Below are 46,132 nucleotides of genomic sequence, written 5' to 3'. Positions count from 1 at the left end.
TAACAAGTGAAGATATAGAAAAGGGAGTAAGCAATATAGGAAAGCCGATTCCAACGCTAACCACATATGTAATGAATAAAGATTTAAAAATTCAGCCAATAGGCATTGCAGGCGAGCTATGTGTTGGAGGAGATGGTGTAGCGAGAGGATATTTAAATAACGAAAAGCTAACAGCAGAAAGATTTGTGAAGAATCCATACAACCTAAAAGAGAAAATATATAGATCAGGAGATTTAGTTAGAGTATTGCCTGATGGCAATATGGAATATATAGGAAGAATAGATCATCAGGTTAAAATAAGAGGCTTTAGGATAGAGCTTGGAGAAATCGAAAATAGATTATTAAAAATAGAAGGAATAAAGGAAACAGTAGTTTTAGCAAAAGGGGAAGTAGGAAGTAAGTACCTATGTGCGTACTATGTAGGAGAAAAAGAATACACCGTAGGTGAATTAAGAGAAGAACTAAAAAAATCTCTACCAGATTACATGGTCCCAGCATACTTTATAAAACTAGAAAGCATGCCATTAACACCAAATGGTAAAGTGGATAGAAAAGTATTACCAGAGCCACAGGGAAAAATCAACACAGGAGCAGAGTACGAAGCACCAAGAAATGAGTTAGAAGAGAAGTTAGTAGAGATATGGCAGAACGTATTAGGCGTAACTAATATAGGAATAAATGATGACTTCTTTGAATTGGGGGGACATTCTTTAAGTGCAACAACTTTAGCGGGGAGGATTTTCAAGGTATTAAATGTAGAAGTGCCGCTAAAGGAAATCTTCAGTAACGGAAACATAAAGGGACTCAGCGAATATATAGAAACTATTAGCAGCAAGCAATATGAAGCAATAGAAAAAGTAGAAGAAAAGGAATACTATGAAGCATCGTCAGCACAAAAAAGGATGCACATGCTCCAAGAGCTTGATCAGAACAGCACAGCATACAATATGCCAAGAGCTTTAGAGATATTAGGTGAAATTGAAATAGAAAAAATAAAGAATGTTTTTATAAAACTAATAGAAAGACATGAAACATTAAGGACAAGCTTTTATACTAAAGCTGATAAGATAGTGCAAAGAATTAATAAAACTAATGATATACAATTTGAAATAGAGAAAATAGAAATAAAAAATGAAGAAGAAGTGAAAGAAAAATTCGAAGAATTTATAAGACCATTTGACTTAAAAAAAGCACCATTATTAAGGGTAGGGATTATAAAATTAGAAAAAGAAAGACATATTATGTTCTTTGACATGCATCATATAGCATCAGACGGAGTTTCAATGTCCATATTAACAAAAGAATTTAGCAAGTTATATAGCGGAAAAGAATTAGGAGAATTAAAAGTACAATATAAGGATTATTCTGCATGGCAGTTAAAGAAGAGAGAAAGTGAAGAATTTAAAAAACAGGAACAATATTGGCTAAAAGAATTTAGTGACGAAGTACCAGTACTAAGCTTACCTACAGATTATAAAAGACCGAGGGTCAAAGACTTCAAGGGTAGAAGTATAAATTTTGTTTTAGATAAGGAAACAACTGAAAAGTTAAGAAAGATAGCTAAAGAAACTGGAAGTACCATGTACATGGTACTATTAGCAAATATAAATATATTATTATCCAAATATAGCGGACAGGAAGATATAGTAGTTGGAAGTCCAATAGCTGGTAGAAATCATGCAGACCTAGAAAACTTAATAGGTATGTTCGTAAATACTTTGGCAATAAGAAGTAAGTTAAATGATGAGTTGAGTTTTAGTGATTATTTAAAAATAGTAAGAAATAAGGCTTTAAAAGCATACGAAAATCAAGATTATCAATTTGAAGAAATTGTAGACAAAATAGATATAGATAGAGATTTAGGAAGAAATCCTTTATTTGATGTAATGTTTATTTTGGAGAATATGGAAGAATACAAAATAGAAATAGAGAATAGTATTTTCAAGCCATATAAATTAACTGGAAGCATAGAAAAATTTGATATTACAATTGATGCAAGAGAAGTCAAAGAGGAAATTTGTTTTAATTTGAGTTATGCAACTAGCTTGTATAAATATGAAACTATAAAAAGAATGATAAATCATTTTTTAAATATAGTAAAAGAAACGACAAGCAATGAAGAAATTAAGATTAAAGATATAGAATTAATGGATGAAGAAGAAAAGCATAAATTACTTATAGAATTTAATGACACAAAGGCAGCCTATCCAAGAGAGAAAACAATAAATGAATTATTTGAAGAAGGAGTAGAGAAGACTCCAGATAATATTGCTGTTGTATGCGAAGATAAAAAATTAACTTATAAAGAGCTAAATGAAAGAGCTAATTCTTTGGCAAGAGTATTAAAGAAAAAAGGCGTAGGAGCAGAAAGTATAGTAGGAATAATGGTGGAGCGTTCCTTTGAAATGATAGTGGGAATAATGGGTATTTTAAAGGCAGGAGGAGCATATATGCCAATAGACCCAGAATATCCAGATGACAGAATAGAATATATGCTAGAAAACAGTGAAACAAAGCTAGTATTAGTACAAAACAAGTTTAAAGACAGAATAAATAAAAATAACGTAGAAGTATGCAGGTTAAATGACGAAGAATTATACAAAGAAAGTAATGCTAACTTAGGTAAAACTGCTAGTGCAAAAAATTTAGCATATGTAATATACACATCAGGAACAACTGGAAAGCCTAAGGGTGTTATGATAAATCACAGAAGTGTAATAAACACATTAATGTTCTTACAGAAGAATTATCCTATGGATAAAGAAGGAGCATACTTACAAAAAACAAATTATGTATTCGATGTTTCTGTAAGTGAGATATTTGGCTGGTTTATAGGTGGAGGAAAATTAATAGTACTTAATAATGGATATGAAAAAGATGCTAAATATATATTAAAATCCATAATAGATAACTCTATAAGTCATATTAATTTTACTTCAAGTATGTTTAATTTGTTTTTAAATGAACTGGATAATAATATAAGAAATATAGAAAGCCTAAAATATATTTTAACAGCTGGAGAAGCATTAAGAATTGAAAATAATAAAGTTTTTAAAAATTTAATTAAGAGCACAAGGATAGAAAATCTATATGGTCCAACAGAAGCTACTATATATTCAACAAAATATTCATTGAAAGATGTATTTGATAATATACCAATAGGAAAACCTATTGATAACGCCAAAATGTATATAGTTGATAAAAATACTAAGTTAGTCCCAATGGGAGTAGTAGGGGAACTATGTATAGGTGGAGATGGACTTGCAAGAGGATATTTAAACAATAAAGAATTGACTGAAGAAAAGTTTGCAGAAAATCCGTATGAACCAGGGCAAAAGATCTATAGAACAGGAGATCTAGCAAGATGGCTTCCAGATGGGAACATAGAGTATTTAGGAAGAATAGACCATCAAGTTAAGATACGTGGTTTCAGAATAGAACTTGGGGAAATAGAGAGTAATTTATTAAAAATAGAAGGAATAAAAGAGGTAGTAGTTTTAGCAAAAGAAAAAGCAGGGAACAATTATCTATGTGCATATTACATAGGTGAAAAAGAATATAGTGTAGGAGAATTAAGAGAAGAACTTAAGAAATCCATACCAGACTATATGCTCCCATCATATTTTATAAAACTAGAAAGTATGCCGTTAACACCAAACGGAAAAGTAGACAGAGGGGCATTGCCAGAGCCACATGGGAAAATTAATACAGGAGCAGAATATGAAGCACCAAGAAATGAAGTGGAAAAACAATTAGTAGAAATATGGCAGGATGTATTAGATATCGATGAAATAGGAATAAATGATGATTTCTTTAGTTTAGGTGGAGACTCTATAAAATCAATACAAGTAATATCAAGAGCTAAAGCAAAGGGATATTATTTTGAGGTTAAGGATATATTCAACAATTCAAATATAAAAGCTTTAAGTAAGTGCGTAAAGAAAAATGCTGTAACAATAAGCCAAGATGAAGTGGTTGGAGAAGTAGAATTAACACCGATACAAAAACGATTCTTTGAAAAGAATTTTGAGGAAAAGCAGCATTGGAATCAAGCAGTAATGCTATTTAGTAAAGATGGATTTGAAAAAGAAATATTAGAAAAGGTGTTTAAAGCCATAATAATTCACCACGATGCATTGAGAATGGTGTATAAGAACGAAAATGGTGAAGTACATCAAATTAATAGAGGAACAAGTGAAAAGTTATACGATTTAAATGTATATGAAGGTTTAAATGAAGAAGAAATAACAGAAAAGTGTAACAAAATTCAAGATAGTATTAATTTAGAGGAAGGGCCTCTTGTTAAATTAGGTTTATTTAAAACCCATAAAGGAGATCATTTACTAATAGCGATACATCATTTAGTTATAGACGGAGTTTCATGGAGAATATTATTTGAAGATTTATCAAAGGCATATGAAATGGCTAAAAACGGAGAAGATATAATACTTCAAGATAAAACAACATCCTTTAAAGAGTGGGCAGTAGAGCAGAAGAAATATGCTGAGAGCTACAGTATAAGAAAACAATTAGAATATTGGAATGGCATAGATAAATGTGACATAAGGAAACTTCCTAAAGATAAAGAAGCAGCTGTAACCAAAATGGCAGATTTAAGAAGCATAGGATTTAATCTTACACAGCAGCAAACAGAAAGTTTATTAAAGAATGTAAACAACGCTTATAATACAGAAATTAATGACATACTTTTAACAGCTCTAGGATTAACAATAAGTAAATGGACAGGAAGTGAAAATACTCTAGTTAATTTGGAGGGACATGGTAGAGAAGAAATTATAAAAAATGTGGATATAACAAGAACAGTGGGTTGGTTTACTTCGCAGTATCCAGTAGTATTGAATAGTAATAACGATGATTTAGGAACCACAATAAAGAATATAAAGGATTCTTTAAGAAGAGTACCTAGTAAGGGAATTGGCTATGGCATAATCAAATATCTTTCTAAGGATAAGATGGAATTTAGGTTAAAACCAGAAATAAGCTTTAATTATCTTGGACAGTTTGATGAAGATATAAATAATGATATTTTTAATATGTCGCCTTTAAGCAGTGGAAATTCAATAGGTTTAAATAATAAGGGATTATACTCATTAGATTTTTCAGGAATACTCATAGATAAAAAGTTAAATATAGATATAAGGTACAATGATAAGGAATATAAAGATGAAACAATAAAGAAATTAATTCAGGAATATAGAAATAACCTTATAACAATTATTGAGCATTGTATGAATAAGCATAAATCGGAAAAAACAGCAGCAGATGTAACAAAGGAAGATATAACCTTACAGCAATTAAAACCGTATTTAAAAGATATAGATAATATCAAAAATATATACCCATTAACGCCAATGCAAGAAGGAATGTTGTACCATGCTCTAGCTGATAATAAATCAGAAGCTTATAATGAAGAATTAGTAATAAAGATAAAAGGACAATTAGATATAGAATTATTAAAACAAAGTTTTAATAGGTTAGTAGAAAGGCATGATATCTTAAGAACTGCTTTTGATTATGAAAGCTTTAATAGGGATATGCAAATTGTATTTTATAAAAGAAAAGCAGATGTCAGATATGTAGATATAAGTGATGAAAAATTTGATAAAGAAGACTATATAGATAAAGCAGTAAAGAATGATAAAAAGCAAGGCTTTGATTTAAACAAAGATGTCCTTATAAAATTGACAATAATTAAAACAGAAGAGGATGTATATAATATAATACTTAATAATCATCATATTATAATGGATGGCTGGTGTCTCAATATAATAATGCTTGAATTATTTAAGATATATAATGAACTCAAGTATGGATACAAAGCAAATTTAAAAGAAGTAGTACCGTATTCCGAGTATATAGAGTGGCTTAATAATAAGGATAGAGATGCAGCAAAAGAATATTGGAGAAAGTACCTTCTAGATTATAATGAGGTAACAGCAGTACCGTTTGAAAATAAAGAGAGCAGTAAGGGATATAAAAAAGAAGAAATTAACCTTAATATAGGAAAAGATATAACGAGAAAGCTTGAAGCAATAGCTAGAAATAGTAAGGTTACAATTAATACAATAATACAAAGCGTATGGTCAGTACTGCTTAATAAGTATAATAACAGCAGCGATTCTGTATTTGGATATGTTGTGTCAGGAAGAAATCCAGAGGTTAAGGGTATAGAAAATATGTTGGGATTATTTATAAATACTGTACCTTTAAGAGTTAAAGCAGAAGGAAATATGACGTTTAAGGAATTACTGACTACTGTTAATAAGTCTTTTTTAGAAAGTAGCGAGTATGATTTTTACCCTTTAGCAGAGATACAAGGGTTAAGTGAAGTTAAAGAAAAGCTAGTAAACAACATAATGATATTTGAAAACTATCCAGTTGACAGCGATGGCATTAATAATGAAGTATTGACTAAGAACAATCTAAAAATAATTGAAGGTAAATCACAAGAGCAAACAAACTACAACTTTAACTTAACTGTCATATATCAGGATACTATTTTAATAAAGTTTAAATTTAATGAATTAATGTATTCAAAGGATAATGTGCTAAAAATTAAAAATGATTTTGAAAGCTTAATAAATCAAGTTATAGATAATGCAGAAGTACTAATTAAAGATATAGAAGTAGTAAGGAAAGAAGAAAAGCATAAGTTACTTATGGAGTTTAATGACACAAAAGTAGATTATCCAAGAGAGAAAACAATAAATGAATTATTTGAGGAAAACGTGAAGAAGGCTCCAGATAATATTGCTATTGTATATGAAGATAAAAGGTTAACTTATAAAGAGCTTAATGAAAGAGCTAATTCATTAGGAAGAACATTAATGAAAAAAGGCGTAGGAGCGGATGATATAGTGGGAATAATGGTGCAGCGCTCCTTAGAAATGATAGTAGGAATAATGGGTATATTAAAAGCAGGGGGAGCATATATGCCAATAGACCCAGAATATCCAGAGAATAGAATAGAATATATGATAGAGAATAGTAAAGCTGAAATAGTATTAACTCAAAGTAAGTTTAAAGAAAAAATAAAGAATGAAAAAATAGACGTATGTGACTTGGAAGATGAAGAGTTATATAAAGAAGATAATTTTAACCTAGCTAAGACTGCCAGTGCAAAAAATTTAGCCTATGTAATATATACATCAGGAACAACTGGAAAGCCTAAGGGTGTTATGATAGAACATTCAAATGTAACTAATTTAGTACATGGATTAAATGAAAGTATATACAGTAAATATAATGATAATTTAAAAATAGCTTTAGTAGCTCCATATGTTTTTGATGCATCAGTTAAACAAATCTTTTGTGCTTTATTATTAGGAAATACATTATATGTAGTTCCAGAAGCTGCTAGAAAAGAAGGCGACAAGTTAGTTGAGTTCTACTTAAATAATAAAATAGAGATAACAGATGGAACACCAATGCATTTAGCAATGATGGCTAATTCAGAGCTTCTAACAAATAGAAACTTAAAGCTTAAAAATTTGATAATTGGTGGAGATAAACTTACACGAAAAGTAATAGAAAAGATATATAAGAAAATTAATAATAAGGAGCTTATTATAAGTAACGTATATGGACCGACGGAGTGCTGTGTTGATGCTGCATGTAATAATATAACTATAAATGATTTCAAAAATTATTTAAATATGCCAATAGGAAAACCAATAGATAATGTAAGAATATATATAGTTGATAATAACAATAAATTGATGCCAATAGGTGCATCAGGAGAACTATGCATAAGTGGATATGGACTCTCAAGGGGATATTTAAACAATAAAGAATTAACCGAAGAGAAATTTGTAGCAAATCCATATGAACCAGGGCAAAAGATGTATAAAACAGGAGATCTAGCAAGATGGCTGCCAGATGGAACCATAGAATGTCTAGGAAGAATAGATTATCAAGTTAAGATAAGAGGTTTTAGAATAGAAACAGGAGAAATAGAAAATACATTACTAAAAATAGAGGGGATAAAAGAAACTGTAGTAGATGCAAAAGGAAAAGAAGAAAGTGAGCACCTATGTGCGTATTATGTTGGTGACAAAGAATACAGAGTAGGTGAATTAAGGGAAGAACTTAAAAAATCTTTACCAGACTATATGCTCCCGTCATACTTTATAAAAATAGATAAAATGCCACTAACGATAAACGGAAAGGTAGACAGAAATGCATTACCAGAGCCACAAGGAAAAATTAATACAGGGGCAGAGTATGAGGCAGCAAGAAATGAAATGGAAGAGAAGTTAGTTAAGATATGGGAAGATGTACTGGGAGTAATGAATGTAGGAATAAATGATAACTTCTTTGAACTAGGTGGAAATTCTATTAAATTAGTTGATTTGTTGGTAAAAATGAAAAAACAATTAGTCCTAAATGTTACAATGGATCAGTTGTTTACAAACCCAACTATAAAAGATATTTGTAATTTATTATATTCTGGTTTAGGTGAAGGCGGAAAATTTGTTACAAGGCTAAGTTATAGTGGAGATAAAAATATATTTGCATTTCCACCGGCTATAGGATATGGATATTCCTATTTAAATTTAGTAAATAGAATAGATAATTATTCAATTTATGCATTTAGTTTTATTGATACTGCTAATATTATCGATGAGTATGTAAAAAGCATACTAGATACTCAAAATGAAGGACCGTTTATATTATTAGGATATTCTGGTGGAGGTAATTTAGCTTTTGAAGTCGCTAAAGTACTAGAAAAGAAGGGGTATGAAGTTTCTGATATTATAATGTTAGATTCGGCGGTAAAAAAATCAGTAAAAGACAATTTAACGTACCCTTCAAAGCACGAGGTTATTAGTATTATGAAAAACTTTTTTAATATAGACAATTTCCATGAATTTGAGGAAAATATAGCGGAAAGGGCTATGGTAAATCATAAAAAATATATACAATACAATAATAAAAATATAACCAAAGAAAAAGTAAAAGCTAATATCCATGTTATATCAAGCTCTAGTACTAGAGAAGTAAGAGAGCACTATGAATATTTATTAAATTGGGAGAACCATACAATGGGTAAGTTCGTTATATATGATGGGTATGGTCTTCATTTAGATATGTTATCAGGAGAACATTGCGATAAAAATGCAGATATATTAAAAAATATATTAGCTGAATAAAGTATATAAAACAAATGAATAAGTTTGTGTGAAATTAGAATAGGAACGTACATAGATTTGTGTAAACAAACATTGTACGTTCTTTTTTATGACCTTTTTAACATGTTTTTAACATGATTGTAATTTTACTCTAAAGATAAAAACATACAATTGATTTGTGTGAAATTTTTAGTTAAAGGAGAAGTTATATGGTAGAAGTGGTAAACAAAACAGAGGTTAAAGTGAAAGGGTCATATGCTAGAGGCAATATAGTGAATAAAATTGAACCGTATATTTATCTTATACCATGCTTACTTATATTTGGAATTTTTACTTATTTCCCTTTTATTAAAACCATATATATAAGCTTATTTAATACAGATGCGCAGGGGAGAATAAAATCTTTTGTAGCACTTTCAAATTATATTGAACTTTTTAAATCGGCATCATTTATAAATAGTATAGTTGTTACTTTTAAATTTGTAATATTAACTACCGTGCCATCTATTATTCTTGGATTAATTTTTGCGCTTCTTATTAATAATAAGTTAAAGTTTAAAAATGTTTTTAGTACAATGTATGCAATGCCTATGGCTGTTTCTTCAGCTTCAGGTGCTATAATTTGGCTTTTGCTTTTTAATCCAACTATAGGACTTATAAATTATATATTTAAGTTAAAAGTAAATTGGCTTGCTAGCCCATTCTTTGGATTAATAGCTGTAGTTATAGTTACCGTTTGGATGAACATGTGCGTAAATTTCATATTTATAGCTGCAGGACTTAAAAATGTTCCTAAGGAACTATGCGAAAGTGCTGTTATAGATGGAGCTAACTATTTGCAGCTTTTAAAGAATGTTATATTACCATGCTTATCCCCTACACTTTTCTTCGTATTGGTTATTGATGTAATAAATGCTTTTCAAACTTTTGGACAAATAAATATAATGACCTCAGGAGGACCTAGTGAAGCTACAAATGTTATAGTGTATTCAATATATAGAAATGCGTTCTTTAATAATAGGTTTAGCCTGGCTAGTGCAGAGTCTATAATTTTGTTTTTGATAATGTTTTTTATAACCCTAGTTCAATTTAAATATGAAAAGAAAAAAGTCTTTTATAGGTAGAGGTGAATTTTGAATATGAATAAAAGAACAAAGACTGTAATTCTTTATATTATAAATACATTATTTGGACTAATAATAATATCACCACTTATTTACGCACTTTTGGTTAGCTTTTTACCTCAAAATCAAATATTTACTTTTCCGCCAAAGTTAGTACCAAAGAGTTTTTATATAGGTAACTATATAGGTGCTTTAAAAATAGCTCCTATAATGAGATTTATACTAAATAGCTTTGTTGTTTCGTCAGTTGTAACTGTAGGACAAATTGTAATAGCATCGTCTGCTGCATTTGCTTTTTCTTTTTTAGAATTTAAATGGAAAAAGGTATTATTTATAGCGGTATTAGCTACAATGATGATTCCAGATGAAACTATAATGATATCAAATTATTTGACTGTTGGATCACTGAAATGGCTTGATAGCTATAAAGCTTTAATAATACCGTATTTAAGTTCAGCAATGGGAATATTTATGATGAGGCAATATTACTTAACACTTCCTAAAGAATTGTATGAAGCTTCTAAAATAGATGGATGTGGAAATCTTAAATTTTTGACAAAGATATTGTTTCCTATTTCAAAACCAGCAATAGGAGCATTGGGTGTGTACATTTTTTTAACGACGTGGAATCAATATATGTGGCCTTTGCTTGTAACAAGTAAGCCTACTTCAAGAACTGTTCAGATAGGTATAAGCATGCTTCAATTTTCAGAAAATCAATCTTACGGATTAATAATGGCTGGTATAGTAATGGTTTTGGTGCCATCCATATTAATATTTATAATTGGACAAAAGCAGCTAATAGAGGGAATGACTAGCGGCGCAGTGAAAGGCTAAAATTTTATATTAGGGAGGAAAAACATGAAAAAAAGATTAATAACTATGATGATTACAGGTTTACTAGCAGTATCTTCAATATTATCAGGATGTTCAGCAAGTAATGGTAATGCGGATAAGGCAGCGACAAACAAAAACATAGAGATTACGTTTTGGCATTCTATGGCTGGAAAGAATGGTGAAGCAATAACGAAAATGGTAAATGACTTTAATGCTTCTCATAAAAATATTAAAGTTAATGCCGAATTCCAAGGAAAATATGACGACTCAATAAATAAGTTAAAAAGTGCTGAAAAGGGAAATTCAGCACCAGATGTTATGCAAGTATATGATATAGGTACAAAATTTATGATTGATAGTAAGTGGGCTGTGCCAATGCAAAGTTTTATTGACGAAGAAAAATTTGATACATCAACTTTGGAACCAAACTTGCTTGGATATTATACAGTTAATAAAAAGCTTTATTCTATGCCATTTAATTCATCTACTCCAATATTATATTACAATAAAGATGCTTTCAAGGAAGCGGGAATTGATCCTAACAATCCTCCAAAAACTTTTTCGGAATTAGAGGAAGATGCTAAGAAGCTTATTAAGAAGGATGCTTCTGGTAAGATAACAAGATATGGTTTTTCCATGGCTATATATGGCTGGCTTTTTGAACAGTTTATAATAAAACAAGGTAAAGATTATGCTAATAATGGCAACGGTAGAAAAGCTCAAACTACAGCAGTTGCATTTGATAAAAATGGTGCTGGACTAAAGGTTTTAGATGAATGGAAGAAGTTAGTCGATAGCGGCTATGCGGGAAACTTTGGAAGGAATGAAGATGATACGGAAAATGCATTTATTGCAGGAAAGACAGCCATGTACATTGAATCAACTGCTGATTTAGGCTCTGATTTAAAATCAATTGGTGGTAGATTTGAGCTTGGGACTGCTGCATTGCCAAGTTTTGATGGCATAAAAGATGGTGGTGTTTCTATAGGAGGAGCCTCTTTATGGGCTTTAGATAATAAAGATAAAGACAAACAAAAGGCTGCATGGGAATTTATAAAGTTTATGGTATCACCAAATGAACAAGCTTATTGGAATACACAAACGGGTTATTTTCCTGTAACAAAGAAAGCCTATGATGTTCAAAGTTTTAAAGACAATTTAAAGAAAAATCCTCAATTTCAAACAGCTATAGATCAACTTCATGCTTCGCCAACAACTGCTAAGGGAGCATTAATGTCTGTATTTCCTGAGGCAAGGCAAACAATAGAAGGTGAAATAGAAAAAATGCTTCAACACAGTGAAACTCCAGAGCAGGCAATAAAAAATGCAGCTAGCTCTATAAATTCAGCCATTAAGAGTTATAATGATTCTAACAAGTAATTTATAGAAATAAGGTGAAGTTTATATGAAAAAAGTTCTTAATATAGCACATAGAGGTTTTAGTGGTGCTTATCCAGAAAACACGATGCTTGCATTTAGAAAGGCAGTGGAAATAGGAGCAGATGGCATTGAAACGGATTTACAAATGACAAAAGATGGCGTAATAGTTATTTGCCATGATGAAAAGTTAGATAGGACTACGGATGGGAGTGGGCTTATAAAGGAATACACTTATGATGAGCTTTTAAAATTTGATGCAGGGATAAAATATAGAGAGGCTTTTAAAGGGGAGAGAATACCAACTATAGATGAATTTTTTGATTATGTAAAGGACAAAAACATATTTATAAATCTAGAGCTTAAAAACAGCATAATAAATTATGAAGGCTTAGAAAAAAGGGTTATAGATAAAATTTACGAATATAAACTAGAGAAAAGTGTTATATTATCTTCTTTTAATCACTATTCAATGGTAAAAGTAAAGGAATATGATCATAATATAAAAACAGGATTGCTATGTGCAGCAACCTTATATAACCCGGGGAAATACGTTAAAGATGCTGGAGCAGATGCATATCACCCATTTTTTCCATCAGTTATGGACAAAAGTATTGTAGCTGAAATAAAAAGTGAAGGTATAATGATAAATACTTATACGGTAAACAAGATAGAATATATGGATAAGCTTATAAGTCTAGGAATAGATGGCATTATAACAAATTATCCAGACAAGCTTATTGCGAAGTAGATACATTTGATTTAATGTATAACATACTGAAAATATAAAGTCCTAAGCCACTTATTATTGGCAAAAGGTATACTGGTGTGAGATTTATAAGGGTTCCGGCTATGATTAGGGCAATAGGTAGAACTATTTTAGATAAGCTGCTTCCGAGGCCAAGTACTCTTCCTCTAAAATTCTCTGGGATAGTTTGTTGGAGCATATAAAAAAGAGGGATATTAATTGAAGCTATGGCTGCACCGGCTAATAGCATTATTAAAATGAAATATATTAAATAAAAGTTTTTGTCACGTATTTTGTAGTTGATTATAACAGATAGACCTATTGCTATCATGCAAATTGATAATATGATGTTCATTATTTTTGTGATTTTTGTATATGAGTATTTTTTTATGACTTTTTTTATTACAAGGGCACCAAAAATTATTCCAACAGAGAAAAATGCCTCTATTATGCCAAAGAAATTAGAATTCAATTTTAAAACATTATTTATTATAAATGGCATTGGAACATTTATTGATAGTCCAATAAAGAAATTTAATACAATAAAAACTACAAATACGTGTATAATATTTTTTTGGTTTTTTAAATAATTGATAGCATAAATTATATCAGTAAAAAAGTTCAAATTCCCTTTGTTTTTTTCACAATTACTGCAATTGAAATTAAAGCTCATAAATATTTCAAGTAATGCAGATATGCCAAAAGAAAAAGCATTAATTATGATAAATAATCTTATATTTATCAAAGCAAAAATTACACCACCAACCATTGGACCGACTATAGAGGATATTGATTCAATTATTTTATTAATAGAATTTATAGAAATAAGCAGCTTACTTGATACTAGATTTGGTTTTGCAGCTTCAATGGTTATTCCATAAATAGTAGAAAATATATTTAAGAAAAATGTACTTATATAAATCATTGGCAAATTTAAAGTATGTTTCAAAGTTAATTCATATAAAGCTAATAATAAAATGCTATTTAAAATATCTGTAATTACAGCAAGCAATTTTTTGTTTATTCTATCAGCAAGTACACCTGCAAATGGATTTATAAGAACAGTAGATAAAATACTTATTGTTAAAGTGGTTGCAAAGTTTAGACCGGAGCCAGTAAGTTTTAATACATATAAACTAATGGCAAAATTATATACAGATGTTCCAAATAGGGATGTAAAATTTGCAATTGAAAATAAAAATACATTTAAAAATTCTTTATTCTTTAAAAACTTTTTTAATGATAAGACTAACATTGTATATCACTTTCCTTTAAATATTGTTTAGCTATAAGTTAATTATAAATAGTCGTCTTATCACTATATCAATACATAAATTAATAAAATTTTGCTATGAAATAAACAAAAGATAGAGTTAACCCTACCTTTTGGCAAAGATTAAATATGAATATACTTTTTCTCCATTTCTAAAATAATTTTCATACTTTCCACCACTTTCCATATAGTCTGATATGATTTCGTCAGAGATATTATAGTTAAGCTTTGAAATTTCAGTTTTAATATTATTTAACATGAAGTTTTTTCGATATTTATCTTTTATTAAAGAATTTGAAGCGAAATTTTTAAATAAAATATAAGTGCCTGTTATGCTTGCACTGTCTTTTACATAGTTATCAATTAGCTTTAATAAAAACTCTTCATTATCAAAACTGTAATTACTTGTTCCGGAAATATCTAAAAGAATATCAACAGATTTATCACTTATTGGGATTTGTTTAAAATCTGAGCAAATAAATAATATGTTCTTTTTGCAGTTTACAGTTTCTAGTATGCTTTTTAAAGCTAAATGTCTGTTTATATCATGATCTACAGCAATATACAGTGAATCATCAGGTAGATTTTGATAAACACTTCTTAAAAAGAATCCAATTCCTGAGCCGAGTTCAAGTATTACTTTATTTTTTAAATTAGTAAAATCAATTTTTTTATAGAGCCAGTCCATTCCACGATAAATATTATCGAGATAATCTATATTGGTGGAATTTATATAGTTTACAACATAGTTAGAGTCAGGTCTAAAACCGTAATCATCAATATTTGCATTAGGAACTTTAAGTATTCCATTTTCAATTATGTATTCTTCACCACAATTACATACAAGTTTTCCATTTATAATTTGATTGTTTACTATACTGCCTTCACGAAGCTCTAAATCTTGCTTGCACTTAAAGCATTTTAAAATATTTAGTACTTTAATGTCTATACCCATGACGGATTTATTTTTAGCCTCAATATTTGAAAGAAGACTTAATTTTGTTTTGAGTTTTTCTTTCATTTTGTTAAGTTCTATTATTTGATTTTCTATTTGTTCATATTTATTTGTAAAAAATGTTTTGAAACATTTATTTTCTTCATAGGGAGTAAGTTTAGCAAATCTTTTAAACATAAAAATTGATTTGATTTCGTTTAATGAAAATCCCATTTCTTTAAGTAATAGAATGTCATCTAAATCCTTTTGGCAGGTGGTATCAAAGTTGTATTGGCCTCCCTTCTTCTCAGGTATTATCAAATTTATATTCATATAGTGCCTTACAGTATCTATAGTTAAATTATTAATTTTAGAAAATTTGCCGATTTTCATACTATTACCTCCATATGTGGCAAGTTTTAATAATAAATAATTATAGCATAATAACATGGGTGTTTATTGATAAAAGGAGAGGTTAAAGTGAATAGTAACATTAAGAAAAGAGCATAATGATATTTCCCCAATTTAAAAATATTAATGTTATCAAGGAATAGTTAAGATTGATAATCTTTACGCATGTATATCTTTTTAGAAATAAAAGAAGGCAATGAAGAAAGTGAATCAAGAGTTATATACTGGAATTTTATAAGATTAAAAAAATCATAAAGTGAGAACAAAAAGCAAGGTAAACTATGTTACTTATATAAATGAGAAGGACTGAAGACTAGAGAATAAAAAGTTTGCTTTAAATTAAGATGTAAAATATAGTATTGAAACTTAACAATATAAATCCTATAATAATAGTATTGATACAGAAAAAGAGTGTATCGATATTATTATAGATGAACAATCTGAAACTTCAAAATTGCAAGTTCCAAGTTTATCCTATTAAAATGGAATTTGAAAAACAGAGTAAAGAGTAGGAAGTAGAGTGAAGGATGATTTTTCTCCGCCACTCTACTCTTTGCTCTCTACTCTGCTTCAAATTCTAGTTTATATGGATAAATTTCATATTGGTAATTTAAATCTTTCATGTTGTTTAACTATATATAGGAGGCTAAAATTTTGAAAAGAATAGAACGTATATATAATTACATTGTAGAAAAAACTAGTGGATTTGACATTGCGGCATTGAAGCAGAAATGTGGATTTAGTTCTTTAGAAATTTCAGAAAATTTAAATATATTGAGAAATAATGTAAGCAAGGAACTTAATGAATTACTAAGACAAGGTAAGATAATAAAAATAAAGGTAAGGCCTGTGCTATACATTGATAAGGCTTGCGTTGAAAAGCTTATCAATAAGAAGTTACAAGAAGGGCCTATAGAAATAAAATCTTTAGATGAAATTTTGAACTATGAAGAAAAGATGAAAAAGTTAGAAGAAGGATCGCCCTTTAGTAGATTGATTGGAGGACAAGGGAGTCTTAGGAATCAAGTAGAACAGGCAAAAGCAGCAATACTATATCCACCTAATGGGCTGCATACTCTTATTGTAGGACAAACAGGAGTTGGTAAGACGCTTTTTGCAAATATGATGTATAATCAAGCAAAATACGTAAAAAGATTAAAGGAGGATGCACCCTTTATAGTATTTAATTGTGCGGATTACTACAATAACCCACAACTTTTAATATCACATTTATTTGGACATGTAAAAGGAGCTTATACAGGAGCAGACAGTGATAAATCTGGAATCGTAGAGAAGGCTGATGGTGGAATACTATTTTTAGACGAAATACATAGACTTCCTCCAGAAGGTCAAGAAATGCTATTTTACTTTATGGACACAGGCAAATTCAATAGATTAGGAGAAACCGAAAGAAATAGGCAATCCTCTGTGCTTATAATCGGGGCTACTACGGAAGATCCAAATTCATCATTATTAAAAACATTTATTAGAAGAATACCAATAGTAATAAATATTCCCAGCTTTGAAAAAAGATCAGTAAAGGAGAAGGTTGACTTAATTAAATATTTGCTTGCAAATGAAGCACATAGAGTTAATAAAGTAATTAAAATAGAAAATGAAGCCGTTAAAGCTATAATTGGTAGTACATCTTATGGAAATATTGGACAGATGAAATCCAATATACAGTTGATTTGTGCTACAGCATTTTTGAACAGTATTAATAATAAAGATTATATTGATATTACTTTTGAATCTTTACCGTCAAATATTAAAAGCGGACTTTTTTATTTAAGCGGCAAGAGAAAGGAAATGGAGGATATATCTTACTACATAGATTCTCAGTTAGTAATAACACCAGAGGGGCATAATGTATTAATTGATAAAGATCCTTACGATCCACCTTTTAATCTTTATAAAATAATAGAAGATAAGGCAGCAATATTGAAAGATGGTGGTGCTGATGATGAGTATATAAACAACTTTATAACTACAGATATTAATATTCATATTAAGTCCTTCTATAACAAGGTGAAAAATGATGAGGATGGCAGAAGCAAAATATTGAAGATTGTAAATGAAGATATATTAGAATTCTCAGAAAGTGTAATGCTAATGATTGAAAAGAAGATGAATAAGAAATTAAATGACAGATTTTTGTATGCTTTAAGTCTTCATCTAAGTTCTTTTTTAAATAGACTAAGCAATCATCAAAATTTAAAATACACCAATATTGAAGGGATAATAAATGATAAGCGAGCAGAATTTAATATTGCGCTTGAAGTTAAAGGAATGATTGAAAAAAAATATAATGTAGTTGTTCCTAAAATAGAAGTGATATATCTGACAATTTTAATTAGTTCAATTACAGAAGAACAAACTAATACACATGTAGCAATAATAGTTGCAGCTCATGGTAGCAGTACAGCCAGCAGTATGGTGAATGTTACAAAACAATTATTAGGAGATGGAGTAATAGAAGCGATTGATATGCCACTTGAGGTAAATCCAACCCAAATACTTGATGAAATAATAGAAAAGGCTAAAGAAATTGATATGGGAAAGGGAATACTTTTGTTAGTTGACATGGGCTCTCTTTCAAATTTTGATTCAGTAATAATGGAAAAAACAGATATAAAAGTTAAGACAATAGATATGGTGACTACACCACTGGTACTTGAAGCTGTACGAAAGGCTAATATCTTAGGTATGGATTTGGATGCCTTGTATAATTCACTTAAGGAATTTAGAGGATATTCAAAGGTTGAAGAAGAGGTTGAGGAAGAAAATGTAAATAAAAAAAGGGCAATAATAACAATATGCTCAACTGGAGAAGGAACAGCAGTAAAATTAAAAGAACTTGTTGAAAATATCGTTAAAGGCATCAAGGAAGAAGAAATCGAAGTTTTACCAATAAGCATAAATGATATAAAAAAGGAAGTAATAAAAATAAAAAATAGCTACAAAATAATAGCTTCTGTTGGTATTCTAGATCCTAAAATTGAAGTGCCATTTATATCGCTTGAAGAACTAATTAGTGGTAATGGCGAAAGAACTTTAATTAGTATAATACAAAGAAAGAGCTTTAAAATTGAAGAAAACCATGAAAATACAGTAGTAAAGGATTTATGTGAAGACAGTTTAAATCAATTTTTAACTTACTTAAATCCTTCTAAAATAATAAGTGTATTATATGAGTTTGTAAGTTTTTTAGAGAAAAATAAAAAAGTAAGCTTTAACAATGCAACCAAAATAAGAATAATGGTTCATGTTGGTTGTGCTTTGGAGAGGATGGTAATACAGGATGGTTTAGAGTACAAGAGGGAAAGGGATAAAGTAGATAAGCATGTAGTGGAAATCATCACGCAAGCAAATAAGATATTTAAAGATACTATAAATATAACTTTATCTGAAGATGAAATATTGTTTTTAGCAGAAATAATAGAATAAAAAATATTATATATCGATACACTTTTAGCATAATGCACTTTTTTTGTGTTAAAAATTAAAGAACAGTATTAAAATCACAAAAGAAGTGTATCAACAAAAAAATTAAAAAAGTTTTTACAATTAAAAAAGCGGCTGTTTCAAAAGAATTAACATAAATATAAAAAATAATACACTATTTTGGCATAATAATTGCTATATATAATAGTGTAATACAAATGAACTAATATTTATATAGAGTTATTTGGAAGAAGTCCTTTAATGCCGCTAAAGAGGTATAAATGAAAACGAAAACATACATATAAGAGTGATGATGAGGGGGATTATTCATAATGAATATAGTATTAGCAAGAATTGATGACAGATTAATACATGGTCAAGTAGCAACAATTTGGTCAAAAGACACAAAATGTCAAAGAATAATTGTATGTAATGATGATGTAGAAAGGGATCCGATTAGAAAAATACTTTTAGAACAAGTTGCACCTCCGGGAGTTAGAGCAAGTGTTTTAGGCATTGATAAGGCAATAAGAGTTTATAATAATCCAAGGTACAAAGATGATAGAGTATTGTTTTTATTCACTAATCCAACTGATGTTGTAAGAATGGTTAAAGGTGGAGTGGACATAAAAAGTGTAAATATTGGTGGAATGTCATTTAAGGAAGGAAAAAAACAAATAACTAATGCAGTATCAGTAAGTGATGAGGATATTGAAGCTTTCAAGAAATTAAATGAAAAAGGTATTGAACTAGAAATAAGGAAAGTTTCTTCGGATTCAAAAGTAGATTTAATGTCAAAACTATAAGATTTATCATATTAACTTTTGCCAAGGTAATGGTTAAATCAAATGTCATTATGGTTCGTAAATTAATTGAAGCGCAGTATAATAATTATTTTTGGTTACAGGTTCTTCAGAACTTTTATATAAATTTTTCTGTAACAAATAAAAAAATAGGAGGTATAGAAATGGTAGGAATTATTCTTGCTAGTCATGGAGAATTCGCTAAAGGCATCTTGCAATCTAGTACAATGATTTTTGGAGAACAAAAGAACGTACAAGCTGTTATGTTAATGCCTAGTGAAGGCCCTGATGATGTTAAAGCAAAACTAAAAAATGCAATTGCATCCTTTGACAACCAAGATGAGGTTTTATTCTTAGTTGATCTTTGGGGTGGTACACCATTCAACCAAGCTAGCAGTCTGTTTGAAGAACACAAAGATAAATGGGCAATCGTGGCTGGTATGAATTTACCAATGGTGATTGAAGCTTATGCTTTACGCATGTCTATGGAATCCGCACATGAAATTGCATCTAATTTATTACAAGCAGCTAAAGAAGGAGTTAAAGTTAAACCTGAAGAATTGGAGCCAGAAGATGCTGGTAAAACTTTAGAAGCTTCTGCAGGAAACTCTAATAATGTAGGAAGACCTGGATCATTTGAGTATGTTTTAGCTCGTATTGATTCTCGTTTACTTCATGGTCAAGTAGCAACTGCTTGGTCAAAGACTATGAACCCTACACGAATTATTGTCGTGTCAGATGAAGTAGCAAAAGATGAACTTCGTAAGAACTTAATAACGCAGGCTTCCCCTGTAGGTGTAAAGGCCCATGTTGTTCCAATCAGTCAAATGATTAAACTTGCGAAAGATGATAAACATTTTGGAGGACAACGTGCAATGCTTCTTTTTGAAAATCCAGAAGATGTACTTAGAGTGGTAGAAGGCGGAGTACCTTTAAAGACAATCAATGTTGGTTCTATGGCGCACTCTATAGGTAAAGTTCAACCAAGTAAAGTGCTTGCTTTCAATCAAGAAGATATTGATACTTTCAAGAAACTTAAAGAAGCTGGACTTACTTTTGATGTTCGTAAAGTTCCAAATGATTCAAAAGCAAATATGGACGAAATTCTTAGAAAAGCACAAGAAGAGTTAAATAAGCTAAAATAATTTAACTATTCAAATAAAAAAAGGGGGTTTATAACCGTGAGTTTAAATATAATTCAAATCATATTAGTCGTTTTCGTAGCATTTCTAGCTGGTATGGAAGGTATTTTGGATGAATTCCATTTTCACCAACCAATAATTGCTTGCACGTTAATTGGCTTAGTCACAGGTAACTTATTACCATGTTTAATCTTAGGTGGTAGTCTTGAAATGATTGCCTTAGGTTGGGCAAATATTGGTGCTGCTGTAGCACCAGATGCAGCAATAGCATCTGTTGCATCCGCAATTATTCTAGTTCTTGGAGGACAGGGCAGAGCAGGTGTTCCCTCAGCTGTTGCAATTGCTGTTCCACTAGCAGTTGCAGGGCTAATATTACAAACTATTTGTCGTACAATCGGTGTAATCATTATACATCTTATGGATGCTGCTGCTGAAGAAGGAAATATGAGAAAAATTGAAATGTGGCATATTATTTCTATTTGTATGCATGCTCTACGTTGTGTAATTCCAGCAGTAATGATCTTAGCACTTGGTGCTGGTCGTATTCGTACAATGCTTGGACTTATGCCTACTTGGTTAACAGATGGTTTAGCAATAAGCGGTGGAATGGTTGTAGCTGTTGGTTATGCAATGGTAATCAATATGATGGCTACAAAAGAAGTATGGCCATTCTTTGCAATAGGTTTTGTGTTAGCAACCATTTCACAAATTACACTTATTGGACTAGGCATAATTGGTACATCTATAGCTCTTATTTACTTAGTACTTAGTAAAAAAGGCGGTTCAGGTAATGGTGGAATCTCAAATACTGGTGATCCGTTAGGCGATCTTATTGATAAATACTAAGAAGGGGGAGAATAAGAAGATGGAAAAGAAAATAAAATTAACGAAAAAAGACCGTATGTCTGTTTGTTGGCGTTCAACTTTCATTCAAGGTTCATGGAACTATGAAAGAATGCAAAATGGTGGTTGGGCTTTTGCACTCATTCCAGCACTCAAGAAATTATATAAGACTAAAGAAGATAGAGCAGCTGCATTAAAACGTCACTTGGAGTTCTTTAATACTCACCCATACTTAGCTTCGCCAATCATTGGTGTAACATTAGCTTTGGAAGAGGAACGTGCGAACGGTGCACCAATTGATGATGTAACCGTTCAAGGTGTTAAAGTTGGTATGATGGGACCTTTAGCAGGTATTGGAGATCCAGTGTTCTGGTTTACTGTTAAGCCGATTATAGGTGCACTAGCTGCTTCTCTTGCTTTGACTGGTAACATTCTTGGACCAATTATCTATTTCATTGCTTGGAATGCAATCCGTATAGCATTTATGTGGTATACACAAGAGTTTGGTTATAAAGCAGGATCGCATATTACTGATGATTTATCAGGTGGTTTACTACAAGATGTTACAAAAGGAGCATCCATCCTTGGTATGTTCATTTTGGGGTCATTAGTTAATAGATGGGTATCTGTTAAATTTACACCTATAATATCATCTGCTCCGTATGCTAAGGGTGCCTTTATTGATTGGAGTAAACTTCCTGCTGGAGCAAATGGTATTAAACAAGCTTTGTTGCAGCAAGCAGCTGGTTTGTCATTAACTGATAAAAAAGTTACAACGCTTCAAGGCAATTTGGATTCATTGATTCCTGGACTTGCAGGATTATTAATTACATTTATTTGTATGTGGCTTCTTAAAAAGAAAGTATCTCCAATTATAATTATCCTTGGATTATTTGTAATCGGTGTTGTTTTCCACGTAATTGGTTTAATGTAATATTTTCACTAAGTCTAGGCTAATATAATATTTTTAGTTAGCCTAGGCTTTTGCTAATCATAAAACATTGTCTGCTTGATAGAAATAAATAAAAAATATATAATAAAAATAAAGATGTCTATCTATAAATAGAAAAGAGGTAGCTCGTATGGTTCAATCACTAAATACAAAGGTGGATTTAGTAATGGATTCAACAGCCTTTACAGGGATTGCAGATTATGGAAAAATAATGATTGGTGACAAAGGTTTTGAATTCTATAATTCCCGTGATTCTCGTAAATTTATTCAAATCCCTTGGAAAGAGGTTGATTATGTTATTGCGTCTGTAATGCTAAAAGGAAAGTGGATTCCACGATATGCAATTAAGACAAAGAAAAATGGTACTTATACTTTTGCTTCTAAAGATGCAAAAAAAGTACTTCGTGCTATTCGAGAATATGTTGATACAAATCGTATGGTTCAATCATTAAGTTTTTTTGATGTTATAAAAAGAGCGGTCAAATCAAAGTTTAAAAAGAATTAATCAACAATTTTATCACTTAATGAGTTTTATAAGTATTGATATTGAAGGATTTTATAATTGGTATAATAAAATAATTTAGTAAAGGCTTTATATTCATGCAAATATGAAATATATATAGTAATACAAAATTCATGGGGCGGCTTGCATGCGTCAATTAATGGGGAGTAGTTAAAATAGCGTACGCAGATTTGTTTAAACAAATCTGCGTACGCTATTTTTAGGTAAAGAATTTAAAGCATCATTAACTTTTTATTTATCACTATTGCTGCTTGTCGTTGCTTCATCAAGTGTATGCCATGCAAGTACTGCACATTTTACACGAGCAGGCATGTTTGAAACATTTTTAAAGGCTAAAGCATCTTCAAGCACTTCAAGTTCTTTGTCATCTGTTATTTCTCTTTTGATCATTCCAATAAAAGTATGAGCAAGTTCTTTTGCTTCTTCAACAGTTTTACCCTTTATAAGGTCAATCATTATTGAAGTGGAAGCTTGAGAAATAGCACATCCAATGCCAGTAAATGAGGCATCTTCAATTATGTTATCTTTTATTTTTAACTGAAGAGTAATTTCATCTCCACAGCTTGGATTATGACCATTTTCAACTATATTTGCACCTTCAAGCTCATGCTTATTATGCTTTGAAGCATTGTGCTCTGTTATTATTTCAGTATATATGGAATTAAGATCCATAGCCTAACCACTTCCTTGTATTTTTTAATCCGTAAGCTAAGGCATCGATGTCTTCCTTGGTATTGTAAAGATAAAAGCTTGCCCTGCAGGTTGCATTTACTCCCATGTATCTCATAAGAGGATTTGCACAGTGATGACCTGTTCTAATACCTATGCCATATGAATCTAGTATTGTAGCAACATCGTGTGGATGAACGTCATCTATATTAAAGGATATTACACCTGCTTTTTTAGTGATATCTTTTGTTCCATAAATTGTAACATGAGGTATTTCACTTAAGTTTTCAAGAGCATAGCTAGTTAGCTCTTTTTCTATAGCTTCTATATTATCAATACCAACTTTGTTTATATATTCGATGGCTGCTGTAAGTCCAACTGCGCCACCGACATTTTGAGTACCAGCTTCGAATTTATGAGGAACTTCAGCAAAAGTAGTTTCTTGTTCCCATACGTATTCTATCATGTCTCCACCACAAAGGAAAGGAGGCATTTTTTCAAGCAAGGCTTCTTTTCCATATACTACACCTATTCCCATAGGAGCAAGCATTTTATGACCTGAAAAAGCTGCAAAATCAGCATCTAAATCTTTAACATTAACTTTCATATGAGGAACGCTTTGAGCCATATCTACTATAGCGATAGCGCCAACACTATGTGCTTTTTTTATTACATCTTTAACAGGGTTTATTGTACCAAGTACGTTTGAAACTTGAGTTACAGAAACTATTTTTGTTTTTGGTGTTATTACACTTTCAATTTCTTCCTTTGGAATTATGCCCTCATCGTTTATATACAAATATTTGAGTACTGCACCTTTAGCCATAGCTACCTGCTGCCATGGAACTAAATTTGAATGATGCTCTGCTATGGAAATTACAATTTCATCTCCGGGTTCTAAAAAAGTAAGTCCATAGGAATAAGCTATAAGATTTAGGCCTTCTGTAACATTTTTTACAAATATTATTTCTTTGCTTTTTTCTGCGCCTATAAAGTCTTTTACAACTTCTCTAGTATTTTCGTAAAGTTCTGTTGCCTTTACGCTTAAAGCATAAGCACCTCTATGAGGATTAGCATTATTTTGTCTATAGTATTCATTAACAGCATTTATAACTGAGACAGGCTTTTGAGTAGTTGCTGCATTGTCTAAATATACAAATTTATGTCCGTTAAATTCCTGATTTAATGTTGGGAAATCTTCTATATATTTATTCATCTGAAAGTTTCCTCCTAATACTGTTAGAAATATTGGATTTCAATTCATCTGAAGGAATTTTATCTATTATAGGATTAAAAGCAGCTTCTATAATAAGTTTTTTTGCTTCAGCTTCACTAAACCCTCTACTCATTATATAAAACAATCTATTTTCATCTATTCTTCCAGCACTTGCTGCATGCTGACCATCAACATCTTCTTCTGTACAAAGGAGTATTGGAACAGATCTATTTTTTACATTAGGACTTAAAAGAACAGTATATTCTTCTTCCTGACCCTTTGATTTAACAGAGCCTTTTTTAAAGTCAAGAGTTCCTTTAAATACTTTTTTACTTTCATCAAGAAGAGCGCCTCTTGCTTCTATGTTACTTTTGGTTTCTTTACCATAATGATTTATAAGATAGTTAATATCTATGTCTCTCTCTTTGTCACCTAAGTATATTGAATGTATATTTCCATTGCTTTTATAGCCGTTTAAGTCTGCTCTGTAATTTGTAACATTAAATAGGCTGCCTAAATTTACTTCTACATAATTTACAACAGCATTGTCTTCTACTTTAGCTACATTTGCATCAAGATGTATGCTGTTATCTGAAAGTTCCTGTATTTTTATTAAATTTACGATTGAGCCTTTTTTTGCATAAACCTGAGTAAGTCCGTTGTGAAAAGCAGATGTTTGTGAACTGTAGTTTATAACTACTGTTACTTCGCTGTTTTCTTCAGCTATTATCAAATTATTATCTATTATTAGATCATTTTTTTCATCTGCATTGTAATTTATAAATACAGGTTTGGTCGCTTTCCTATCTATAATGGAGTTTACGTAAATGCCTGTATTGTAATTGTTTTTGCATTGTTCTAGTGAAGCTTCATTTAAACCTTCATAGTTTGAAGGAAGAAATTTTGATGAAGTATCTTTTTTCATTAGTTCTACCTTTACTTCACTGTTTTCTAATTCATCCGTTATACTTAAAGTATATTCTTTTGGTTCTGGTAAGGTTCTATCAATAGTTATATTGTTTACGCCAAGCCATCTCCAGGTTCTCATTGGAATGTTGTTTATTTTATTTAAAGTATTATTCATAACTATATCACCACCTATCCTATGTTTCCATTAAGCTCAAGCTTTATTAGATTATTCATTTCAACTGCGTATTCAAGAGGAAGTTCTTTTGATATAGGTTCAACAAAACCTCTTACTATCATAGCTCTTGCTTCTTCTTCACTTATCCCTCTTGACATTAGGTAGAATATTGCATCATCGCTTATTCTTCCTATTTTTGCTTCGTGTCCTATATCTACTTCGTCGTTTAATATATCAAGTGCTGGTATAGTATCTGAACGTGATATATCATCAAGCATTAAGGATTCACAGGAAACAGTGGATTTTGAATGATGAGCACAAGGTAAAACCTTAACTGAACCTCTATAAATTGCTGTACCATCGCCTTTTGAAATTGATTTTGAATTTACAGTAGATGAAGTATAAGGAGCTGCGTGAACTACCTTTGTACCCGTATCTAAAAATTGTCCAGTACCTGCAAAGGTTACTCCTGTAAATTCGGATTTTGCACCTTCACCCTTCAATATACTCATAGGATAAAGCATTGATTTTTTTGATCCAAATGATCCGGATACCCATTCTATTGTTCCATTTTTTTCAACTAAAGCACGTTTTGTGTTTAAGTTGAGCATGTTTCTAGACCAGTTTTCTATAGTTGAATATCTTAAAGTAGCATTTTCTTTTACATAAAGTTCAACACATCCTGCATGAAGGTTTGTTACGTTGTACTTTGGTGCAGAACAGCCTTCTATAAAGTGAAGCTTTGCTCCTTTTTCAACTATTATAAGTGTATGTTCAAATTGACCTGCGCCAGGAGAATTAAGTCTGAAATAGGATTGAAGAGGTATATCCACATCAATACCTTCAGGTACATATACAAAGGAACCTCCAGACCATACAGCACCGTGAAGAGCTACAAATTTATGATCACTTGGTGGTACGAGCTTCATGAAGTATTCTTTAACTATATCCTCATATTGCTTTATAGCAGAATCCATATCTGTATATATTACACCTTGTTTAACTAAGTCTTCTTTTATACTGTGATAAACAACTTCTGAATCATACTGTGCACCAACACCTGCAAGAGATTCTCTTTCTGCCTGTGGTATTCCAAGCTGTTCAAAAGTGTTTTTTATATCGTCAGGGACATCCTTCCAGTTTCCCTTCATATCTGTATCTGGTCTTACATAAGTTACTATATTATCCATATCAAGTTCATCCAGTGATGGACCCCAAGTTGGCATTGCTGTTTTATTGTAAGTTTCTAGGGATTTTAGTCTAAAATCAAGCATCCACTGTGGTTCATCTTTTTCTTTTGATATCTTTTTAATTGTATCTTCTGTTAACCCTTTATTTACTTTATAGCTATATCTATCTTCATTCTTTATATCATAGACGCCTCTTTCGAGATCCTCTATGTAAGTTTTTTCATTACTCATAAGTAAAGCCTCCTTATACCATTTCTCTAAATGAAGCAAAACCTTTAGTGTTTATTTCATTCATTAAGGAAGCGTCTCCTGTTTTTACTATTTTCCCATCTAAAAGTACATGAACGAAATCAGGCTTTAAGTACTGAAGTATTTTGCTGTTATGAGTTATAATAAGTATAGAATTATTTTCATTTTTGAATTCGCTTATTCCCTTGGAAACTATTTTAACTGCATCTACATCAAGACCAGAATCAGTTTCATCAAGTATAGCAAGCTTTGGATTTATCATTAACATTTGAATAATTTCATTTTTCTTTTTCTCACCGCCTGAGAAACCAACATTTAGATATCTTTCGGCGTAGCTTTCATTCATCTCTAAAAGAGCCATTTTTTCTTTTAATTCTCTTCTAAAAGCTAATAGCTTTATTGGCTTTCCAGTGCTTTCTGTTCTTGCACTTCTAAGTAAACTTTCAACAGTTATTCCTGGAACCTCTTCAGGATTTTGAAAGGAAAGAAATATCCCCTTTTTTGCTCTTTCATTGGTTTTAAGTTCAGTTATGTTTTCGCCCTCGAAGTCTATAGAGCCATTTGTTACTTTATATTTAGGATGACCCATTATTACATTCATAAGAGTGGATTTTCCAGCTCCGTTAGGGCCCATTATTACATGAATTTCTCCTTTGTTTACTGTTAAATTAAGACCTTTAAGTATTTCCTTTTTGTCTGCTTCAGCGTGTATGTCATTTATTTCTAAAAGTTTTTCTAACATTAAATTCACTCCCGACTATTAATACAACTATAACAGATATAGTATTTGAAATATTAAAATTAGCTAGACTATATGTTGTGAAATAATTTTAGTATTCCAGCATATATCTTAAAGCTGTGTATTTACTTCTAATTTTAAACCCGACTATTTAACTCGGATTTTATATTTATATTTTATAGCTATAAAGAGATGTTGTCAATAATTATTATCGTGGACAAACTTTATGGGATATATTGACAATTGCGTGCGCGAAATGTATAGTGATTATATGGTAAAAAATTACAAATAGCAACAAACAAATTGATAGCTTGAAACATAGAAATTGCTAATATCAAATTCATCATACTATCGTGGGAGTGAAGTAACAATGCTTAAGGAACGATTTAAAAAAATTCTAATAAATCTTGGCTCAAAAATTGTAAAATGCTTAGATATTTCAATCTGTCTGAGCAAAGCGAGTAAACATACACGGGGCTTGGGCTAATATATGATGACTAATACAAGTTAAAGAAGGATAATGGGATTACATCCCAAACCCCGTATATGATCGTTATCCTTCTATACCTCGAGCAAGCACTCGCTTAAAATCACCACTTAGATTTATAGGATTTTTTTAACGCGACTAAGCATTGTTACTTCACAACTTCCAGTTTGTCGGAATGAATTTAATAGTATTAATTTTAAACTTTCAATTAGTTTATCTATATCTAGTGATGTACAGTGGGAGTGGGGAATTATGAAGAAAAAATATTTAAAGCTAGTATTTTTGTTTTTTATTGCAGTTTTTTTAGTGGGATGCGGAAGAGTAAATGCAAGTGAAATTCAAGAACAAAATGATACCTGCACAGTATCAAATTTAAAAGTTATAAATACGGGAATTGATCTTAAGGTTGGTACTTTGAATATTAATAGTAGCAATGATAATAATGTTAGCTCTAAAATTACCTTTGGTGATCCTAAATGGAAGCCTATTGTAAAAAGCATGAAGGACAATTATGGTGAAGATATAGATATAAGCGAGCCAGTTATAGGAAATATAGATAAAGGTAAAAACACTATAATGAATAATTGTGATTTGAGCATTAGTAAAAATGTTCCTACCAATATGAAGATAAAATCAGAGGCTGGTGATGTTAAAGCTGATTTAAGAGAACTTCAATTGAGTAATTTAGATGTTAATATGGGAAGTGGAAAATTATATCTCAATGTTTCTGGAAATTACAAGAAAGACATAACTGTAAATTTAAACTGTGGGAGAGGAGAAAGTACAATATATTTTCCTAAGAACATTGGAGTTAAAGTAGAAATTAAAAAGCATTCGGATAAAGATGTAGTTAATTTAGTTGGGCTTATGAATTCTGAAGAGGGTATTTATACAAATTCTAATTATGGTAAAAGTAGTGTGACTTTGTATGCGACAGTAAGTACAAGCAGTGGAAAAATTAATCTTAATGTGGATTAGTAGAAATTTTGATTTTTATGTGGGAGTGGAAATTTGTGAAAAGAAAATATTTAAAGCAAATATGTATAATCATAATAGCAAGCTTTTTAATAGGATGTACATATAATAGTACAAACAAAGTTCGGGAACAAAATAATACTTTTAATGTATCAAATTTGAAGACTGTAAATGTTGGGATTAATTTAAAAGTTGGAACTTTAAACATTAATAGCAGTAACAGTAACAATATTAGTTCTAAAATTATTTTTAATAAATCTGAATGGAAACCAATTATAGAAGATATTAAAAATAATAATAGTGAAGATTTAAATATAAGTCAGCCTAATATGAGTAAAATTAGCAAAAGCAACAAGGATATAAATAAGTGGAAGCTAAATTTTAGTGAAAATGTACCAGTTAATATGACTATAAAAACAGGGGTAGGAGATGTTACGGCTGATTTGAGAAAAGTTCAATTAAATAAGCTAGATATTGATATGGGAACTGGAAAGTTAAACCTAGATATATCTGGAGATTACAAGAAAAACTTAAATGTGAATTTAAACTGTGGTGTAGGAGAAACCACAATACATTTTCCTAAAAATATTGGAGTGAAGGTGAAAATAAAAAAGCATTTTATTGCAAAGGCAATTGATTCAACATGGTTTACGAATAATGGTGATGAATATACAAATTCTAATTATGGAAAAACTAATGTAACTATATATGCAATAGTAAATGCAAACGTTGGAAAGATTAATATTGAAGCGGATAAATAAAAATCCAATTTGTGTGGCTATTCACTAATTCTTCGGTGAGTAGCCTCTATTTTTTAATGAAAATCAAAAAATATTTTACCTTAAAATTTTAAAATAAAATGTGAAACGTTAAATTTGTTATGATATAATTTTATAGAATATTTTTAATTAGGAAATTTTCATAACTAGGAGGATAATTTTGAGTATATTAAAGAGAGAAAATAGATTCTACTTGATATCAATGTTGGTAGCATTGATATTATGCATTTTATGGGTTGCATTTGTTAAAACAGTACCTTATTCAGATTTTGATTATTATTATGGTTTAGCAAAGCAAATTGCAAATGGAGGAAATTTTGGAGATACATACACATCTGTTGGCTATTCTATTGTGCTTGGATATGTATTTATGATTTTTGGAAAAAGCATTCTTGTAGGAGAAATATTCAATTTGCTTCTTACTATTATAAGCTATTTTTTAATGTACAGTTTGCTTAAAAAAATTAATATAAGTGAAATTAAAAGAAAAATGATATTTTTTATTTTTATATTTTTCCCAGCTAATATTTTTTACAATAGTCTTCTTGGGACAGAGATACTTTTCACTATGCTGCTTCTTTTGATTACTAATATATATTTCTCTAACAATAAATTCAAGTATATTTTTGTAGGGATTTTGGCAGGAGCAGAGACTATGATAAAGCCAGGCTTTTTTGTGTTTTTCTTTGCTGTATTTTTGGTGGAAATAATTAAGAATAAAAAACTAATAAAGCCAGCTCTTCATGCCTTAATAGTTCTTGTACTTACAGGGGTGGTTGTATCACCTATGATTTATAGAAATACTAAACTTATTGGAGAATTTACAGGTGTATCTAATAACGGCGGTATAGTTTTGTATATAAATAATAACTCTCAAAATACAAAAGGAAGATGGATGCCAGCAGCAGATGTTGAAAATTCCATAGTTTTAACTAAGGAGTACAAGAAAGCAAATATGACTGAGAAAAATCATATGCTTTCAAAAGTAGCTAAGAAGTGGATAAAGAGTCATCCGGTACAGTTTTTAGTCTTAGGTTTTAAAAGGCTTATTAATGTGTATTTTGTAGGTGATGATATACTTTTCACTTACAACAAGGCAGGACTTAGCCAAGGACTTCAAAGCATGCTTCTTATGTACACAAATCTCATAAGAAATGTAATATTTTTAGTTGGAATAATTGCAATAATTGCTTATTCTATAAAGGTAATAAGAATGTTAATTAAAAGAAGAAGTAATGAACTTGATAGCTTTAGTTTGTATGCACTTATAGTTTTTTATATGTTTACAGCAATGTATTTTATAACAGAAGGTCAGGGAAGATATGCTTTTCCATTTATATTTATAGTTATATACTTTTTCGTTAACTGGAGAGAGTTTTTTAAGAATCCTATTAAGCGCTAGAGGGTGACGGTTTTGAAAAAAATTTTAATTGTGGAAGATGATATGACATTAAGGAAGTATATAGAAGACTTTTTAAGCAGCTATGATTATGAAGTTAAACTTGTAACAGATTTTAATAGGGTGGAGGAGGAGGTTTTGTCTGCCTCCCCCGATTTAATATTACTGGACATTAATTTGCCTAAATTTGACGGTTTTTATTTTCTTAAGAGCATTAGAAAGAGAGTGTCTACTCCAGTAATTATTATTTCAGCAAGAAGTGCAGAACAAGAACAAATAAGAGGAATAGATTTAGGCGCGGACGATTACATAACTAAGCCTTTTGGAATAGAACTTCTTATTGCAAAGATAAATGCGGTATTTAGGAGAATTGATTCAAGTGGAAGCAAGGCTGTAAAAGTAAAAAATATAGAGCTTATGTGTGAAAGTATGAGTCTTAAAGTAAACGGTGAAATAATAGAACTTTCTAAAAATGAGTACAAGCTTCTTAAGGTGTTTATAACCAATTATAATAAGGTAGTTTCAAGGGAAGAACTTTTAGAGGAATTGTGGGATGAAACTGCTTTTGTGGATGATAATACGTTAACTGTTAATATAACAAGACTAAAGAAAAGACTAAAGGAAATAAAGGCAGAAGTGTTTGTTGTAACAAAAAGGGGGATTGGTTATGTCCTTCAGTAAAATTTTAATTAATACTTTGAAAAAGGAAAAAGCAGCTATATTTCTTTACATTATTAGCACAGTATCAATTATGCTTTATTATTTTTTTATATATGACAGTAAATTTATGTCATATCCACTAATTTTAGCATTAACCTTTCTAATATGTTATCTTACCTACAAATTCTTTGTATACAGGAATCTCTATATTTACCTAGATGAAGGGAAAGTAAGTCCAAAATATAAAATGAAAAATGGATATGTTTTTGAAGATGTACTTAATGTGCTGAGAGAACTACACAGTGATTACATTTCTAAAATTGACCTTTTGGAAGAAAAGCATGCGGAAAAAGAAAAGTTTTTAAGTGAATGGATTCACAATATGAAAACCTCTGTAGCAATCATAGAGCTTGCGGCAGAAAAGGGTAAAAAGCTTTATAAGGGGGAGGAGTTAATTAAAGATATATATGAGGAAAATGCCAAGCTTCAAGAAAATCTAGAGAGTACTTTAAATATATTTAGGCTTGAAGAATTCGCAAAGGATTACATTCCGGAAAAGGTAAATTTAAAAAGCTTAATAACCGATATTGCAAATGCGGAAAAAAGGAATTTTATATATGGAAGAGTGTTTCCTAAAATTGAAATTGAAGATGAATATTACATATATACTGATAAAAAGTGGGCAGGCTATGTTGTTTCTCAAGTTGTTAACAATGCCATAAAATACGCAGCAAACACAAAATATATAACCTTTTACTGTGAGAAAAAAGGAGAAATTATTACCTTATATATAAAAGATACAGGTATTGGAATAAAAAAGGAAGAGCTTGGTAGAGTTTTTGAGCCTTTTTTTACAGGCAGCAATGGAAGGCGTGATGGAAGATCAACCGGTATAGGACTTTATATGTGTAAAACTGTATGTAACATGCTAAATAGCAATATAAGCATAGAATCGGAGGATGGAAAAGGAACGGTTGTAAGTGTAACCTTTCATGAGTGTAAGGTTATGTAAGAATAAGCAATTTGAGAAGGTAAGGAAAAAAGATATACTAAGGATGCAGGAGGATAAGTATGAAGGTTTTAGAATGTATGAAACTAACAAAAATTTATGATGCTTATAAAAAAGTTGGAAGCGTAAAGGCATTAAAAGGTATATCTTTTGGTGTAGAGGAAGGCGAATTTCTGGGGATAATGGGACCAAGCGGCAGTGGTAAAACAACACTTTTGAATATACTTTCAGGAATTGATAACGCTACTAATGGAGAGGTTTTTATCAAAGGAAAAAATATAATTAAAATGAAAAGAGATGAGCTTGCACTTTTTAGAAGAAGAAATATAGGGTTTATATTTCAAGATTTTAATCTCTTAGAAAGCTTGACAGTAAAAGAAAATATAGGTTTTCCTATGACCGTAGACAAAGTGAAACCAGAAATTATTGAAAGCAAAGCGAGCGAACTTTTGAATTTTTTAAACCTTAAGGAGATAGAAAACAGTTATCCTTACAATATTTCTGGTGGACAAAAACAAAAAACGGCTGTGGCTAGAGCGCTTGCTGTTAATCCATCTATTGTATTTGCAGATGAGCCTACTGGAAACTTAGATTCAAAATCCTCAAGAAATATTATGGATACTTTTAATAAAATAAATGAGGAAAGAAAAACGACAATTGTCATGGTTACTCATGATCCTTTTGCTGCGTCCTTTTGCACTAGAATTATATTTATAAAGGATGGAGAAATAAAGCTTGAAATTAATTCAGATGGGGATAGAAGAAGGTTTTTTGATAAAATTATTGAAGCAGAAGGTGCTATTGGAGGGGACATATAATGAGTCTCTGGAAAATGATATTGAAAAATGCCAAATACAATATTAAAAATTATACTGCTTATCTTTTGGGTAATAGTTTTATTATTGCAATTTTATTTATGTTTTTTAGCTTGGCATTGAGCAAGGAATTTATGGAGGCACAAAAAACTAATTTTGAAATCACAAATAGCCTTAATAGTACTATAGTTTTGATGGTGGCTTTTTCTATAGCCTTTATAATTTATACAACAGTGTCTTTTACTAAATATCGCGGAAAAGAATTTGGAATTTATTTTACTATAGGCTTAACCTCTAAAAATATAATCAATATCCTTTTATATGAAAACTTTATGATTGCAATAGCCTCTTTTGTTTTTGGAGGTGTTTTTGGAACTGTATTTTTAAAGCTATTTTATATGGCAATATTAAAGCTTTTAAGCATTACAAATATTAATATCCAAATTAGTTCTTCGGCATATGCATACATTGCTACAATATCAGGCTTAATATTTATATTTAATACAATTTATCAAATTATGTTTCTTAAAAGACTTTCAATTGTGGAAATACTAAAATCTACTTCAAAAAGATATATTAAAAGGGGAAATTCATTGCTTGGTATTGTTGGGATAATTGTAATTACAGCTTCTGTGGTGATTTTTCACAACATATCAAATTATGAGATTAATGATCAACCTAGGATTTTAATCAAGATGTTTATAGCAGATATTATTGCTTTGTACTTTGCAATAGGCTTTGCTATGGAATTAATAATTAAAATTTTAAAAAGAAGTAAGAGAATCTACAACAATAATATATTATGCATAAATTCATTTTTACATAGATTTATTGCTTACAGGACCGTTTTATATGTAGTAATAATTCTTGTAGCAGGTGGTATTGGCTTTATTTCTGTTTCATACTCAAACTACATATCTATAGATAATAATTTAAATTCTATAGATCCATATGATTTAAGCTTTACTGTTCAAAATGATTTATATAAAAATAGCTTAAAAAGCACGGTTGAGGCTTCAGGGGCAAAAATTAAAAGTTATAAGGTACTTCAAGGTATAAATGTTTTTTATTTAGTAGTATCAAAAGAAAAGATAAACTGGAATGGCATTATGATTATGGCTACAAGTGAAAGTAGATATAATAAATTAAATAAAGACCGTGTAGCCGTAAGGAGAGGACATGCTATTTTTGCTCAGGCGGGTGGAAATAACTATCAGGTCGGCGGAATTGTTATAGATTTTCCCAAAGAAGATGATTATGAAAATAGTGAAACTTTTCGTTTGTTTTGTAATAATGGAATCTTTCCATTTACAAGATATACAAAGCTCAAGCAGAATAAGGGGTATATATATGTTCCTGAAAAAAATATAACCTATAAGGATAAAACTATTAATAACACTTTATTTAATTCACAAGGTACTTTTGTTAGAGGAGTTTCAGTAATACTTAGCGATGAAGATTACGAAAAGCTCAAAAAAAATTCATCAAAAAGCTCAATTTATGATGATGTACTTATTAATTTAAATAATAACAATGAATATAAAAGTATTGAAAAAAATTTATCCTATAATCTTAATAAAATTGGTGGAAAAAAGCTTAAGGATACATTGTTTTTAAAGAAGAAGAAATTTTCGGACAGAATGAATAACGATGGGTTTTCACTTTTTGCTTATTCATTTTTAGGTGTAACCCTTTTAATTGGAAGTGCAGCAATTTTATACTTTAAGGCTTTTACTTCAATTGAAGAAGATAGAGAACTGTCTAAAAAGCTTTTTAAAATTGGTTTAACAAATAGAGAGATAAATAACATTATTATAAAGGAAATAGGAAGCATATTTTTAGTGCCATCAATTATAGCTATAGTAGTTACAGGTTATTACATGTCGACTATGTATAAAGATCTTAAATATGCTAATTACCTATGGCATAATACATTACTGATTTTTATAATTTATGGAGTAATTCAAATAACCTTTTTTTTGCTTACGACAAGCAGATACTTGAAGGAAATTGAAAATTAAGGAGAAAAAAAGTATGAAGAAAAATTATTATAGAAATATAACTATACTTGGACTTTTATTAAGTATAGTATGGATTATAATGGTAAATACTCAGCCATATTCAGATTTTAAATATTATAATGATCTTGCAAAACAAATGGCTAGTGGTGGTGCATGGGGAGATACCTATACATCAGTTGGATATTCAATAGTACTTGGTTTTGTATATAGAATTTTTGGAGCAAATCTAATGGTGGCAAAAGTGTTCAATATATTTTTGACAGCACTTAATTATTTGATGTTCTATTGGATAGTACAGCAAATTAATATAAGCGAAAGAAAGCAAAAAATTATTTATGGAATGTTTGTTCTTTTTCCTAATAATATTTTTTATAATAGCATTACAGGAACAGAAATAATATTTGTTACAGTGCTCTTTATGATTACTCTTGTATACTTTAGTGATTTTAAACATAAATATGTTGCACTAGGAGCTCTTACGGCGGTAGCTGCAATGATAAAACCATTCTTCTTTTTATTTTTCTTTGCAGTATTTGTAATAGAACTTTTGCTTAAAAATAAACTTTTAGATGTTTTAAAACATAGTATTTTAATATTGATTGTTAGTATGATATGCCTTTCACCCTGGATTTACAGAAATACGAAGCTTATAGGTCAGTTTACGCTTATATCAAATAACAAGGGAATTGTACTTTATATAAATAATAATTCTCAAAATCATACTGGACTTTGGATGGATGCTAAAAACGTTGAAAATTCTATTGTAAATAAAAAGAGTTATATTAATGCAAATGCAACAGAAAAAAATAAAATGTTAACAGCGGCTGCAAAAAAGTGGATAGTAAGTCATCCAGGACAATTTGTAGTGTTAGGCTTCAAGAGATTAATTAACACTTACTTTAGCTGCAGTGATATAAGCTATAGCTTTTATGGAAGCGGAATGAATCCAAGCATTCAAATGCTTTTGGGAACTCTATCAAATGACGTTAAAATTATTGTATTTGTAATAGCGGTAATTTCAATAATTGCATACAGTGTAAAAGTAATTCAAAGCTTTGTTACTAAAAAAGAATTGGATAAATTCAGCGTGTATGGTTTGATTATATTTTACATGGTTACCTGTACTTATTTTGTTACAGAAGGACAACCTAGATATTCATTTCCAGTTATATTTATAGCAATTTGTTTTTTTGTTAATGTACCAAATTTTGCTATGAAGTTTATAACGAGAAAAGGATAGTGCATTTTTAGTAGCGTAACATGTAGTATATATTATGAATACAAAACTGGAGTAGAATTGAATAATGTTTAAAGATAGTCTTATTTACTTGCTATCCTAGCATTTTCTTTTTTGCTTCCATATATAGCACTTTAACAAATTTTTTCATGTTAATTCTAATCTTTGATTCCGAAGACTTTGTGTTATTTTCAAGCTCCAGCATCTTCTTCCTAATTTCTGTGAAATCAAAAAAGTTTGACGAATATTCTTCAAATTTTTCATTAGAATAATCCATAAGTCCAAGAGAAGCTAGATGTGTAAGACTTTGAGAGATAGCTCTCCTAACCCTCTGCTCTGAAGCTTTAATTTCCTTTGTTATGTCAGAAGAAGATGCATTTGGTTTAAGCTTTTTAATTGCGATATTTGTAAATATGTCCTTCAAAGCAGGAAATTCTTCTTTCGTGCTGTCTTCATTTTCGCATTTATATATATATTCAAGCATAGATAGTAAATCACTACTTCCATTCTCGCCTATTATACCAAGCTCTGATAAAAGAAATTTGCCGGCGGTTAAGATAGTCTTTTTTTCTACAATGTCTTTTTCTTTAAAATTCTTCTTTGTGTAATCAAGTATGTTAAGAGTTTTTTTTATGTCGTATATTGATTTTTCGAGTTTTATGTTTTCAGTTACCTTTTCAATAATTTTTATAACTTCAAGTCTGTTAATAGGCTTTGTAATGTAGTATTCAGCACCAAGGGAATAAGCTTCTGCAATCATATCTTTATCTTCAACCTGCGAAAGCATAATGATTTTTGTATTTAGATTAGAACCTAAGCTGCGGATAGTTTCAATGCCGTCACGCATAGGCATAAGCAAATCTATTATAAGAATATCTATTTTTTTTAAAGAGAGCAAAGTTTTATCTATATTTGAGCCATTATCAGAAGTACCAACAACGCTGCCAAGATCGTAGTCTTCAATAATTTCTGTAAGCATTGTGCAAATAGCTTCATCATCATCAGCAATAAAAAATCTCATAAGTTATTCCTCCCTAGTTAAATTTGCTAAAGGTAATTTTATTGTAAAAATAGTTTCTTTTTCTGTAGATTGCAAATTGAGACTACCATTAAGACTATTTATAATTTCCCTCACGTAAGATAAACCTATTCCTGTTGAAGGTTTACCTGCATTATCATATTTTGTGGTGTAACCAGGTTTAAATATAAGCTCCAGCTTTTTATTAGGTATTCCAGGACCATTGTCGGAAAGTTTAAATTGAAGAAATCCAGCTTCTTTTTTTGCAGAAATTTTAATGCTTCCTTTTTTATTGATAGCCTCCACAGAGTTAGAAACAAGGTTATTTAGTATAGATAATAGTATAAAGGCATGAAATAAATCGCTAAGTTCTTCTATATCCAAAATGAAGTCAATGTTTTTACACATTGCTTCAGCATATTTTGAGTTTGTGTTTGCTAATATAGCTATTATTTCCTTTAAAGTCATGTAGTCAGTTGAGTTTCCGTTTAAAATCATCTTTGAAAGACCAGCATATATTCTTTGATTATCCTTTTTTATTTCGTGAACTTCTCCAGCTATACCTAAAATCTGTTTAGATAGAGCATTTGAATCTATGGCTTCATTTGAATTTTTTAATTCTCTGTATAAATTATAGCAGTTCCTAGTGATATGTTCTGCATTTAATAGAGATTTTTTTAGTTGTATGGATTCTTCATATAGACTTGAAATTAAAATAGCCATATTTCTATTTTGCTCTTGCTGCCTTTCAACTTCAAAATCCTTTTCATGGAGTTTTATTATATAGAAGAAACCAAGAACAAAAAAGCTTCGTATAATTGCAATTATTATTACTTCGTTAAAAACGCTCATGTTTATGTAATCACTTAAAAAAATATGTCTAATAGAGATTTCAACTAAACTAGAAGAAATTTCTATTAGTGCAGACAAAAATCCAAGTAAAAGATAGTGATTTAAATACTTTCTTCCGATAATGTAGAATAATCCAGCATACGTTAGATAATAAAAGAATGCAGGAAAGTTTAGCATAAAGCTATTGTAAAGCTGAAAGTTTCCCGTCATGAATACATATAAAAATATTCGAAAGATTACAACCGAGGCACCTATTATAAAGCCTGAAAATAGAGGGTGCATTTTTTTTATCCAAAGCAAGAAGAAGAAAAATATAGGTGTTCCAAAGCTAACCCTGTAAGTGTTGTGAAAAGGATATATTTTTAATTCACCTGCTAAGGGAATTACAATTATCATAACTAGTAGTATATATAATTTTTTTTTCAATTAAAACAACTCCTAAAATTAATTGATATGCATAACATGAAATTTTTAATGCAATTTTCTTAAATTTCATATTAAGGGTACAACTTTATATTCTAATAATTATATAATAAAAATTCAATAGAATAATTGTAGTTTTTTGTTATATTACGTAGTTATATTATTATAATCCTCATATAGATGATTATTAACGCTAAATTAATATAATTAATATAGTAAAACTGAGTACATTTTAAAATTAAATTTGCAATGATTATACGGGTAAATTTCATAAACAAACTTTAGGAGGGAATTAATAATATGAAAAAGATTAAATTTGGACTAGCATTTCAAATAGTGCTAGGGTTAATTTTAGGTATTATTGTAGGAGCAGTTTTTTACGGTAATACTACGGCTCAAAGTTATTTAAAGCCACTTGGAGATATTTTTTTAAGGCTTATAAAAATGATAGTAATTCCTATAGTTTTTTCTGCACTTGTTGTAGGAGTTTCAAGCCTTGGAGATATAAAGAAGGTTGGAAAAATAGGTGCAAAAACGCTTTTGTATTTTGAGATAATAACTACATTTGCTATTATTTTGGGGCTTTTTATAGCAAACGTAGTTAAACCTGGAACTGGAATTAATATGCATGAGTTAGCTAAGACAAGCATTGATACATATGTAAATACAGCTAAAACAAGTTCTCATCATGGAGCGTTAGACATAATTGTAAATATTGTACCTTCGAACATATTTGAATCCTTAACAAATGGCGAATTACTGCCAATAATATTTTTTTCAGTTATGTTTGGACTTGGCACAGCTGCTATTGGAGAAAAGGGAAAAATTATTATTGAATTATTTTCAGGTATAGAGAATGTAATGTTCTGGGTAACAAATCAAATAATGAGGGTTGCGCCAGTTGGAGTATTTGGACTTATAGGACTTACAATATCTAAATTTGGAGTTAAATCACTTATTCCTCTTGGAAAATTGGTTTTGACAGTTTATGGAGCAATATTTCTTTTCGTATTTGTTGTATTTGGGCTTATAGCTAAATTTGTAGCGAAGACAAGCGTCTTTAAAATAATAAAGATATTAAAAGAAGAAATCATATTAGCCTACACTACTGCAAGTTCAGAGGCTGTTCTTCCAAAGCTTATGGAGAAAATGGAGAAATTTGGGGCGCCACAGTCCATAATTTCCTTTGTGGTACCAACAGGATATTCTTTTAACTTAGATGGTTCTGCCTTATATCAATCTATTGCAGCTATATTTATAGCTCAACTTTATGGAATACATCTTTCAATAATTACCCAAATAAATCTTGTGGTTGTACTTATGATAACTTCAAAGGGAATGGCTGCTGTTCCTGGTACGTCCTTTGTAGTTCTCCTTGCAACCTTAGGTTCAGTTGGAATTCCTGTTGAAGGAGTTGCATTTATAGCAGGAATAGATCGTATTTTAGATATGGCAAGGACTGTAGTGAATGTTATAGGAAATTCCCTTGCTGTAATTGTAATTTCAAAATGGGAAGGACAATACGATAGGGAAAAGGGAGAAAAGTATATAGAGTCAATAGCTTAGTAACAATGCTTAGCCGCGTTAAAAAAATTCTATAAATCTAAGATGAAGAAATCATAAAATACTAAGATGTTTCAATAACTCGCCTTTGGCTTAAACAGATTGAAATATCTAAGAATTCTATGATTTTTTTATCAAGATTTATTAGAATTTTTTTAAATTGCCCCTTCAGTATTGTTACTAAGCTCCACGGATACAAGGAAAAAATTCCTTCGTACCTCCGGAATTTTAGGCTTGAATCTTCGTAAGCAATTAAATTTTAAATAAGTATTGTATAATAATTCGATGTGACTTATAATTATTAACTAGTGCAAACTTATAGGAGGGATACAATGTGGAAATATTCAGAAAGAAAACCGTAAAGAATTTTGATAATGATTATGCTAAAAGTAGTTTAAAAAAGAAACTTACAAGCTTTGATTTGGCTGCACTTGGAATAGGTTCAATAGTTGGTACAGGTATATTTGTGGCAACGGGTCAAGGTGCCAAAATGGCAGGGCCAGCAGTTATTATATCGTTTATGATTGCAGCTATAACAAGTGCTCTTTGTGCTCTTACATATTCTGAACTTGCATCAATGTTTCCTGTATCAGGAAGTACATATTCTTATTCATATGTTGCTTTTGGTGAGATTATTGCATGGATAATAGGGTGGGATTTAATACTTGAATATCTTGTTTCAGCAGCGGCGGTTGCAGCAGGTTGGTCAGGTTCGCTAAATGGAATATTAAGTGATTATGGAATTAAATTGCCGAGTATGTTAACTAAGGCACCAATATCTGGAGGAATTGTGGACTTGCCAGCAGTGCTTATAACGGCAGTAGTAACATGGCTTTTATACATAGGTGTATCGGAAAGTGCAAAAATAAATGATGCTATAGTTGTAATAAAAATATTGATAATTGTTATATTTATAGCATTAGGTGTAACTCATATAAAGGCAGCAAATTATCATCCATTTATGCCTTTTGGTGTTAATGGAGTAGTATCTGGTGCATCAATTATATTCTTTGCTTTTATAGGTTTTGATACAGTTTCTACAGCTTCAGAGGAAACTAAAGATCCAGAGAAAGATGTGCCACGTGGACTGGCTTTATGCTTAGTAGTAGTTATAATCATGTACATAGCTGTCTCATTAGTGCTGACAGGTATAATTTCGTATAAAAATGTTAGCATAGATAATGCTCTTCCAGGAGCGCTTTCACACATAGGAATAAATTGGGGTTCTGCATTAGTTGGAGTTGGTGCTGTAGTTGGAATGGTATCTACTCTTCTTGCAACTTTGTATGGTCAAATTAGGATATTTATGGTTATGGCAAGAGATGGATTGCTGCCAAATGTTTTTGCAAAAGTGAATAAAAAGCATAGTACACCAGGCTTATGCACTATTTTAACAGGTGTAGTTACTGCTGTACTGGCTGGTTTTTTACCACTTAATATGATAATGGAATTGTGTAATATAGGAACCTTGTTTGCATTTGCACTTGTTTCTCTTGGTGTTATAGTTTTAAGAGTAACTATGCCAGAGGTTAAGAGAAAATTTAAATGCCCGGGTGTTCCGTTTACTCCGATTATAACTATATTTTGTTGTGGTTATTTAATATACACGCTTCCTGTTATTACCTGGATTAGATTCCTTATTTGGCTTTTAATCGGTATTTTAATTTATGTGTTTTATGGATACAAAAATAGCAAACTAAAGTCAAAATAATTCATGAGTTAATAACCTATTAAAAAACCATTAATAGATGTATTAGGAAGTATATTAATTGATCAAGGTGGGCACATTTCCTGGTTACGAAAGGGCTTATATAAATGATGATTACATAGTATTTGTGGTGAAAGCTGATGGATTCATTATAAGTGTTTTGTCTAAGGATGAAGTTGGTGAAGCTATAGAAAAGCTAATAGGGGAATCGAGATAGTAATATAGAATACTACATTAAAAATTGTTCAGCCTTAATTATCAATTGCTCGTTTATTTATAATTGGTTTTTTTTATTAAAAATGCTAGAATAAAATATAAACCAATTTTGGAGGAGTAGTGAAATTATGGCTGTTCAAATTTTAACCGATAGCACTAGCAGCATGGATGAGGGATTAAGAAAAGAATATGGAATAAGAATTCTGTCACTGTGTGTTAGCTTTGAAGATGAAAGTTTTAAAGAAACTGAAATAAGCAATAATATTTTTTATAAAAAGATGGAGGAAAAAGGAATTCCTAAGTCATCGCAACCTTCTATTGAAGATATGGTTAAAGAGATGAAGGAAGTTGTAAGTAGTGGAGATAGTCTTCTTTGTATATTTATATCTTCTGAAATGAGCGGAACTTATTCAACTGCACATGTTGCTAAAAGTATGGTGCTTGAAGAATATAAGGATGCTAAAATTGAAATAATAGATTCTCGTGATAATTGTATGCAGCTTGGATTCGCTGCTATTAGTGCTGCCAAAGTTGCTAAAGAGGGTAAGAGCTTAGATGAAGTTAAGCTTGCAGCAGAGGAAAATCTTAAAAGAAGCAAGTTCTTATTTATACCAGAGAACCTAGTATATTTAAGGAAAGGTGGAAGAATAGGTGGTGCAAGTGCTCTTATTGGAAATATACTTAAAATAATTCCAATACTTACGGTTGAAAACGGTGTTACTTCAGTATATGCAAAGGTAAGAACTAAGAAAAAAGCTGTAGCTACAATGCTTAATAAAATGCTTGAAGATGTAAAAAACTTTGGACTTGGAGAAATTGCAGTACATCATATTAATTGCTATGATGAGGCGAAAAAACTTGCAGCTGAAATTGAATCCAAGCTAAATATAAAGCCATTAATTTGTGATATAGGCCCAGTCATTGGACTTCATGTAGGACCAGGGGCAATCGGAATAGTTTATTATGCTCAAAAGGAACTTAGATAAAAAATAAACATGAATTTTAAGTTTCAGAGTGATTTATCTTTAAATTAGACAATTATAAAATGTAAATTAAAATAAAAAGCATCCGCAAATTACAAATAAATCTGCGGATGTTTTTTTTTAATTAAAGATTTCACATAATAGTTTATACTATAACAAAAAATAGAGAAAATAATATTGACAATAAACTAATTTTTAAATATAATTAGGTTACCTAATAATTTATTTCACTAATAAATTATTCGACTAACTATAGTTTGAATAAGGAGGAAAATATGGAGAAGGATAATAAGGAGGAAATTGCGGATAAGCTTATTTTTGCTTTTGTACAGTTTAGGAAAGTTAAATTTCATTCCAAATATATTGCAGGGATCACGCATGGGGAAATGCATGTTCTCTTTTGTATGAAAAAAGGTTTTAAAAATGAAAAAGAAGGAATAAAAGTATCTCAATTAAGTAAAAAGTTAAGAGTTGCATCCCCTACAATAACTCAACAAATAAATGCTCTTGAAAGTCGTGGATTTGTTAAAAGGACTATGGATTTAAACGATAGGAGAGTTGTTAGAATACAGCTTACGGATAAAGGGGAAGAAATTTTAAAAAAGGCTCAAAAAGAATTTCATGATTTGGTATATGGGCTTGTTGACTATTTAGGCGAAGATGACAGTGATAAATTTATAGAATTGTTAACTAAATTATTTGATTATATGAAAGAAGAAACAATCAAAGGAGATGAGGAAATTTGATAAAACTCTTGAAAAACCTAAAACCATTTGCGCTGTCCGTAGTAATAATACTAATCTTAGCATTTTTTCAGTCAATGGCGGACTTAAATTTACCAAATTTAATGTCAGACATTATAAACAATGGTATATTAAAAGTTAACGCCAAAGGTGCAAGTAATCCAGATATCCCCTATATATGGAGTACAGGCGGAAAGATGCTTTTAGTATCTGCAGCAAGTATTACGTGTGCTATTATTGGAAGTTTAATTGCATCTAAAACTACTCTTGGACTTACAAGAAATTTAAGAAAAAAATTATTTACAAGAATAGAAAGCTATTCTTTAAATGAGTTTGATAAGATAGGAAGTGCTTCACTTATAACAAGAACAACTAATGATATAACTCAGGTTCAAAATGTTGTTATAATGATGCTTAGAATGCTTATTACAGCTCCAATGATGTGTATAGGTGGTGTAATACTAGCACTTAGAAAGGATCAAGCACTTAGTATAATTTTTCTTGTTGCAATACCAGTTTTAATTATAGTTATAG

Annotated in this window: 34 protein-coding genes (1 of these 34 only partly in view); 25 read left to right on the top strand and 9 right to left on the bottom strand. The window is 30.3% G+C overall.

Annotated elements, in window-relative coordinates; genetic code table 11:
- Window positions 1-14: 14 nt before the first annotated feature.
- The 5 genes from ACJDT4_RS17620 to ACJDT4_RS17600 all read left to right on the top strand — a co-directional run bounded on the left by ACJDT4_RS17620 (window position 15) and on the right by ACJDT4_RS17600 (window position 13,241).
- A complete protein-coding gene (locus tag ACJDT4_RS17620; protein ID WP_406788901.1) occupies window positions 15-9,173 on the top strand; it encodes an amino acid adenylation domain-containing protein in 9,159 nt (3,052 codons plus the stop codon).
- Between the two features lie 188 nt (window positions 9,174-9,361).
- Window positions 9,362-10,276, top strand: coding sequence for a carbohydrate ABC transporter permease (locus tag ACJDT4_RS17615; protein ID WP_406788892.1), 915 nt, complete (start codon window positions 9,362-9,364; stop codon window positions 10,274-10,276).
- A gap of 15 nt (window positions 10,277-10,291) precedes the next feature.
- Window positions 10,292-11,113 carry a carbohydrate ABC transporter permease gene (locus ACJDT4_RS17610; protein ID WP_406788891.1) on the top strand — a complete coding sequence of 274 codons (822 nt, stop codon included), beginning with the start codon at window positions 10,292-10,294 and terminating at the stop codon, window positions 11,111-11,113.
- Window positions 11,114-11,137: 24 nt separating this feature from the next.
- Window positions 11,138-12,493 carry an ABC transporter substrate-binding protein gene (locus ACJDT4_RS17605; protein WP_406788890.1) on the top strand — a complete coding sequence of 452 codons (1,356 nt, stop codon included), beginning with the start codon at window positions 11,138-11,140 and terminating at the stop codon, window positions 12,491-12,493.
- A gap of 25 nt (window positions 12,494-12,518) precedes the next feature.
- Window positions 12,519-13,241: a glycerophosphodiester phosphodiesterase gene (locus ACJDT4_RS17600; RefSeq protein ID WP_406788889.1), complete on the top strand. Its 723-nt coding sequence runs from the start codon at window positions 12,519-12,521 to the stop codon at window positions 13,239-13,241.
- Here the strand turns inward: ACJDT4_RS17600 and ACJDT4_RS17595 are convergent.
- Entirely contained in the window at window positions 13,228-14,493 is a 1,266-nt protein-coding gene (locus ACJDT4_RS17595; RefSeq protein WP_406788888.1) for an MFS transporter, read from the bottom strand. The genes ACJDT4_RS17600 and ACJDT4_RS17595 overlap by 14 nt on opposite strands.
- 124 nt (window positions 14,494-14,617) lie before the next feature.
- A complete protein-coding gene (locus ACJDT4_RS17590; RefSeq protein WP_406788887.1) occupies window positions 14,618-15,838 on the bottom strand; it encodes a MerR family transcriptional regulator in 1,221 nt (406 codons plus the stop codon).
- A gap of 672 nt (window positions 15,839-16,510) precedes the next feature.
- Here ACJDT4_RS17590 and ACJDT4_RS17585 point away from each other — a divergent pair.
- The 6 genes from ACJDT4_RS17585 (at window position 16,511) to ACJDT4_RS17560 (ending at window position 23,545) form a co-directional block, all read left to right on the top strand.
- On the top strand, window positions 16,511-19,303 hold the full coding sequence (locus ACJDT4_RS17585; RefSeq protein WP_406788886.1) for a sigma-54-dependent transcriptional regulator: 2,793 nt from the start codon (window positions 16,511-16,513) through the stop codon (window positions 19,301-19,303).
- A gap of 329 nt (window positions 19,304-19,632) precedes the next feature.
- On the top strand, window positions 19,633-20,106 hold the full coding sequence (locus ACJDT4_RS17580) for a mannose/fructose/sorbose PTS transporter subunit IIB (protein WP_406788885.1): 474 nt from the start codon (window positions 19,633-19,635) through the stop codon (window positions 20,104-20,106).
- A 161-nt stretch (window positions 20,107-20,267) separates the two neighbouring features.
- The gene (locus tag ACJDT4_RS17575; RefSeq protein WP_406788884.1) at window positions 20,268-21,248 is read left to right on the top strand and encodes a mannose/fructose/sorbose PTS transporter subunit IIA; all 981 of its coding nucleotides are present in this window, start codon (window positions 20,268-20,270) and stop codon (window positions 21,246-21,248) included.
- A 36-nt stretch (window positions 21,249-21,284) separates the two neighbouring features.
- Complete coding sequence (locus ACJDT4_RS17570) at window positions 21,285-22,091, top strand: PTS mannose/fructose/sorbose transporter subunit IIC (protein WP_406788883.1); 807 nt, start codon at window positions 21,285-21,287, stop codon at window positions 22,089-22,091.
- 19 nt (window positions 22,092-22,110) lie between these two features.
- Window positions 22,111-23,022, top strand: coding sequence for a PTS system mannose/fructose/sorbose family transporter subunit IID (locus ACJDT4_RS17565; RefSeq protein WP_406788882.1), 912 nt, complete (start codon window positions 22,111-22,113; stop codon window positions 23,020-23,022).
- 148 nt (window positions 23,023-23,170) lie between these two features.
- Complete coding sequence (locus ACJDT4_RS17560; RefSeq protein ID WP_406788881.1) at window positions 23,171-23,545, top strand: DUF956 family protein; 375 nt, start codon at window positions 23,171-23,173, stop codon at window positions 23,543-23,545.
- Window positions 23,546-23,794: 249 nt separating this feature from the next.
- On the opposite strand, the gene sufU is transcribed toward ACJDT4_RS17560, so the two are convergent.
- The 5 genes from sufU to sufC are packed head-to-tail and all read right to left on the bottom strand — an operon-like array spanning window position 23,795 to window position 28,713.
- Window positions 23,795-24,235, bottom strand: coding sequence for a Fe-S cluster assembly sulfur transfer protein SufU (gene sufU / locus ACJDT4_RS17555; RefSeq protein WP_406788880.1), 441 nt, complete (start codon window positions 24,233-24,235; stop codon window positions 23,795-23,797).
- Window positions 24,225-25,448: a cysteine desulfurase gene (locus tag ACJDT4_RS17550; protein ID WP_406788879.1), complete on the bottom strand. Its 1,224-nt coding sequence runs from the start codon at window positions 25,446-25,448 to the stop codon at window positions 24,225-24,227. Before ACJDT4_RS17550 ends, sufU begins: the two co-directional genes overlap by 11 nt.
- Window positions 25,441-26,532, bottom strand: a complete 1,092-nt coding sequence (sufD, locus tag ACJDT4_RS17545; RefSeq protein WP_406788878.1) for a Fe-S cluster assembly protein SufD — start codon at window positions 26,530-26,532, stop codon at window positions 25,441-25,443. Before sufD ends, ACJDT4_RS17550 begins: the two co-directional genes overlap by 8 nt.
- A 14-nt stretch (window positions 26,533-26,546) precedes the next feature.
- Complete coding sequence (gene sufB / locus ACJDT4_RS17540; protein WP_406788877.1) at window positions 26,547-27,953, bottom strand: Fe-S cluster assembly protein SufB; 1,407 nt, start codon at window positions 27,951-27,953, stop codon at window positions 26,547-26,549.
- A gap of 13 nt (window positions 27,954-27,966) precedes the next feature.
- Window positions 27,967-28,713 (bottom strand): Fe-S cluster assembly ATPase SufC, encoded by a 747-nt coding sequence (gene sufC, locus ACJDT4_RS17535; RefSeq protein ID WP_406788876.1) that lies wholly within the window; start codon window positions 28,711-28,713, stop codon window positions 27,967-27,969.
- Between the two features lie 736 nt (window positions 28,714-29,449).
- On the opposite strand from sufC, the gene ACJDT4_RS17530 reads away from it, so the two are divergent.
- The 8 genes from ACJDT4_RS17530 to ACJDT4_RS17495 all read left to right on the top strand — a co-directional run bounded on the left by ACJDT4_RS17530 (window position 29,450) and on the right by ACJDT4_RS17495 (window position 38,095).
- Entirely contained in the window at window positions 29,450-30,175 is a 726-nt protein-coding gene (locus tag ACJDT4_RS17530; protein ID WP_406788875.1) for a DUF4097 family beta strand repeat-containing protein, read from the top strand.
- 35 nt (window positions 30,176-30,210) lie between these two features.
- The gene (locus ACJDT4_RS17525) at window positions 30,211-30,933 is read left to right on the top strand and encodes a toast rack family protein (protein WP_406788874.1); all 723 of its coding nucleotides are present in this window, start codon (window positions 30,211-30,213) and stop codon (window positions 30,931-30,933) included.
- A 220-nt stretch (window positions 30,934-31,153) separates the two neighbouring features.
- Window positions 31,154-32,353, top strand: coding sequence for a hypothetical protein (locus ACJDT4_RS17520; protein WP_406788900.1), 1,200 nt, complete (start codon window positions 31,154-31,156; stop codon window positions 32,351-32,353).
- A 12-nt stretch (window positions 32,354-32,365) separates the two neighbouring features.
- Complete coding sequence (locus ACJDT4_RS17515; protein WP_406788873.1) at window positions 32,366-33,031, top strand: response regulator transcription factor; 666 nt, start codon at window positions 32,366-32,368, stop codon at window positions 33,029-33,031.
- Window positions 33,018-34,022: a sensor histidine kinase gene (locus ACJDT4_RS17510; protein WP_406788872.1), complete on the top strand. Its 1,005-nt coding sequence runs from the start codon at window positions 33,018-33,020 to the stop codon at window positions 34,020-34,022. Before ACJDT4_RS17515 ends, ACJDT4_RS17510 begins: the two co-directional genes overlap by 14 nt.
- Before the next feature lie 59 nt (window positions 34,023-34,081).
- Window positions 34,082-34,837, top strand: coding sequence for an ABC transporter ATP-binding protein (locus tag ACJDT4_RS17505; RefSeq protein WP_406788871.1), 756 nt, complete (start codon window positions 34,082-34,084; stop codon window positions 34,835-34,837).
- Window positions 34,837-36,855: an ABC transporter permease gene (locus ACJDT4_RS17500; RefSeq protein WP_406788870.1), complete on the top strand. Its 2,019-nt coding sequence runs from the start codon at window positions 34,837-34,839 to the stop codon at window positions 36,853-36,855. The genes ACJDT4_RS17505 and ACJDT4_RS17500 overlap by 1 nt, the downstream gene beginning before the upstream one ends.
- Before the next feature lie 13 nt (window positions 36,856-36,868).
- On the top strand, window positions 36,869-38,095 hold the full coding sequence (locus tag ACJDT4_RS17495; protein ID WP_406788869.1) for a hypothetical protein: 1,227 nt from the start codon (window positions 36,869-36,871) through the stop codon (window positions 38,093-38,095).
- 91 nt (window positions 38,096-38,186) lie between these two features.
- Here ACJDT4_RS17495 and ACJDT4_RS17490 read toward each other — a convergent pair whose 3' ends face one another.
- Window positions 38,187-39,113, bottom strand: coding sequence for a response regulator (locus ACJDT4_RS17490; protein ID WP_406788868.1), 927 nt, complete (start codon window positions 39,111-39,113; stop codon window positions 38,187-38,189).
- A gap of 3 nt (window positions 39,114-39,116) precedes the next feature.
- Complete coding sequence (locus ACJDT4_RS17485; RefSeq protein ID WP_406788867.1) at window positions 39,117-40,388, bottom strand: ATP-binding protein; 1,272 nt, start codon at window positions 40,386-40,388, stop codon at window positions 39,117-39,119.
- 297 nt (window positions 40,389-40,685) lie between these two features.
- Here ACJDT4_RS17485 and ACJDT4_RS17480 point away from each other — a divergent pair, with 297 nt between their 5' ends.
- From ACJDT4_RS17480 to ACJDT4_RS17455, 6 genes are all read left to right on the top strand, one after another.
- Window positions 40,686-41,951 (top strand): cation:dicarboxylate symporter family transporter, encoded by a 1,266-nt coding sequence (locus tag ACJDT4_RS17480; protein WP_406788866.1) that lies wholly within the window; start codon window positions 40,686-40,688, stop codon window positions 41,949-41,951.
- Window positions 41,952-42,282: 331 nt separating this feature from the next.
- Window positions 42,283-43,659, top strand: a complete 1,377-nt coding sequence (locus ACJDT4_RS17475; RefSeq protein ID WP_406788865.1) for an APC family permease — start codon at window positions 42,283-42,285, stop codon at window positions 43,657-43,659.
- A 58-nt stretch (window positions 43,660-43,717) separates the two neighbouring features.
- Window positions 43,718-43,873, top strand: coding sequence for a hypothetical protein (locus tag ACJDT4_RS17470; RefSeq protein ID WP_406788863.1), 156 nt, complete (start codon window positions 43,718-43,720; stop codon window positions 43,871-43,873).
- A 127-nt stretch (window positions 43,874-44,000) separates the two neighbouring features.
- On the top strand, window positions 44,001-44,858 hold the full coding sequence (locus ACJDT4_RS17465; protein WP_406788861.1) for a DegV family protein: 858 nt from the start codon (window positions 44,001-44,003) through the stop codon (window positions 44,856-44,858).
- A 272-nt stretch (window positions 44,859-45,130) separates the two neighbouring features.
- Complete coding sequence (locus ACJDT4_RS17460; RefSeq protein ID WP_406788860.1) at window positions 45,131-45,601, top strand: MarR family winged helix-turn-helix transcriptional regulator; 471 nt, start codon at window positions 45,131-45,133, stop codon at window positions 45,599-45,601.
- Window positions 45,598-46,132: the beginning of an ABC transporter ATP-binding protein gene (locus ACJDT4_RS17455; protein ID WP_406788859.1), read on the top strand. 1,220 nt of this gene lie beyond the right edge of the window; only the first 535 of its 1,755 coding nucleotides appear in the window; its start codon is at window positions 45,598-45,600; the stop codon falls past the right edge of the window. Before ACJDT4_RS17460 ends, ACJDT4_RS17455 begins: the two co-directional genes overlap by 4 nt.

This window comes from Clostridium neuense (assembly GCF_045310695.1).
GTDB classification, from domain to species: domain Bacteria; phylum Bacillota; class Clostridia; order Clostridiales; family Clostridiaceae; genus Clostridium_S; species Clostridium_S neuense.
The sequence above is the reverse complement of the archived record's forward strand: the minus strand, read 5'-3'. Positions and strand labels throughout refer to the sequence as shown.

Coding starts and splice junctions, on each gene's coding strand:
- ACJDT4_RS17615 (WP_406788892.1), top strand. CDS start 9,362: ATGGTAGAAGTGGTAAACAAAACAGAGGTTAAAGTGAAAGGGTCATAT.
- ACJDT4_RS17610 (WP_406788891.1), top strand. CDS start 10,292: ATGAATAAAAGAACAAAGACTGTAATTCTTTATATTATAAATACATTA.
- ACJDT4_RS17605 (WP_406788890.1), top strand. CDS start 11,138: ATGAAAAAAAGATTAATAACTATGATGATTACAGGTTTACTAGCAGTA.
- ACJDT4_RS17600 (WP_406788889.1), top strand. CDS start 12,519: ATGAAAAAAGTTCTTAATATAGCACATAGAGGTTTTAGTGGTGCTTAT.
- ACJDT4_RS17595 (WP_406788888.1), bottom strand. CDS start 14,493: ATGTTAGTCTTATCATTAAAAAAGTTTTTAAAGAATAAAGAATTTTTA.
- ACJDT4_RS17590 (WP_406788887.1), bottom strand. CDS start 15,838: ATGAAAATCGGCAAATTTTCTAAAATTAATAATTTAACTATAGATACT.
- ACJDT4_RS17580 (WP_406788885.1), top strand. CDS start 19,633: ATGAATATAGTATTAGCAAGAATTGATGACAGATTAATACATGGTCAA.
- ACJDT4_RS17575 (WP_406788884.1), top strand. CDS start 20,268: ATGGTAGGAATTATTCTTGCTAGTCATGGAGAATTCGCTAAAGGCATC.
- ACJDT4_RS17565 (WP_406788882.1), top strand. CDS start 22,111: ATGGAAAAGAAAATAAAATTAACGAAAAAAGACCGTATGTCTGTTTGT.
- ACJDT4_RS17560 (WP_406788881.1), top strand. CDS start 23,171: ATGGTTCAATCACTAAATACAAAGGTGGATTTAGTAATGGATTCAACA.
- sufU (WP_406788880.1), bottom strand. CDS start 24,235: ATGGATCTTAATTCCATATATACTGAAATAATAACAGAGCACAATGCT.
- ACJDT4_RS17550 (WP_406788879.1), bottom strand. CDS start 25,448: ATGAATAAATATATAGAAGATTTCCCAACATTAAATCAGGAATTTAAC.
- sufD (WP_406788878.1), bottom strand. CDS start 26,532: ATGAATAATACTTTAAATAAAATAAACAACATTCCAATGAGAACCTGG.
- sufB (WP_406788877.1), bottom strand. CDS start 27,953: ATGAGTAATGAAAAAACTTACATAGAGGATCTCGAAAGAGGCGTCTAT.
- sufC (WP_406788876.1), bottom strand. CDS start 28,713: ATGTTAGAAAAACTTTTAGAAATAAATGACATACACGCTGAAGCAGAC.
- ACJDT4_RS17530 (WP_406788875.1), top strand. CDS start 29,450: ATGAAGAAAAAATATTTAAAGCTAGTATTTTTGTTTTTTATTGCAGTT.
- ACJDT4_RS17520 (WP_406788900.1), top strand. CDS start 31,154: ATGTTGGTAGCATTGATATTATGCATTTTATGGGTTGCATTTGTTAAA.
- ACJDT4_RS17510 (WP_406788872.1), top strand. CDS start 33,018: ATGTCCTTCAGTAAAATTTTAATTAATACTTTGAAAAAGGAAAAAGCA.
- ACJDT4_RS17505 (WP_406788871.1), top strand. CDS start 34,082: ATGAAGGTTTTAGAATGTATGAAACTAACAAAAATTTATGATGCTTAT.
- ACJDT4_RS17500 (WP_406788870.1), top strand. CDS start 34,837: ATGAGTCTCTGGAAAATGATATTGAAAAATGCCAAATACAATATTAAA.
- ACJDT4_RS17495 (WP_406788869.1), top strand. CDS start 36,869: ATGAAGAAAAATTATTATAGAAATATAACTATACTTGGACTTTTATTA.
- ACJDT4_RS17490 (WP_406788868.1), bottom strand. CDS start 39,113: ATGAGATTTTTTATTGCTGATGATGATGAAGCTATTTGCACAATGCTT.
- ACJDT4_RS17480 (WP_406788866.1), top strand. CDS start 40,686: ATGAAAAAGATTAAATTTGGACTAGCATTTCAAATAGTGCTAGGGTTA.
- ACJDT4_RS17465 (WP_406788861.1), top strand. CDS start 44,001: ATGGCTGTTCAAATTTTAACCGATAGCACTAGCAGCATGGATGAGGGA.
- ACJDT4_RS17460 (WP_406788860.1), top strand. CDS start 45,131: ATGGAGAAGGATAATAAGGAGGAAATTGCGGATAAGCTTATTTTTGCT.